The 57,671-nt window shown below is 36.0% G+C and carries 58 protein-coding genes and 2 riboswitches (2 of these 60 cut by a window edge); of the genes, 8 read left to right on the forward strand and 50 right to left on the reverse strand.

The genetic code is table 11. The features are described 5' to 3' along the window. From RK02_RS03220 to RK02_RS03240, 4 genes are all read right to left on the reverse strand, one after another. On the reverse strand, window positions 1–762 hold the 5' portion of the coding sequence (locus RK02_RS03220; RefSeq protein ID WP_016182812.1) for a helix-turn-helix domain-containing protein. 150 nt of this gene lie to the left of the window's left edge; only the first 762 of its 912 coding nucleotides appear in the window; it begins with the start codon at window positions 760–762; the stop codon falls past the left edge of the window. Between the two features lie 197 nt (window positions 763–959). Beyond that, complete coding sequence (lepA, locus tag RK02_RS03225) at window positions 960–2,798, reverse strand: translation elongation factor 4 (protein ID WP_016182813.1); 1,839 nt, start codon at window positions 2,796–2,798, stop codon at window positions 960–962. 205 nt (window positions 2,799–3,003) lie between these two features. Continuing rightward, on the reverse strand, window positions 3,004–3,345 hold the full coding sequence (locus tag RK02_RS03230; protein WP_016182814.1) for a bacteriocin immunity protein: 342 nt from the start codon (window positions 3,343–3,345) through the stop codon (window positions 3,004–3,006). Window positions 3,346–4,228: 883 nt separating this feature from the next. Further along, on the reverse strand, window positions 4,229–8,470 hold the full coding sequence (locus RK02_RS03240; protein WP_016182815.1) for a 2-hydroxyacyl-CoA dehydratase: 4,242 nt from the start codon (window positions 8,468–8,470) through the stop codon (window positions 4,229–4,231). Window positions 8,471–8,659: 189 nt separating this feature from the next. Between RK02_RS03240 and RK02_RS03245 the strand changes: the two genes are divergently transcribed. Further along, complete coding sequence (locus tag RK02_RS03245; RefSeq protein WP_016182816.1) at window positions 8,660–9,265, forward strand: TetR/AcrR family transcriptional regulator; 606 nt, start codon at window positions 8,660–8,662, stop codon at window positions 9,263–9,265. Between the two features lie 267 nt (window positions 9,266–9,532). On the opposite strand, the gene RK02_RS03250 is transcribed toward RK02_RS03245, so the two are convergent. The 3 genes from RK02_RS03250 to RK02_RS03260 are packed head-to-tail and all read right to left on the reverse strand — an operon-like array spanning window position 9,533 to window position 12,946. After that, window positions 9,533–10,024: a YajQ family cyclic di-GMP-binding protein gene (locus RK02_RS03250; RefSeq protein WP_016182817.1), complete on the reverse strand. Its 492-nt coding sequence runs from the start codon at window positions 10,022–10,024 to the stop codon at window positions 9,533–9,535. An 11-nt stretch (window positions 10,025–10,035) separates the two neighbouring features. After that, window positions 10,036–12,378, reverse strand: coding sequence for an ATP-dependent DNA helicase (locus tag RK02_RS03255; RefSeq protein WP_016182818.1), 2,343 nt, complete (start codon window positions 12,376–12,378; stop codon window positions 10,036–10,038). A 34-nt stretch (window positions 12,379–12,412) separates the two neighbouring features. Further along, the gene (locus RK02_RS03260; protein WP_016182819.1) at window positions 12,413–12,946 is read right to left on the reverse strand and encodes a hypothetical protein; all 534 of its coding nucleotides are present in this window, start codon (window positions 12,944–12,946) and stop codon (window positions 12,413–12,415) included. 210 nt (window positions 12,947–13,156) lie between these two features. Between RK02_RS03260 and RK02_RS03265 the strand changes: the two genes are divergently transcribed. From RK02_RS03265 to RK02_RS03275, 3 genes are read left to right on the forward strand one after another with little or no spacing between them, the layout of a single operon-like run. Continuing rightward, window positions 13,157–13,780, forward strand: coding sequence for an MBL fold metallo-hydrolase (locus RK02_RS03265; protein ID WP_016182820.1), 624 nt, complete (start codon window positions 13,157–13,159; stop codon window positions 13,778–13,780). A gap of 15 nt (window positions 13,781–13,795) precedes the next feature. After that, window positions 13,796–14,500 carry a histidine phosphatase family protein gene (locus RK02_RS03270; protein ID WP_016182821.1) on the forward strand — a complete coding sequence of 235 codons (705 nt, stop codon included), beginning with the start codon at window positions 13,796–13,798 and terminating at the stop codon, window positions 14,498–14,500. 3 nt (window positions 14,501–14,503) lie between these two features. Then, the gene (locus tag RK02_RS03275) at window positions 14,504–15,331 is read left to right on the forward strand and encodes an undecaprenyl-diphosphate phosphatase (protein ID WP_016182822.1); all 828 of its coding nucleotides are present in this window, start codon (window positions 14,504–14,506) and stop codon (window positions 15,329–15,331) included. A gap of 27 nt (window positions 15,332–15,358) precedes the next feature. Here RK02_RS03275 and RK02_RS03280 read toward each other — a convergent pair whose 3' ends face one another. Next, on the reverse strand, window positions 15,359–15,982 hold the full coding sequence (locus RK02_RS03280) for a DUF47 domain-containing protein (RefSeq protein WP_016182823.1): 624 nt from the start codon (window positions 15,980–15,982) through the stop codon (window positions 15,359–15,361). A gap of 11 nt (window positions 15,983–15,993) precedes the next feature. Next, the gene (locus tag RK02_RS03285; protein WP_016182824.1) at window positions 15,994–17,025 is read right to left on the reverse strand and encodes an inorganic phosphate transporter; all 1,032 of its coding nucleotides are present in this window, start codon (window positions 17,023–17,025) and stop codon (window positions 15,994–15,996) included. A gap of 290 nt (window positions 17,026–17,315) precedes the next feature. Between RK02_RS03285 and rpsT the strand changes: the two genes are divergently transcribed. Next, window positions 17,316–17,570, forward strand: coding sequence for a 30S ribosomal protein S20 (gene rpsT / locus RK02_RS03290; protein WP_016182825.1), 255 nt, complete (start codon window positions 17,316–17,318; stop codon window positions 17,568–17,570). Between the two features lie 52 nt (window positions 17,571–17,622). On the opposite strand, the gene holA is transcribed toward rpsT, so the two are convergent. The 11 genes from holA to RK02_RS03345 form a co-directional block, all read right to left on the reverse strand. Continuing rightward, window positions 17,623–18,630, reverse strand: coding sequence for a DNA polymerase III subunit delta (gene holA, locus RK02_RS03295; RefSeq protein ID WP_016182826.1), 1,008 nt, complete (start codon window positions 18,628–18,630; stop codon window positions 17,623–17,625). A 143-nt stretch (window positions 18,631–18,773) separates the two neighbouring features. Then, window positions 18,774–20,852, reverse strand: coding sequence for a DNA internalization-related competence protein ComEC/Rec2 (locus RK02_RS03300; protein WP_245555656.1), 2,079 nt, complete (start codon window positions 20,850–20,852; stop codon window positions 18,774–18,776). Window positions 20,853–21,030: 178 nt separating this feature from the next. Further along, window positions 21,031–21,501: a ComE operon protein 2 gene (locus RK02_RS03305; protein ID WP_016182828.1), complete on the reverse strand. Its 471-nt coding sequence runs from the start codon at window positions 21,499–21,501 to the stop codon at window positions 21,031–21,033. Window positions 21,502–21,525: 24 nt separating this feature from the next. After that, window positions 21,526–22,203, reverse strand: coding sequence for a helix-hairpin-helix domain-containing protein (locus RK02_RS03310; RefSeq protein ID WP_016182829.1), 678 nt, complete (start codon window positions 22,201–22,203; stop codon window positions 21,526–21,528). Between the two features lie 137 nt (window positions 22,204–22,340). Beyond that, window positions 22,341–22,961 (reverse strand): HAD-IA family hydrolase, encoded by a 621-nt coding sequence (locus RK02_RS03315; protein ID WP_016182830.1) that lies wholly within the window; start codon window positions 22,959–22,961, stop codon window positions 22,341–22,343. Between the two features lie 22 nt (window positions 22,962–22,983). Then, complete coding sequence (locus tag RK02_RS03320; RefSeq protein ID WP_016182831.1) at window positions 22,984–24,333, reverse strand: PFL family protein; 1,350 nt, start codon at window positions 24,331–24,333, stop codon at window positions 22,984–22,986. A gap of 13 nt (window positions 24,334–24,346) precedes the next feature. After that, the gene (locus RK02_RS03325) at window positions 24,347–24,613 is read right to left on the reverse strand and encodes an ACT domain-containing protein (protein ID WP_016182832.1); all 267 of its coding nucleotides are present in this window, start codon (window positions 24,611–24,613) and stop codon (window positions 24,347–24,349) included. A gap of 188 nt (window positions 24,614–24,801) precedes the next feature. Beyond that, window positions 24,802–25,488, reverse strand: a complete 687-nt coding sequence (locus RK02_RS03330) for a 3D domain-containing protein (RefSeq protein ID WP_016182833.1) — start codon at window positions 25,486–25,488, stop codon at window positions 24,802–24,804. A 318-nt stretch (window positions 25,489–25,806) separates the two neighbouring features. Next, window positions 25,807–27,021 (reverse strand): chloride channel protein, encoded by a 1,215-nt coding sequence (locus RK02_RS03335; protein ID WP_016182834.1) that lies wholly within the window; start codon window positions 27,019–27,021, stop codon window positions 25,807–25,809. A 62-nt stretch (window positions 27,022–27,083) separates the two neighbouring features. Continuing rightward, window positions 27,084–27,155, reverse strand: a riboswitch (Fluoride riboswitch). 43 nt (window positions 27,156–27,198) lie between these two features. Continuing rightward, the gene (gene gloA2 / locus RK02_RS03340; protein ID WP_016182835.1) at window positions 27,199–27,579 is read right to left on the reverse strand and encodes an SMU1112c/YaeR family gloxylase I-like metalloprotein; all 381 of its coding nucleotides are present in this window, start codon (window positions 27,577–27,579) and stop codon (window positions 27,199–27,201) included. Between the two features lie 16 nt (window positions 27,580–27,595). Beyond that, complete coding sequence (locus RK02_RS03345) at window positions 27,596–28,855, reverse strand: hypothetical protein (RefSeq protein WP_016182836.1); 1,260 nt, start codon at window positions 28,853–28,855, stop codon at window positions 27,596–27,598. A 175-nt stretch (window positions 28,856–29,030) separates the two neighbouring features. On the opposite strand from RK02_RS03345, the gene RK02_RS03350 reads away from it, so the two are divergent. Then, complete coding sequence (locus tag RK02_RS03350) at window positions 29,031–29,447, forward strand: DUF4809 family protein (RefSeq protein WP_016182837.1); 417 nt, start codon at window positions 29,031–29,033, stop codon at window positions 29,445–29,447. Window positions 29,448–29,525: 78 nt separating this feature from the next. Here RK02_RS03350 and RK02_RS03355 read toward each other — a convergent pair whose 3' ends face one another. The 8 genes from RK02_RS03355 to RK02_RS03390 all read right to left on the reverse strand — a co-directional run bounded on the left by RK02_RS03355 (window position 29,526) and on the right by RK02_RS03390 (window position 39,715). Beyond that, window positions 29,526–30,917 carry an L-cystine transporter gene (locus RK02_RS03355; RefSeq protein ID WP_016182838.1) on the reverse strand — a complete coding sequence of 464 codons (1,392 nt, stop codon included), beginning with the start codon at window positions 30,915–30,917 and terminating at the stop codon, window positions 29,526–29,528. Window positions 30,918–31,131: 214 nt separating this feature from the next. Further along, window positions 31,132–31,614 (reverse strand): GNAT family N-acetyltransferase, encoded by a 483-nt coding sequence (locus tag RK02_RS03360; protein WP_016182839.1) that lies wholly within the window; start codon window positions 31,612–31,614, stop codon window positions 31,132–31,134. A gap of 19 nt (window positions 31,615–31,633) precedes the next feature. Next, on the reverse strand, window positions 31,634–32,956 hold the full coding sequence (gene mgtE / locus RK02_RS03365) for a magnesium transporter (protein WP_016182840.1): 1,323 nt from the start codon (window positions 32,954–32,956) through the stop codon (window positions 31,634–31,636). 465 nt (window positions 32,957–33,421) lie between these two features. Then, a riboswitch (M-box (ykoK) riboswitch) is annotated at window positions 33,422–33,576 on the reverse strand. A gap of 36 nt (window positions 33,577–33,612) precedes the next feature. Further along, complete coding sequence (locus RK02_RS03370) at window positions 33,613–34,101, reverse strand: GNAT family N-acetyltransferase (RefSeq protein WP_016182842.1); 489 nt, start codon at window positions 34,099–34,101, stop codon at window positions 33,613–33,615. 72 nt (window positions 34,102–34,173) lie between these two features. Continuing rightward, window positions 34,174–35,427: a uracil permease gene (gene uraA / locus RK02_RS03375; RefSeq protein ID WP_016182843.1), complete on the reverse strand. Its 1,254-nt coding sequence runs from the start codon at window positions 35,425–35,427 to the stop codon at window positions 34,174–34,176. A gap of 160 nt (window positions 35,428–35,587) precedes the next feature. Further along, window positions 35,588–36,001: an iron chaperone gene (locus RK02_RS03380; RefSeq protein ID WP_245555654.1), complete on the reverse strand. Its 414-nt coding sequence runs from the start codon at window positions 35,999–36,001 to the stop codon at window positions 35,588–35,590. Between the two features lie 30 nt (window positions 36,002–36,031). Then, on the reverse strand, window positions 36,032–37,516 hold the full coding sequence (gene abc-f / locus RK02_RS03385; RefSeq protein WP_016182845.1) for a ribosomal protection-like ABC-F family protein: 1,485 nt from the start codon (window positions 37,514–37,516) through the stop codon (window positions 36,032–36,034). 240 nt (window positions 37,517–37,756) lie between these two features. Next, complete coding sequence (locus tag RK02_RS03390) at window positions 37,757–39,715, reverse strand: heavy metal translocating P-type ATPase (RefSeq protein ID WP_016182846.1); 1,959 nt, start codon at window positions 39,713–39,715, stop codon at window positions 37,757–37,759. Between the two features lie 69 nt (window positions 39,716–39,784). On the opposite strand from RK02_RS03390, the gene RK02_RS03395 reads away from it, so the two are divergent. After that, window positions 39,785–40,570 (forward strand): MerR family transcriptional regulator, encoded by a 786-nt coding sequence (locus RK02_RS03395; RefSeq protein WP_016182847.1) that lies wholly within the window; start codon window positions 39,785–39,787, stop codon window positions 40,568–40,570. Between the two features lie 19 nt (window positions 40,571–40,589). Here the strand turns inward: RK02_RS03395 and RK02_RS03400 are convergent, their stop codons facing one another. The 9 genes from RK02_RS03400 to RK02_RS03440 all read right to left on the reverse strand — a co-directional run bounded on the left by RK02_RS03400 (window position 40,590) and on the right by RK02_RS03440 (window position 47,322). After that, the gene (locus RK02_RS03400) at window positions 40,590–40,856 is read right to left on the reverse strand and encodes a DUF1294 domain-containing protein (protein WP_016182848.1); all 267 of its coding nucleotides are present in this window, start codon (window positions 40,854–40,856) and stop codon (window positions 40,590–40,592) included. A gap of 22 nt (window positions 40,857–40,878) precedes the next feature. Next, window positions 40,879–42,282: an MATE family efflux transporter gene (locus RK02_RS03405; protein ID WP_016182849.1), complete on the reverse strand. Its 1,404-nt coding sequence runs from the start codon at window positions 42,280–42,282 to the stop codon at window positions 40,879–40,881. 129 nt (window positions 42,283–42,411) lie between these two features. After that, a complete protein-coding gene (locus RK02_RS03410; protein ID WP_016182850.1) occupies window positions 42,412–42,753 on the reverse strand; it encodes a hypothetical protein in 342 nt (113 codons plus the stop codon). Window positions 42,754–42,827: 74 nt separating this feature from the next. Continuing rightward, on the reverse strand, window positions 42,828–43,790 hold the full coding sequence (locus tag RK02_RS03415) for an L-lactate dehydrogenase (protein ID WP_016182851.1): 963 nt from the start codon (window positions 43,788–43,790) through the stop codon (window positions 42,828–42,830). Window positions 43,791–43,908: 118 nt separating this feature from the next. After that, on the reverse strand, window positions 43,909–44,394 hold the full coding sequence (locus RK02_RS03420) for a pyridoxamine 5'-phosphate oxidase family protein (protein ID WP_016182852.1): 486 nt from the start codon (window positions 44,392–44,394) through the stop codon (window positions 43,909–43,911). A 16-nt stretch (window positions 44,395–44,410) separates the two neighbouring features. Further along, window positions 44,411–44,821: a peptide deformylase gene (locus tag RK02_RS03425; RefSeq protein WP_016182853.1), complete on the reverse strand. Its 411-nt coding sequence runs from the start codon at window positions 44,819–44,821 to the stop codon at window positions 44,411–44,413. Then, on the reverse strand, window positions 44,802–46,304 hold the full coding sequence (locus RK02_RS03430) for a PH domain-containing protein (RefSeq protein ID WP_248623573.1): 1,503 nt from the start codon (window positions 46,302–46,304) through the stop codon (window positions 44,802–44,804). The genes RK02_RS03425 and RK02_RS03430 overlap by 20 nt, the downstream gene beginning before the upstream one ends. Next, window positions 46,294–46,782, reverse strand: a complete 489-nt coding sequence (locus tag RK02_RS03435) for a PH domain-containing protein (protein WP_016182855.1) — start codon at window positions 46,780–46,782, stop codon at window positions 46,294–46,296. The genes RK02_RS03430 and RK02_RS03435 overlap by 11 nt, the downstream gene beginning before the upstream one ends. Window positions 46,783–46,833: 51 nt before the next feature. Further along, on the reverse strand, window positions 46,834–47,322 hold the full coding sequence (locus RK02_RS03440; protein ID WP_016182856.1) for an LURP-one-related/scramblase family protein: 489 nt from the start codon (window positions 47,320–47,322) through the stop codon (window positions 46,834–46,836). A gap of 100 nt (window positions 47,323–47,422) precedes the next feature. Here RK02_RS03440 and RK02_RS03445 point away from each other — a divergent pair, with 100 nt between their 5' ends. Beyond that, entirely contained in the window at window positions 47,423–48,049 is a 627-nt protein-coding gene (locus RK02_RS03445) for an HAD family hydrolase (RefSeq protein WP_016182857.1), read from the forward strand. A 66-nt stretch (window positions 48,050–48,115) separates the two neighbouring features. Here RK02_RS03445 and RK02_RS03450 read toward each other — a convergent pair whose 3' ends face one another. From RK02_RS03450 to RK02_RS03510, 13 genes are all read right to left on the reverse strand, one after another. Beyond that, window positions 48,116–48,499: a VOC family protein gene (locus tag RK02_RS03450; protein WP_016182858.1), complete on the reverse strand. Its 384-nt coding sequence runs from the start codon at window positions 48,497–48,499 to the stop codon at window positions 48,116–48,118. Further along, the gene (locus tag RK02_RS03455; protein WP_016182859.1) at window positions 48,489–49,046 is read right to left on the reverse strand and encodes a GNAT family N-acetyltransferase; all 558 of its coding nucleotides are present in this window, start codon (window positions 49,044–49,046) and stop codon (window positions 48,489–48,491) included. The genes RK02_RS03450 and RK02_RS03455 overlap by 11 nt, the downstream gene beginning before the upstream one ends. Window positions 49,047–49,180: 134 nt before the next feature. Further along, complete coding sequence (locus tag RK02_RS03460) at window positions 49,181–49,816, reverse strand: DJ-1/PfpI family protein (RefSeq protein ID WP_016182860.1); 636 nt, start codon at window positions 49,814–49,816, stop codon at window positions 49,181–49,183. Between the two features lie 70 nt (window positions 49,817–49,886). Beyond that, a complete protein-coding gene (locus RK02_RS03465; protein ID WP_016182861.1) occupies window positions 49,887–50,486 on the reverse strand; it encodes a VanZ family protein in 600 nt (199 codons plus the stop codon). A gap of 31 nt (window positions 50,487–50,517) precedes the next feature. Beyond that, window positions 50,518–51,000 (reverse strand): P-loop NTPase family protein, encoded by a 483-nt coding sequence (locus tag RK02_RS03470; RefSeq protein WP_016182862.1) that lies wholly within the window; start codon window positions 50,998–51,000, stop codon window positions 50,518–50,520. A 113-nt stretch (window positions 51,001–51,113) separates the two neighbouring features. Beyond that, window positions 51,114–51,572, reverse strand: a complete 459-nt coding sequence (locus tag RK02_RS03475; protein WP_016182863.1) for an HIT family protein — start codon at window positions 51,570–51,572, stop codon at window positions 51,114–51,116. A gap of 12 nt (window positions 51,573–51,584) precedes the next feature. Beyond that, window positions 51,585–52,484, reverse strand: coding sequence for a carbohydrate kinase family protein (locus tag RK02_RS03480; RefSeq protein WP_016182864.1), 900 nt, complete (start codon window positions 52,482–52,484; stop codon window positions 51,585–51,587). 120 nt (window positions 52,485–52,604) lie between these two features. Next, window positions 52,605–53,117, reverse strand: a complete 513-nt coding sequence (locus RK02_RS03485) for a GNAT family N-acetyltransferase (RefSeq protein WP_016182865.1) — start codon at window positions 53,115–53,117, stop codon at window positions 52,605–52,607. Window positions 53,118–53,126: 9 nt separating this feature from the next. Continuing rightward, on the reverse strand, window positions 53,127–53,885 hold the full coding sequence (locus RK02_RS03490; protein WP_016182866.1) for a GNAT family N-acetyltransferase: 759 nt from the start codon (window positions 53,883–53,885) through the stop codon (window positions 53,127–53,129). 86 nt (window positions 53,886–53,971) lie between these two features. Continuing rightward, a complete protein-coding gene (gene cls, locus RK02_RS03495) occupies window positions 53,972–55,540 on the reverse strand; it encodes a cardiolipin synthase (protein ID WP_016182867.1) in 1,569 nt (522 codons plus the stop codon). Between the two features lie 292 nt (window positions 55,541–55,832). Beyond that, entirely contained in the window at window positions 55,833–56,444 is a 612-nt protein-coding gene (locus RK02_RS03500; protein WP_016182868.1) for a DUF3885 domain-containing protein, read from the reverse strand. 125 nt (window positions 56,445–56,569) lie between these two features. Next, the gene (locus tag RK02_RS03505) at window positions 56,570–57,301 is read right to left on the reverse strand and encodes a protein kinase family protein (RefSeq protein ID WP_016182869.1); all 732 of its coding nucleotides are present in this window, start codon (window positions 57,299–57,301) and stop codon (window positions 56,570–56,572) included. Window positions 57,302–57,322: 21 nt separating this feature from the next. Beyond that, on the reverse strand, window positions 57,323–57,671 hold the 3' portion of the coding sequence (locus tag RK02_RS03510; protein WP_016182870.1) for a MutH/Sau3AI family endonuclease. The gene runs 1,151 nt beyond the window's last position; 349 of the gene's 1,500 nt are visible here — the last part of the coding sequence; its start codon lies off the right edge, out of view — the gene reads right to left on this strand; the stop codon is at window positions 57,323–57,325.

Below are 57,671 nucleotides of genomic sequence, written 5' to 3' on the forward strand. Positions count from 1 at the left end.
TCTCGATAAATGATAATCACTACGAATTTTCCGCAATCTCAAACCCATTCGTAGTGAATCAATTTTTTCAAAGCTATCAATTTTATTTCCTTTTGTTAGCATATTACTAAATAGTTCTCCGTATAAAATATACGGAACAGTCACTTTCCCTAGATAAGCTAGGTTCATTAATTTCTCAATATCAGGAACATTTTCTCCATTTTCCCACCTATGAATAACATTTTTCCTTACTGGATAGGTAAATTCTTTCCCAAATTTTGCTAAGGATGTATCTCTATTATCTCTAATTTCATAAATTCTTTTTCCCATAATAGCCTTATCTATAACAGGGAATTTAAATGAACCATCGGATTGTTTAATAACTGCCATAGATTTTTCAGCGTCAGTAGATAAGAACGCTACAATCTTTTTAAGTATATTCTGTGAAGGTTTTCTTTTTCCATTAAGTATATAGCCGAGTGACACCTCACTTATGCCAATTTTATTAGCTAACTCCTTATTAAGTAAATTATTCATTTTTTTGTAGATAACTACCTGCTTGATTAAATCCTGCATATTATCTGGTTCATTTTTTAATAATGTCTCTACATTCAGAATTTTACTTAAAGTAACATCCATAGCTTTAGGAATTTTTATTGTACCTTTTTCGTACTTTGCTAACAAACTTTGTGAAATTCCCACTAGATCAGCTAACTTTTTTTGAGATAATTTTTGTTCTATTCTAAGAGATTTTAATAAATCACCACTTATATATTCAGGCATGAAAAAAGCACCTCCTTATGAGATGCTTTTATCATACGCTAACTATTAAAAATCTTCAAGGAAAAATATTCCAATTTTGTTAATTTTATTTTCTCTGTGACAACCAAATGACATTTTAAACTCTTTTAAAAGTATAAATCGCTGGTTATCCACTACTCTAAAACGTTGATTTAATAAGGTTTTCTCTCTGTAAAAAGTTATTTCGTTTCATTTTGGTCATCCATCTTCAATACCGCCATAAAGGCTTCTTGAGGAACTTCAACAGAACCAATTTGTTTCATTCGTTTCTTACCTTCTTTTTGTTTTTCAAGTAATTTACGTTTACGAGAAACGTCCCCACCATAACATTTGGCTAATACATTCTTGCGTAGAGCTTTAATATCAGAACGAGCGACAATTTTATGTCCAATAGCTGCTTGGATAGGCACTTCGAACTGTTGACGAGGAATCAATTTCTTTAATTTTTCAACAATTGCTTTACCACGTTCATATGCAAATTCGCGATGCACGATGAAGCTTAATGCATCGACTTTTTCGCTGTTTAATAAGATATCCATCTTCACTAGCTTACTTGTACGGTAACCCGCCATTTCATAATCTAACGAAGCATAGCCCTTTGTACTTGATTTTAGCTTATCAAAAAAGTCAAAAACAATTTCCGATAATGGAATTTCATAGACAACATTCACGCGATAATCATCTAGATAATCCATTGTAACAAAATCGCCACGTTTCCGTTGAGATAATTCCATCACCGCACCAACATATTCATTTGGTACCATAATTTGCGCTTTGACATAAGGCTCTTCTACGCGATCAATCCGGACCTGCTCAGGAAAATCAGCCGGATTATCTACGACCAACATACTACCATCTGTTAAATGCACATGGTAAATAACGGAAGGTGCTGTGGTAATTAATTCTAAATTAAATTCACGCTCTAAACGTTCTTGAACGACATCCATATGTAGCAGACCTAAAAATCCACATCGGAAACCAAAGCCTAAAGCTTGGGAAGTCTCAGGTTCAAATTGTAAAGCAGCATCATTTAATTGTAATTTCTCCAAGGCTTCGCGCAAATCGTTATAACGAGATGTGTCAATTGGATAAAGACCGCAATATACCATCGGATTCATTTGACGATAACCCTCTAGCGCTTGACTTGCAGGACGATTAGCTAAAGTAATGGTATCCCCTACACGTGTATCCTGAACAGTTTTAATAGAGGCTGTGATATAACCCACATCACCGACCATCAAGTAATCACGCTGTAAGGCTTTTGGTGAAAAGACACCGACCTCGGTTACTTCAAACGTTTTACCATTGCTCATTAATTGAATCTTATCCCCTGGCTTAACCATTCCATCAACGATTCGTACATTTAAAACTACCCCACGATAGGCATCGTAAACAGAATCGAAAATCAAGGCTTTTAATGGTGCTTCGACATCGCCAGTTGGTGCCGGAACGTATTCAACAATTTGCTCTAAAATTTCTTCAATACCAATCCCTGCTTTGGCACTAGCTAAAACAGCCTCTGAGGCATCAATCCCAATAACATCCTCAATTTCCGTTCGCACTCTTTCTGGATCAGCGGCAGGTAAATCGATTTTATTGATAACGGGTAAAATTTCTAAATCATTGTCTAAAGCTAGATAAACGTTGGCTAAGGTTTGTGCTTCTATTCCTTGAGCAGCATCTACTACTAAAATAGCCCCTTCACAGGCAGCTAAGCTTCTTGAAACCTCATAGGTAAAATCGACATGTCCTGGTGTGTCGATTAAATGAAAAATATAGGTTTTGCCATCTTTGGCAGTATAGTTTAATTCTACAGCATTTAGCTTAATCGTAATTCCTCGTTCACGTTCAAGATCCATTGAATCTAATAATTGATCTTGCATTTCACGAGAAGAAACGGTATTTGTTTTTTCTAAAATACGGTCAGCCAAGGTTGATTTACCATGGTCGATATGCGCAATAATCGAAAAATTTCGAATCATCTCTTGGCGTTTTTTCATTTCATCGATCGTATGCATTTATATTCTTCCTCACATTTTTTAATCAGCTTTTTTATTATACCAATCAATATTTACTTTTGGCAACTCATTTCCGCTAGTTTTAGCTAATATCTCTTCTATTGGCTGCACTAACTCAATTGAATAATCATTGAAAAAACTCCTTTAGACTAGAAAAAGCTTACTTTCTTTATTTAGTCTATAAGGAGTTTTTTAATTGCACGCTTTATCTTTGTGGCATTGCTTCTAGAAAGCTATAAAATTGTGATTTATCGGTGAAATCTGAACGATATTTTGCATTCAAGCCCGCTGTTTGATTGTATTTAGCTAATTCTCTTAGTAATTCTTCATCACGGCCATGGAATTGAATTTTATGATTAAAGCCCGTTACGTAAATATAATTGACTAAGGCGCTAAGCAAGCTTTCTGGATTTTTAACGACCGCTATTTTCTTATAGACCTGCAATAGACAGTCAGTTATATCCTGTATGCCAGCTGTTTGTTCCTTTCTACTATTCAAACTATTATATAGCTCGTGTAGTACCAATTGAACTTTATGTGTATCCATTCTCACCACATCCTTTAATTTTTATATTCATCTTAAATAATTGCCATAAAGTAATATTCGTCATGTATCATTGGATAATAGAAGCTTTTATGAGCTTTGAATTTCTAATAAAATTTATACCCAATATCAACAATAGCAGTATAACAATATAAACAGAAATAACCACAAAACCAGTTAATACATTAATTTGATAATTCTCTATCGTTTTTTGATATATTCCTGTAGATATCTCATAGCTATGTAAATATGTTGTAGGTAAAAACTCACTTATCCTACGAACAGGCTCTATTACATATGGCAAAAGAACTCCACCAATTAACAATAAGCTAGCTACAAACAAGCTAACCATTTTATCTTTAAATAAAGAACCGATTAAATAAATCAACAAAACTATAAATAATAGAGATAAGCAGAATAGAAAAATAGATGGTAGGATAGTCAGCCAAATATAATCCGCTTACATTTATAATCGTATCACGATTTTATTTTTTTATAAATGATTTTTTAAAAATTTAATTTTTAGTCAAAATTTTTTAAATGATACGGAATCATTTATCAGGATAGTTAAAAATTTAGTTAACAAAAAGGCTTGGAGAGGTATTTAGAAATTCAAAAAATATAGGAAAGTTATTTCTAAAAGGTACTCAATAAAAATTTAGTTCATGTAGATGATGGAAAAATAGTTTTTAAATATTTCTTTCCTAACATTTTTATCATAATTTTTACTTTTGTAAAGCCTTATATGTTGCTGTTTAAAATAATTGTACAATAATAAAGTAATACAACAAAGCTCATGTACACAATTTCAGATCATTTCACTAAAAAAAACTCAGCCTATAGCTACTTTAACTATAGACTGAGTGTTCTAGCGATGGATTAAGCGTTACTGCTTCATCGCAGTTGTCTGTTTTAATTGTTTATTAGCAGTTGATAGCATTAAACGTATCCGGTTTAATTGATTAACAATTGAAATCCCTGGATCATAATCAATAGCGGTAATATTGGCTGCTGGAAAATGCTGGCGCAAGCTCTTTAGCATCCCCTTACCAACGATATGGTTAGGTAGACAGCCAAATGGTTGCATGCAGATGATATTATTCACGCCGCTTTCCAATAAATGAATCATTTCGCCAGTTAAGAACCAGCCCTCACCAGTATGCGTACCAATTGAAATGATTTCTTCTGTTGAATGAGCTAATTGCTCAATACCAGCAATTCCCTCAAATCGTTTAGAAGCTTTTAACGCCTTATCCATTGGCCGTTCTAGCTCCTCAATCACTTTAATAGCAAATTGTGCCAACCATTTTGCGCGTTTACTTTGGCCTAAATTTTCACTTCGCCATACTTGGTTATATAAAGAGTAATTCATAAAACCGATTAAATCAGGCACGACCGCTTCAGCCCCTTCTGCTTCTAGCAAATCAACAATATTGTTATTGGCAATGGGTGAGTATTTAACTAAAATTTCACCAACAACCCCTACTCTTGGTTTTCGAAGAGGTAATAATTCAATTTGATCAAATTCTTGGATAATCTTTTTCATATGATGATTAAAGCGAGTAAAGGAGCCTTTTTTTACATCCTCTTTAGCAATAGCCAACCAATGCTGGTAACGTTGATTGACTTCACCTGGATTTTTTTCATAAGGCCGTGTTCGATAAACCACGCGTTCAAACAAATCTCCATACATCGCTGCTAAAGCAATACGTTTCACTAATGGAATCGATAATTTAAAGCCAGGACTTGATTCCACTCCTTGATTGCCCATTGAAAGTGAAATCACCGGAACATTGGCAAAGCCGGCATCAGCTAAGGCTTTGCGTAATAACGGAATATAATTCGTTGCACGACAGCCCCCACCTGTTTGGGTCAACATGACCGAGGTATGATCTAAATCATATTGTCCACTTTGTAAGGCTTCCAATAGCTGACCAATCGAGATAATTGCAGGATAACAAGCATCATTATTGACAAATCGTAAGCCATAATCAATTGCGTTTGACCCTTCCACCGGCAAAGAAACCACCCGATAACCAGCAGATTTAAAGGCTTGATCGAGCAAACCCTCTTGATGAATAGGACTGAGCATCGGTAAAAGTATCGTATGTGTTTTACGCATTTCTTTTGTAAAGATTATTTGATCAGTTGTTGCATTTTCAACAAATTGTTCGTGATTTTGCTGTTCTCGTTCCTTAATCGCTGCTTTTAGTGAACGGAGGCGAATCCGAACAGCTCCAAGATTTGCGCCTTCATCAATTTTTAAAACAGTATAAAGCTTGTGGTGCTTAGTTAAAATTTCCTCAACTTGATCAGTCGTTACTGCATCAATCCCACAACCAAATGAATTTAGCTGGACTAAATCTAATAGCGGTGTTTTGGCTACAAGCTGTGCAGCAGCATATAAACGCGAATGATACATCCACTGGTTAACTACGCGTAAATGTTCAACATTACCTAAATGCGCAATACTATCTTCGGTTAGCACATGGAAGCCTTCTTGAGCAATCATTTCTGCTATTCCATGATGGATTTCTGGATCTAAGTGATAAGGTCGGCCAGCTAATACAATTCCTCTTTGATTTTTAGCATACATGGATTCTAACAAGGCTTCACCCTTAGCTTGAATATCCTTACGACAATTGGCTAATTCAGTAAAGCCTTTTTCGACCGCTGCTTCCCATTCAGCTTGACTAATCGCAAAATCAGCAAAGGCCAGCATTAAATTTTGGACCACTGAGGCTTGATTGGCCAAATTAAAATACGGATGGCGATAATCAACCTGTTGCTGCTGTATTTCATCAAAGTTATTGGCAATAACCTCTGGATAGCTTTGAACTATCGGACAGTTAAAATGATTTTGTGCTTCAGCAAATTCTTGTTGTTCAAAAACCACACTTGGATAAAAAATTAGATCCACCTTTTGATTGATTAAGGCTTGGATATGTCCGTGAACAAATTTAGCTGGATAACACACTGTATCACTAGGGATAGTTTCAATGCCTAGTTCAAATAATTCTTTATTCGATCTTGGTGATAGCACAACCTTAAACCCTAGCTCACTAAAAATTGTATGCCATAATGGATAATTCTCATACATGTTTAAAACCCGAGGAATGCCAATGGTTCCATGGACAACAGCCTCTTTTTTTAGCGGACGATATTTAAATAAACGGCGATATTTGTAATCAACCAAATTTTGACGACGGTCATCTTTTTTGATTTTTATTCTAGCACCACGTTCACAGCGATTACCGGTAATAAATTGACGACCATCTGAAAAAAGCGTCACGGTTAATAAGCAATTATTCTCGCATAGTCCACAATGCGTAAATTCCTTTTCTGCTGAAAAAGCAGCTAATTCTTCTGTTGAAAGAATCGTTGAGCTATCCCCGACTTCACTTTGTTCTAAGGCGATTAAGGCACAGCCATAAGCACCCATTAGTCCTGCAATCGATGGTCGAATCACTTCACGACCAGAAACCAATTCAAAGGCCCTTAAAACCGCATCATTATAAAAGGTGCCTCCTTGACAGACAATTTTTTCACCTAAGTCTTCAGGTTTTCTAATCTTAATTACCTTAAACAAGGCATTTTTAATTACTGAATAAGAAAGGCCTGCCGAAATATCTGCTACCTTCGCCCCTTCTTTTTGCACCTGTTTTACTTTTGAATTCATAAAAACCGTACAACGGGAGCCTAAGTCAACGGGAGCTTGCGAGTGAAGCGCAGCCTTAGCAAAATCAGCTATTTGGTAATTCATGCTCTTGGCAAAGGTTTCGATAAATGAGCCACAGCCTGATGAGCAAGCTTCGTTTAACTGAATAGCACTTAATGCGTGATCTTTTATCGTCATTGCCTTCATATCCTGGCCGCCAATATCTAAGATGAAATCAACACCGGGTTGAAAGAAATTAGCCGCTTTATAGTGAGCGACGGTTTCCACCTCACCTAAATCAATTTTAAGGGCATGCTTTAATAAATGCTCGCCATAGCCGGTGACACATGCTTTAGCAATATAGCAATCCTCAGGTAATTGTTGATAAATTTCTTTTAAGACCTCCATCGCTGTTTCTAATGGTTTCCCCCGATTATTATCATAATGCTGGTACAAAATCGTCCCTTTTTCATCAATTAAGACTAATTTACTAGTCGTCGATCCTGCATCGATGCCTAAAAAAACGGGTCCGTGATGCTGCGCTAATGATTGGTAACTAACCTGATTTAAGTCGTGTCGCGCTTTAAATGCTTGATAGTCTTCCTCAGATTGAAACAATGGCGGCAAGGTATTGGTTGGCTGTAGCGCGGTTTGATGTCCCTGTTTTAGGGTTGCTACAATTTCATCTAATGTTTGTTCTTGGGTAGCTTCAGCTAATAAAGCGGCACCAATAGCGACAAACAGTTGAGAGTCTTCAGGAAAAATAATTTGTTGTTCACTTAAATGGAGGGTTTCAATAAAGCGTTGGCGCAATTCTGATAGGAAGGTCAATGGCCCCCCTAAAAAGGCAATATTCCCCTTAATTTTTCGACCACTGGCTAATCCCGCAATTGTTTGATTAACAACCGCTTGAAAGACACTAGCTGCAATATCTTGTCGAGCTGCCCCTTCGTTAATTAAAGGCTGCACATCTGTTTTAGCGAATACCCCACAACGAGAAGCAATTGGATAAATTTGTTGATACTGTTTGGCTAATTCATTAAGGCCAGTTGCGTCAGTCTCTAATAATGATGCCATTTGATCGATAAAAGCACCAGTCCCCCCAGCACAACTACCATTCATTCGTTGTTCAAGGGTGCCATCAAAAAAGGTGATTTTGGCATCTTCTCCACCTAGTTCAATCGCCACGTCCGTTTGTGGAATGAACTGTTCAATGGCTTCGGTACAAGCAATCACTTCTTGAACGAATTGAACAGATAAAGCATCTGCCAAACCCATGCCTGCTGATCCGGTAATAGCGATACTCGCCCCTTCATTTCCATACATGCCAACAGCTTCTTCCAAAACCTGTATAACTGTAGGGATTACATCAGAAAAATGCCGTTGATATTTTTTAAACAATAACTGATGCTCATTATCCAATATAACTAATTTAACAGTAGTGGAGCCTACATCAATTCCAATTTTCATAATAAATGACCTACCTAACGTATAAAAAAGCAACACATGTTGAATATTTAACAAAGTGTTTGATATAATATATATGTATATTTTATGAACAAATTGTTGAAATTACAATCGACAATTTATTATCGATTGTGATATATACAACAAAGACATAAAAATTGTCGTTTAAATTTGAAAAAGGAAGCTAAATAAATGAAAAAAGAAGATTTAAGAACAAGAAGAACTAAAAAAATGATTTTAACTGCCTTTATGCAATTAGTTGAACAAAAAGGCTTTGAGCAAATTACAGTCTCAGATATTGCTAATGAAGCAATGATTAATCGAGCAACATTCTATGCACATTTTAAAGACAAGCAAGATGTCTATGATTATATTTTTAATCAAGCCTTTGAAAGCTTTATTTCTGTACTCGCTCCTATCCAAATCGGTCATGCCAATCGACTTCAACTTCAAAGTATTCAGATAATCTTAACGAACGCCTACGAAAAAATTCACCAAAATAGAGATTTTTTTAAAATTATCCTCAATGCAAATGGCACCAATTATTTGCGTGAAAAATTAGTTCCCTTACTACACATTACCTATGCGCAAATTTTTGAAAAACTAGAAGTCCATGAAAACGATTTTATTGTCCCAACTGATTTTATCATTGAATACATGACTTCGACCTTTATTACCAGTCTATATTGGTGGATTCATCAAGATAGTGCATTTACTCCAAAACAAATGGCGCAGCTAACCATTAAATTAGTCGGTAGTAATCACCTAAAAGTGTTAGGGATTGCGATTGATAATTGAATACCTTTTCAAGTGCCTAATTGTCTTGAAAGTTTTCACACAAAAAGCAGCACTCAAATTGGCGCATAGTTTCATAGTTTGGCAGTCGATTGACAAACTTGTACAAAAAAGCCGTCGTTTAAACAATCATTTAAACGACGGCTTTTTATTGAAAAGATGAATAAGTTGGCAAATTCTAGGCCTATCAGTTGCTACCTGAAAAACACGGTGATTTTAAACATTTCACTAGCTAGATCGTTTTTTAAGAAACTATTTACAAAACACTGTCTAACGGTAATTAGTAAACTGCAATTCGATATTTAAATCTAATTTTCTTAATAGTTGAATCACCGCTTGTAAGTCATCTCGACTTTTCCCAGTCACACGAATTTGCTCATTTTGGATTTGGCTTTTCACCTTTAATTTGCTATTTTTGATTTCTTGATTGATTTTTTTCGCATTAGCTTGATCAATTCCACTCATCATGGCTGCTTTTTGACGAACCTTTCCACCTAAAGCTCGTTCGCCAGCGCTAAAATGTAGATTCTTGATTGGAACTTGGCGTTTGATTAATTTACTAAGTAGTACATCTTTGATTTGCTCAATCTTATAGTCATCGTCACCAACAATCGTTATCTCATTATTAGCCAACTCGATTTCAACTGTTGAATTTTTAAAATCAAAACGATTAGTTAACTCCTTCAAAGTAATTTGAATTGCATTTTTGACTTCTTCAATATTTACTTCAGAAACAATATCGAAGCTTGCTTCTTTTGCCATAAAAAATCCTCCTATTTATGAATGTAAGCTTTATTCCAAAATTGCTGTAGCTCAGATTTTAACGCAGCTAAATGATGACACACTCGGCCATGCGCCCAGTGTGATGGAAACTGTCGCATATATGTTTGACTAGCAAAGCGATGATCGACTAAAATGACCACCCCATAATCCTCTTCACTCCGTATCACCCGACCAGCTGCTTGCAAGACCTTGTTTAATCCTGGTAAACGATAGGTATAATCATAACCAGGCAGGCCTTTTTTTATGAAATATTTTTTTAATTCCTCCTGTTGATCATTAATCTGTGGAATACCCACTGATAAAATGATTGAACCGATTAGCTTTTCACCTTTTAAATCAATGCCTTCAGAAAACATGCCACCCAAAACACAAAAACCAACAACCGCACGATTGGGCTGAAAAGCGGCTAAAAATTCTTCTTTAGCCTCCGCAGTCATTTGACGCTCTTGAATGAACAAATCAAAAGGCAGTTGATCAATCGGTAAGGCTTGGATGACTTCATCCATAAAACGAAAGGACGGAAAAAAGACCATGTAGTTTCCTCGTTTGGCCTCAAATGTTTGAATGATTAACTGACAAATTTCAGGAATCGAGGATTGACGATTTTGATAATCCATTTTAATGTAGTCAGCAACCAAAATCTGTAAATGCTCTTGAGCAAAAGGACTAGGTAAACGATACGTTAAACTATCCTCATTGCCACCTAGGAGCTGCTGATAATAATCAATTGGCGAAAAAGTTGCTGAAAATAAAACGGTCCCTTTTAATTGCTTCATTTTATCATTTAAAAACCAAGCAGGATCTAAGCAATAAAAATGAATTCGTCTGTCATCAATTGAGAATAAATAAGTATCATCGAAATACTCAGCAATTTTCAAAAAATGAAGTAAATCAAAATACAAAAGTAAAATCCATTCCTCATCAGTTTGTTGATTAAATTCCAAAATATAATCAGCAAAATACTCTGACCATTGATAACATTTAAAAACTAAGCTTTCAGGAAAATCAGTCGTAAAAAGCTCGTTTACCTGTTGTTTTTGCCGAGTTGAGTCAAGTAAGGTTAATTCATCGAGAATACGCTGAATCACTGAACGATGTTTTTTGGCCGATTTTGGTAAATACTGATAAAAACGTTCAATCCATTCAACAGATAAGCTGGTCGAATACATCTCTCTTGCTCGATGAATTAAATTATGCGACTCATCTACTAAAGCATAGCCATCAAAGGTTCCGCCTTCAAAAAAGCGACGTAAGTAAACCTGTGGATCAAATAAATAATTATAATCCGCAACAATCACGTCACACCATTGGCTTAAATCTAATGAGAATTCAAATGGACATAGCTGATGCTTTTGCGCGATTGCTTGGATGGTTGTTTGATCAAAATAAAGTGTCTCGCCATTTAATAATTCCCATAGCGCCTCAGATCTTTTTTGAAAATAATTTTTAGCAAATGGACAAGCATCTGGATTACAAATACACTTTTCCTGAAAACAAATCTTTTCTTTAGCGTTAATTTCTACCACTCGAGCCTGTAGCCCATTTTTTTGCAGCAAAGCTAGGCTGTTCATCGCCACTTGTCGAGTCACTGTTTTGGCTGTTAAATAGAAAATACTATTTATCTGCTGGTTTTGCAGCGCCTTTAATGCTGGGAATAAAGTTGATAATGTTTTACCCGTTCCAGTCGGTGCTTCGGTAAAAAGCTGTTTCTCATGAGTTAATGCTCGATAAACCTGCCCGGCTAATTCACGTTGACCTTGGCGAAATGCGGGAAAAGGAAAAGAAAGCTGTTCAATACTTCCATCTCTCTTTTGTTTTAGCTCTAATGCCAAATCTAGCCATTGTTCATAACGCTCAAGTGTAGCCAAATAAAAAGCCTCTAAGTCTGCAAATTGAAATAACTCCCGTAAAACCTCGATTGTTTCATCGGTGACTTGATAATAACGAATTTGCACAAAAATTTCCGTAAGCTGTTTTTCTTTAGCATAGATATAGGCATAGAGCTTGGCTTGGGCAAAGAACAAAGCTAGCTCTTCAGCCGTCAAATACTCCAAATGGACAGCTGATGTTTTGATTTCGTCAATGCAATATGTACCATCTATAACAAAAACACCATCACAGCGCCCTTCTAGCAAAATCTGCCAATGCTTTCCCTGATAAGTTATTTTTAAGGCAAGCTCAGCTTGATAGTCACCCTCAGCACTCTTTTGCAAACGGCGATGAATTTTTGCCCCGTCTAATGCGGTATGATTACTTTGCTTGCGATTATCTAAACTATCCGCTCGATAGATAAACTGTGCTAATTCACGAATGGCCACTCTTTTTTCTTGCATTAGCCTTTGTTGTCGCCTCCGTCATCTAATGTTTTTATTGGTAAATCTGATATAAAACATGATTGGTATCTAATAATATAGTATGCTTTTTATCTACCCAATTAAATTTAATTGTAAACTCTTTAGAACTAATTGTAAAATCTTCATCTGTCTTATGAATCGTACAATCAGTATAGGTCGTCTCATAAACATAATACGGATCATTTTGAAAATTAAGCTTAGCAAAATGCTTTTTAAAATCGTTCTCTAATGCTTCTTTCACTCGTTCTTCTTGGGTAATTTGCAATCGAGTATCTGCTTGCGAAGTGTGCCCTTCAGGTATGTATTGTTTAACAATATGTACACTGCCATCATGAAAATCATAAACACCTTGGCTTTGTGGAAAGCCTTGGTTATCGGTTTGAATGATAATAAAATCTTGATAGCTATCGTTTGTTTTATCAGAATTTTCGGAGGTCGTTGATTGTTTAGGCTGGATCCCTGTTTTTACCGAGGAAGATTGCGATGTACATGCACTCAATATAAATAATGAAACAACTAATAATATTGAAATCCACTTGTTTTTCATTCAAAACACCTCTTTTATGCTCTAATTATAGCAAATACACTAATAGCAAACCTTTTTTAAAAGAAGATTATTAGTGTATTTTTATCTAACTTTCAGACAATTCACACAAAACGGCTAGACTAAGACTTTTTAAAAAATGACTAGAACAATTGTTTCATATAAGTTTTTAAGCTATACTTATTCTTGGTAATGTATAAAGGAGGCTATGTTATGAATATCAAATGTATACCAACAGGAGTTATTCAAGAAAATTGTTATTTGATTTGGGATAACGATACATTATTGATTGTCGATCCTGGTGAAGATGCCGATAAAATTATCGGAGAAATTGAAAAAATCAAACTTAAACCACAAGCCATTCTACTGACCCATACCCACTATGATCATATTGGTGCGGTTGATCAACTAAGAGACGCCTTTAAAATTCCAGTCTATGTGGATGAAAAAGAAAATGCTTGGTTATCAGATCCGACGTTAAATCTATCAGGAAATCACCCTGAAATGACCCCAATTATTGTTCGGCCAGCCGATGAGCTTTGGGAATATCGAACCTATCAAATAGGCTCTATCACCTTTAAGGTAGTCCCTACCCCTGGCCATTCCTATGGCTCAGTCAGCTTTATTTTTGATAGCTTTGTCGTAGCTGGTGATGCTTTATTTAACGGTAGTATTGGTCGAACAGATTTATACACTGGTAATTTTGAACAGCTAATTAACAGTATTGTTACCCAATTGCTCATCTTGCCAGATGACTTTGTGGTCTATCCTGGTCATGGCATGCGCACAACTATTTTACATGAGAAACAAACAAATCCTTTTTTACGAGGAATATAGATTGGAGAGAGAAATATGACAAAAACGCAACTTTACATCGTCCGTCACGGTAAAACCATGTTTAACACTTTACAACGTGTGCAAGGTTGGTGTGACACACCCTTGACAGAAATTGGCGTTCAAGGAATTGAAGGAACTGGTCTTGGTATTAAAGATATCGATTTTGTTGAAGCAGTATCTAGTGATAGCGGTCGTGCCATTCAAACGATGCGGATTCTTTTATCTAAGCATAAAAATGGTGCAGACATCCCTTATCATACCGATGCGAGAATTCGTGAATGGAATTTTGGCTCACTTGAGGGTGGCTATGATGCTGAAATGTGGGGAGTGATTCCGCGCGTACTTAATTATGCGAATTATGATGAGATGATTGCAGCCAAAACAACTTTTAGAGAAATTGCCGAAGCGATCTATGAAGCGGATACTGCAAATTGGGCTGAAACCTATGAAACATTAAAAAATAGAGTCTTAACCGGATTTGAGGATATCGCCCATCGTGTTGAAAAAAATGGCGGTGGTAAAGCTTTAATCGTGTCCCACGGTTTAACAATCGCCTTTTTGATGCATTTAATCGATGAAACAAATGGGGTAAGAATCGATATCGATAATGGTTCAATTTCTATTTTGAATTATGAAAATGGCGTCTTCTCTATTGAAGCAATTGGGGATCGTAGCTTTAAAGAAGCGGGTTTAAAAGAATTAACAGAGCGTAAGGAGTAATCTATGTTTTTTGCAAACTTTATTAAAGCAGTTATTTTAGGTATTGTAGAGGGCATTACCGAATGGCTACCGATTAGTAGTACCGGTCATTTAATTTTGGTGGATCATCTCATCAAAATGCAGGTCAGCAAAGAATTTACAACGATGTTTAACGTCGTCATCCAGCTAGGGGCAATTATGGCCGTCGTTTATCTGTACTTTAACAAATTAAATCCCTTCGATGCTAGCAAATCCCCCCTACAGCGCAAACAAACCTGGGATTTATGGTTTAAAGTAATCGTTGCTTGTTTCCCATCAGCCGTTATTGGGCTATTATTTGATGATTGGTTAGATGCTCACTTTTATAAGCCCTTTCCAGTAGCCTTGATGCTGATTATTTACGGTATTGGCTTTATTTGGGTAGAAAACAGAAATCGCCATCTTAAGCCAAAATGCACGGATTTAAATCGTTTCACCTATCGAGCTGCAGTGATGATTGGAATCTTTCAAATTTTAGCATTAATGCCTGGGACTTCTCGTTCTGGTGCGACTATTTTAGGTGGGATTTTGATTGGTGCTTCTCGTTATGTAGCAGCTGAGTTTTCTTTCTTTTTAGGGATTCCTACGATGTTTGGCGCAAGTGGCTTAAAATTGCTTAAATTCCTTAAAGAAGGGAATGTTTTTGATTTCCAATTAACGGTTATTTTATTAACCGGTATGATTGTTTCGTTTGTGGTTTCAGTATTGGTCATTAAATTTTTAATGGATTACATTAAAAAGCACGATTTCTCTGTTTTCGGTTGGTATCGAATCATTTTAGGAGTTATTATTATTTTAACGATGATCTTTTAAAAAAAGTGGGAGCATGCTCCCACTTTTTTAGGTATTTTTGATGATTAAATTGCCGATTAGATCAACGGCTTTTTCAGTACTGTTAGAAATTAATTCAAATTTTTCATAGATCTCTTTCCACTTAATGATTTCTAATAAATCATTGTCTCCAGCAAATAATTCTTTTTTCAATTTGCTATATAAACGATCTGCTTCTGATTCTGTATTCCGTACTTCTTTTAATAGTTGCTTCAAATCCTTTGAATTCTTGAATTTTGGAAATTCCTTCATCGCATTTAAAACACCATTCGTTGCTACGACTAATAAATGAGCGAATAACTCTGTATCTGCACGTAATTCGGTGATACACAAGTTTTCAAACATATAAGTAATCCCATTAATCCCATCTAAAACATCATCTAATGATTCCGCTAAAAGCATAATATCTTCGCGGTCAATCGGGGTAATAAACGCATCATATAACTCATTAGTCAATTCAGTGACTAGATGATCATTTTCTTTTTCTAAATGATGAATCAATTCAGATTCTGTTTCTAAATGATCAAATGAATAGTTACGCATAATCTTTTCTAATAGTTCTGCTGATTTAAAACTATTGGCTGCTAAGGTTTCCAATGTTTTAAAGTAATCATATTTTTTTCTTCTCGCCATATTCTCTCTCCTTAAAAAATAGCTACGAAAAACTTAGCCATAATATAAGCAATTAGACCACAACCCGGAAATGTCATGACCCAAGCAAAAATCATTTCATAAACAATTCGCCAGTCTACACTACTTAAGCGTTTAGAAGCACCTACACCCATAATCGCAGTGGTTTTCGTATGTGTGGTTGATACTGGAATACCAAAAACAGAAGCTAGGAATAAACAGATTGCTGCACTTAAATCAGCTGTAAAACCTTGATAAGTCTCTAGCTTTACCATATCCATCCCAACTGATTTAATAATCTTCATTCCACCTACACTAGTACCTAGTCCCATTGTAATAGAACACAACGCCATAACCCATAGCGGAATAGTGAAGCCACCACCAGTTTTTTCAGCCAAATTGTTATAGTAAAGACCTAACATAAAAACACCCATAAATTTTTGACCATCTTGTGCTCCATGTAAAAAGGCATTAGCAGCAGCGGAAATTGCCTGACCGACTGTAAAGAACTTATTCGCTTTTGGACGAGCTACATTTTGGAATAATAGTACGATTACTTTCGTTAAGATATACCCGCCAAAAAAGCCCATAATGGTTGAAACCACAAGACCAATTAATACCTTAATCCATTCTTCACCATTAACCGCGCCTAAACCACCTAGCGCCATAGCTGATCCAGTCAATCCCGCAATTAAAGCATGTGATTCACTCGTTGGTATACCAAAATACCAGGCAGCTACCGCCCAAACGACAATCGCAAACAACGAAGCTGCAAGCGCAACCTGAGCTGCTTGAATCCCTTGCGCTTCAAAGCTTACAATTTTACTAATTGTCTCAGCTACCTGCGCATTGAAATATGTCATGACTAATGCACCAGCGAAATTCATCACTACAGCCATCCAAATCGCAAAATTGGGACTTAATACTCTTGTAGAGACTGCCGTTGCAATCGCATTAGGTGCATCGGTCCAACCGTTTACAAAAATCACTCCCAAAACGAGTGTAACGGTTACAAATAATGCAATACTCAAAAAATTCACCACCATAATTTTACTCCAATGAATATCATAGCATAAAACATATAGAATGTGTATGTAATATCAATGAGAAAGTTTACATAAAATTTTAAAAAGTTTTAACACTCCAATGTAATTAGTTATTCCTCAGCCTTCATCCTCACTAATTTCTAGTAGTTTTTAAAAAAATGACACTTTTTTTCTGTTAAGTAAAAATTCTTTACAAGTAATAGTTGCAATCATGCCTAGCATTAGGTATAATGACAATTGTTGATTTATACGTTTTGCGTATAATAACTTATTAATCGGAGGTGAAATACATGCCAAACATTGAATCTGCAATTAAACGTGTTCGTACAAGCGAAGCTGCTAATGCTAAGAATTCATCTCAATTAAGCGCTATGCGTACTGCTGTCAAAAAATTTGAAAAAGCTGTTGAAGCTGGTGCTGATAACGTAGATGCTTTACACAAAGAAGCAATTAAAGCAATCGACATGGCTGAATCAAAAGGATTAATCCACAAAAACAAAGCTGGTCGTGATAAATCTCGTTTAAGCAAAAAATTAGCTAAATAATTAGCTTATCATTCATAAAAAATAGGGCTGACTTAGGGTCAGCCCTATTTTTTTAAACCTTCAGTATAAATAATTGAAACGCAAATTGCTTTTGCACCTTACCTGTTTTAATTTGATAATCTAATTCGACTAATTGGTTGTATAAATCAAATAAGCGCGTCGTTTCATACTTTCTCACATCTTGCATCGCTAATTTCACTCGATAGCTATGAATTTTTAATTGTTCAGCAATATTGGCTTGTTGATAACCTTTACTCATCAAAAATTTTGTTTGGATGAACAAGCGCAGTTGTCCAATCAAAATTGCAATCATTTTTATTGGCTCTTCTCCTTGTAAGCACAATTCATCAAATAATTGTAGCGCTTGGTTTTTTTTCCCTAGCAATACATTTTGCGTTAATTCAAAAATATTTTGTTCAAGTGTTTTAGGAATCAATTGATCGATAATTTCCGATGTCAGTGGCTGTTCATCAGTTAAATAAAGTCTCAATTTTTGTAATTCCTGCATCGCCTTAGTCAATTGGTAATCACATGCTTTTAAAAAATAAGCGAGTGTTTCTCGATTAAATTGCACCCCTTGATTTTCCAAATACTGCTGAACATACCTTGTCACCTCTTGTTCTGACAGTGGATGAACATCAATCAGCGTGCCAACTTTTTTTAACTGCTTACTTAACTTCTTTCGTTCATCAATCTTTTCATAATTAGCAAATATAACTAATATAGTTGAAGCAACGGGCTCTTTTAGATAATCGATTAGCTGATCAATATATTGTTGCTCCCAAGACTTTTTATCACTCGTTAAAAAATACGGTTGTTCCATAAATACTAGCCGATAATCCTCAAAAAATGGCATCGCCTGTAATTCTTCGTAGATAACCGGAAATTCAGTCTCTTCACAATCAAAATGGGCAAAATTCAAGCTATCCTTTGTAATCTTTAGACGTTCAAAGAAGGTCTGCTTGACTTGTTCTATTAAATAATATTCTTGACCATAAACAAAATAAATCGGTTGTAACGGGTCACTTTTAATCTGTTGTAAGCTTGTCTGAATACTCAAAAATCATCACCTATTTTTCTAAAATCACTACTCATTTTATCATAGTATCTACTAATTGAATAGAAAAGTCTGCCTAGTGAACGCTTCCTTGACACTTGCTTTAATCTCTTGACTAAACGACTACTCAAAACAAGTTAGTATCTTCAATCAGCTCCCAATTTTTCCAGCCAGGCATCACTAAAAGGCAGACTAACATATTGGACCATCCCTACCTGATCTGTTCTTCTAATTAATATCTGGCGTTGATTTAAACGGTTAATGACTTCTTGATTGGGATGATGATAACGATTGTTTTTGCCAACTGAAATCACGGCAATTTTGGGTTCAACCTGCTTTAAAAACGCAGTCGAAGTCGAGGTTTTACTACCATGATGACCAATTTTGACAATATCGGCTTTTAAATTAGGATATTGCTTGAGTAAAATTTGTTCTTGCTCAATAGGCAAATCACCCATAAAAAGAAAATTTTGTTGATGTAGCCGGGAAAAAAGAATTAATGAATCTTGATTTTCAGCTGCTTTAGCCTGTTTTGGAAATAAAACATGTAATTGGACCCTTTTTCCGATCCAATCATTTTGCTTAAGTGTTTGCACCCTTGTTCTTTTCGGAAGACGTTTTAGTAATAAACGTAAATTGTGACTTTTTTGCGCCTGTGTCCCTACATATAAATGCTTTACCTTAATCGACTGTAGTACAGTTAAAGCATCCCCCATATGATCTTGATCACCATGTGTCAAAATCAAGCCATCAATGTGTCTAATTCCCTCCCCTTTTAAATAGGCCAACAAGCTGTAACGAACATTGGCTTGGCTTTTACGTTGTCGCCATTTAGCTGTTTGAAAAGTCACTCTGCCACCGGTATCAATTACATAAACCTCCTGATTGAAGCTACTTTGAATGACTGTGCAATCCCCTTGGCCCACATCCACAAAGCTCACCTTAATTGGCAAGCTATAGAATAAATGAAATACTAAAGGCAGGCCTAAACAAATGACAAGCATCGGCAGATATTTTTTCTTGGTATAAGCAAATAAGCCTGTAATCATGCAAAAGACTGCTAGCCATAAAGGAAGCTGCCCCAAACAAATATTACTCCAGCTTAAATAAGCTAACCCTTTTTCAAAAAATAAGAGTATGTAAGTAAATATTGTCTCAAAAAAAGGAAAAAGCAATGGGAAAAAAGATAACCCAAATAAAAGCAAACAGCCTGGCAAAATCAGCCACTGAAAGATTAGCGTAAATAAAAAAGTTAGGATGCCGCCAAGGGTTGGCCATTCATAAAATATCGCCAAAATAAAGGGGGCCGTTAAAATGGTCAAATACTGCATATGCATGATTTCTTGCTTAATCGTCAATTGCTTCGGTATAAAAAGCAAATAAAAGGTCACTAATAAAGATAATTGGCCTGATAAAACAACAAAGCAATTTGGAAAAATGAGCAATAAAATAAGACAAACAAGGCTATATAAATCTAAACTGCTTAAAGAAAAATGTCTTACTGATAAACACATTTTTATAAAGTATAAAATCGCTGCTCGCCAAACACTAATTGAACCCCCAAATATAAAGATACCTACAAAAATACTGCTTAACATGGGTAAAAAACGTTGACGATAACTGAAGTGTAACCTCCTGAAGCAATATTCAATTAAGCCAAAGAAAAATAGGACGTGCGTTCCAGAAATACTAAAGAGATGTAAAATCCCTGTTGCTGAAAAAATTTGTTGTTCTTCTTGAAAATCATCATTGCGATAACCAAATAATAAGGCTAAAACATATTTTCTCGTTTGTTGATGAAAATATCGATTCACATGCTGTATGGCATTCGCTCGTAAACGATGGAGTAGTGAACCAATTGAATGATCTGAAAAAAACTGATACTGTTCAATTGCTAAAACACCTAGATAATCCTTCTCATCAAGATACTGGCGATAATCAAAGGCATGCTGATTACTAGCTGCCCTTAGATCAGTAAAATGGGCTTTAACAACCAAGCCAGTCAAATGAGGGGCTTGCTGTTGCCACCTGCTCTTTTCCTCAGCTGACTTTAATTGATATTGAACTTTAACCAAATGATGCTGCAGCTGCCCATCTGCACGAACCAAATTCCCATCGATAGTTAAGGTATCTGGGTAAATGACCAGTCTTGCTTGAAAGCTATCAGTTTGCCTAGCTTGAAATGATAAATCGTTAAAATAGAAACGGCCACATAAAAAAACCAAAAAAAAGCAACTCAAGGCCAATAAGCCTAATTTTTTTCTTAAAATAAAATAGAAAAGATAATAAAAAGCGAAAAGTAGTAAAAAATAGTGATGATAACAAAAGCCATAAAAGGTAAAAAGAATCAATAAAACGGCATAAAAAAGCTGATTTTTTAAAGTGAAATCAGCTTTTTGCCAGTTAAATTGCACTAGAAAGAAGTTTTTCAAAATATTTTTGATCTAACGAAACTTGTTCAATCTCCACGCCAATCTTTTTGATTAATTCCATGGCATAAACATCATTATGATAATCATGTAAATAATAGATCTTTTTAATTCCTGCTTGTAAAATTGCCTTTGTACAATGAATACATGGAAAATGAGTGACATAAATTTCAGCATCTTTCGTGGAAATGCCCAATTTTGCACACTGTAATAAAGCATTCATCTCCGCGTGAATGGTCCGAATACAATGACCATCCACAACATAACAGCCATGATCGATACAATGGTCATCTCCACTTACAGCACCATTATAACCACCAGCAATAATTCGGCGATCTTTAACTAAGGTTGCCCCGACTTCTAGTCGTGTACAGGTACTTCTCAATGAGAGTAAAACAGCTTGTGCCATAAAATATTGTGGCCAAGGAATTCTTTCTTTTGACATGATTAGCCCTCCTTACAATCTTAGTTATATTCTAATCAAGTTTCGTATTTTTTCAACTGTCTTTTCACCAAATCCTGGAACTTTATTTAAATCATCAATACTTTTAAACGAGCCATTTTCCTGGCGATATGCAATGATTGCTTGCGCTTTTTTCTCACCAATACCTGATAAGGTCTGTAATGTTGTCAAATCTGCTTCATTAATATTGACCAAATTTTGCTGTTGTTCACTCGTTGAACTAGTCGAAGTGACCAAATTAGTACGCTCATCCTGACTTGCTGTAGTTGCTTCTGGTGTTTGCTCGCCGATATGGACGATATATACCTTTTGTTGGTCTTGTAATTTGATTGCTTGGTTGATTTTGTCTCTAGCAGCCTCTTTGGTTAAACCACCTGCCTTTTCAATCAAATCAAACAACCTAGCATCATCGGCTAACTGATAAACACCAGGATGATTGATAGCACCACTAATATCTACATAAATCATCGATGAGTTGGTAGTCTTTTTTGTCGTCTGCTCTACCTTTTTTTCTGATGTTTGCGCCGTTTTTGGCACTTTTTGCGCCAATACATGATTGATATCATTTTGTTTCAGCCTATCTGCATGATAAAACCAAATCCCCCCTCCAATAAACAGCAACAAAAGCAAGCTGAAACCAAGCAAATATAATTTGACAAATGGTTGTTGCTTTAATTTATTCAAAAATTTTCCACTTAAACCACCTTCTTTTTTATCTCTTCGATACTTATATACGAAAAAAAACTAACAAGAATTTTTCATTCCTGTTAGTTTTTAAAATTATCGGTTAATCAACTTGTATTGATAGCTTTTTAAAAAACTTATCCATTTTGAATAAATTGGGTAATTTCAAACAAACTATTGACTTCGTGTTTGGCACGATCAATGGTAAATAAACGTTCATCATTATAAAAAATGGTACTTACTCCTGCACCAATCCCTGCATCGATATCCATTGGACGATCACCTATCATCACTGTTTCCGCACGATTTAATTGATATTTTTCAATCAGATAATTCAATGAAGTAGGATCAGGTTTTCGCGGAAATTGATTTTCCGGTCCGACAATTTCAACAAAATAATCCACCAAATCTGACGCAGTTAAAAGTGCTTGAGCCGAACGATTCTCACGATGGGTCAATAAAAAATGTTGACCTCCTAGCTGCTGAATCGTTTCTAATGTTTGCTTAGCATCATCATAAGCAAAAACCGGCATCGAATCATTTTTTTCGTAATTCTTATAAATTTGATCAAATTTAGCAAAATCCAATTGATATTTTTCAGCTAAATCTTTTGAAGAGGCCGTTTTTAACATTCGATAAATTTCCGCAGGTGAAATATCTACCTTAAAATCCTGCATCGTTTTTACATAAGCTTTTAACATTTTTGGATAGGTATTAAACAAAGTACCATCAAAATCCCAAATAAAGTTTTTATACATGAACAAAATCCTAACTAAACAATTAATTTTTAAATGAATGAATTGGTGCCGGAATTCTTCCCCCACGTTGGATGAAATCCACAGAGCCAGCAGTATTTACTTTCATAACCGGTGCACGGCCTAGTAACCCACCAAATTCAATCATATCTCCTACCTTTGCCTCTTTGGCTGGAATAATTCTGACAGCTGTTGTTTTATGATTAATCACACCTATTGCTGCCTCATCAGCAATCATCGCTGAAATACTTGCAGCAGGTGTATCTCCAGGAATCGCAATCATATCTAAACCAACAGAACAAATCGCCGTCATGGCTTCTAATTTTTCAATATTTAAAAAACCATTTTCAACTGCTGTAATCATGCCAGCATCTTCAGAAACCGGAATAAATGCACCAGATAATCCTCCAACGTGATTGCAGGCCATTACGCCCCCCTTTTTTACTGCATCGTTTAAAAGAGCTAAGGCTGCAGTAGTTCCATGTGTCCCTACTGATTCTAAGCCCATTTCTTCTAAGATGTGGGCCACACTATCACCAACAGCAGGTGTTGGCGCTAAGGATAAATCAACAATTCCAAACGGCACCCCTAGTCTCTCAGAAGCAACTCTCCCAACTAACTGTCCCATCCGTGTAATTTTGAAGGCCGTCTTCTTGACGGTTTCTGCCACCACATCAAACGGCTGTCCCTTTACTTTTTCTAAAGCACGTTTCACGACACCAGGTCCACTAACACCCACATTGATGACACAATCAGCTTCACCTACGCCATGAAAGGCCCCAGCCATAAATGGATTGTCCTCTACCGCATTGGCGAAAACGACTAACTTAGCGCAGCCCATATCAGAAGCTTGGGCGGTTTGCTTAATAATTTCACCCATTTGTTTGACTGCGTCCATATTAATCCCAGCTTTTGTAGAACCAATATTAACAGAAGAACAAACAAAATCAGTCTCAGCTAAAGCTTGGGGAATGGATTCAATCAAGGCATGATCGCCTGCTTGATAGCCTTTTTCCACTAAAGCACTATAGCCACCAATAAAGTTTACCCCTACTGTTTTCGCAGCACGATCAAGCGTTTTGGCAAATTTCACACACTCTTTTGCATTTGCATGACTAGCAGCCGCCACAATGCCAATTGGTGTTACTGAAATCCGTTTATTGATAATGGGAATACCATACTCCATTTCAATCGCTTCACCAACTGCTACTAAGTTTTTCGCCTTTTCAGTAATTTTATTATAGATTTTCTCACAAGCCTTATCTACATCAGCATCCATACAATCTAGTAACGAAATACCCATGGTAATTGTACGAATATCCAAGTTTTCTTCTTCCACCATCCGAATGGTTTCTAATATTTGATTGACTTCCATATGATCCTCCCAATTATAGCTTATGCATTGCATCAAAGATTTCCGCATTTTGAATACGAATATCCACACCTAATTCTTGAGAAACTTCATCTAATTCATTACGGATTAAAGCAAATTCAATCGTTTCTTTGGTTTCTAAAACCATCATCATTGTAAAGTATTCTTCTAAAATTGTTTGTGTAACATCGATAATATTAATTTCTAGATTGGCTAGTTTTTGACTAACTTTAGCAATGATGCCAACCTGATCTTTTCCAATTACAGTTAATATTGCTCGCATGTGTAACCCTCCTTTATTTTTTAATATTATATCACAGCTTAAAATATTCTGAAATATTTCATGTGAAATATCTATCTAAGGAAATTTTAGCGATTAATGACGAAAAAAACGAAAATTCTACAACATTCTATTTTGATTGATCGAAAAAAGACACCGTCTAAAAATAGACCGTGTCCTTAAAAATTATATTAATCTAAAATAGTTACTGTTACTGTACGTCTTCCCCATTGAATACATTGCTCATAAGTTGGAAAATGTACATCAATAATATTGCCCTTAATCGCACCACCTGTATCAGAGGCAATCGCTTCTCCATAGCCTTCTACATATAGACGGGTCCCTAATGGAATAACTGTCGGATCAACTGCTACTGCCATTGGATTTTCTAGTAAATTTTGACCAGTCGCAGTAATCGTTCCTCCACCTAGCGTATCTCGTGGATCTGAACTATAAGCCGTTGATTCCATTACCAAGGTCTTCCCACTAGGTGTCGCAGTGGTAGTTGTAGTCGCTTGACTTACCTCAGTTGCTTGGGCTTGTTGGGTAGTTTCAGACTGAGTGTTTGTGGTATCTTGTGTTTCATCATAAACAACTTTATTGTGACGAATTAACTTTACGCCACCTTTAGTCGCTTCTTCTTCAGTGATAATTTTTAATACTTGTCCATCATAAATCATATTTGGATTTGAAATTTGATTATCACGAACAATTTTATCGACAAATTGACTAGAGCCAAAATATTTTACAGCAATTCCAGATAAGGTATCAGTCGGTTGAACCACGTGTTCAATCTCTTGGGCATTCACCTGTACACTTCCAAAAGCCAAACCTACGAACGCCATGACACCAACTGCAAGTGTTTTGAATGTTTTCATAAATACGATATTCTCCTTTGAAATTCATCTTGTCGTCAACTGACGAAGAATATCATACCGAATTAATTCATTGCTTTGGTTGCTATTTTGTAACGAAATATTGCAAAATGATAAAAAGTTTGAACAAGAAAACGACATAAACGTTTAAAAACCACGCAGATTAGGCTCTTATTAACAAAAAATAGTGATATTTTGTAATATCAATTGATTAAAATTTTCCTAAAAATTTTCAGAAACAATTGTTTTTTTCGAAAAAAACAAGAATTATTACAGTCAATTAAAAATTATTACAAAAAAGAAAGCGAACCCATTAAGTATTTATTTCAAAATTTGCTGCTTACCATAGATTGATTGATTAAAATTAAAGAAATAAGCAAAGGCACAAACGATAAAAAAGCTAGGAAAATGTTCAAATCCAAATACTTCACAGCCAATTAAAATAGGCGCTAACAATGTATTGGTCGCACTGCCAAAGACTGCTGCATAGCCTAAGGCAGCAAATAGCGTTACCGGTAAGTGCAAGATATTAGCTAATACAACGCCCAATGTTGCTCCAATAGAAAATAAAGGAGTTACCTCGCCACCTTGGAAGCCCACAGCTAGCGTACAAACAGTAAAAATAAGCTTTAAAATGAAATCATAACTATAAATGTGTTGGCCGCTGAAGCTTGCTGTAATTAAGTTGGTACCTAACCCAGCATAACGCCCTTGATATAAAAGTAATAGCAATACACTTAAACCACAGGCGATAATAAATACTCGTCGATAGGGATTTTTAAACCACATTGCCATTTTGGATTTTAAAATAGAAAGACTCTTAGCAAAAAGGCTACCTACCACTCCAAAAATGATCCCTACAATGGCTAAAAGTAAAAAATGGAATAATGAAAAATCAAACGGTTCCGCTAAATAAACTTGGAATTTTTCCAAACCTAAAAAATGTGAAGTCGTACTTGCAACAAATGAAGCCACTAGTGCTGGGATTAAAGCTGGATAAATAAATTTACCAGCAATCATTACTTCCAACGCAAAGAAAGTCGCGGCAATCGGTGTTTGAAATAAACCAGCAAAACCAGCCGCCATTCCGATAACGATTAAAAGGGTTTGAAACTTCATCAAATTTAGCTTATTGCCTAAAGTATGGGCAACAGTCGCACCAATTTGTACAGCTACCCCTTCTCTACCAGCACTACCACCAAATAGATGGGTTAGCCATGTTCCCCCAATAATAAAGGGAATCAAGCGAAAGGGAATTACTTTATTTTCGCCCTGACCCACTTCAAAAATTAACCCCATCCCCTGACTACTGGTTTTTCCATATTTTTGATACATAAAGACAATAAATAAACCAACTAATGGTAAAAATGGAATCCATAAAAAAGGCGATAATGAGCGAATCTCTGTAATTTTTAGTAAAATCATTCCAAAATAGGCATCGACTACACCAACGATTAAACCAATCACAATCGCTAGGGCAATCAATAGTAAATATTCACCATAATAATCTTTTAGCTGCATCAATATTTTTTTCATCTTTAACCTCTTCCTTTAAAATTAATCAAACACATAAAAAAAGCTGATCACTCCATGACAAAAAAGCCATAGAAGTCATCAGCGTTTTACGCGGTTTTGGTTACCCAAGGGAGAACTTCATTCCCTGTTCGTATGTAAAATTACAACACAAATGATTATTTGTCAATAAAAAGTTGATTATTCGTGTAGCTCTAATGGTAAACCATCCGGATCGGCAAAAAATGTCATCTTTTTATTGGTAAATGCATCATAGCGAATCGGTTCACAAGTAATTCCTTTTTCCGCTAACTCAGCAACCACCTCTTCAATATTCTCAACAGCAAAAGCCAAATGTCTTAAGCCGCAAGCTTCTGGATAAGATGGACGTTTAGGTGCCGACTTAATCCCAAAAATTTCTAGCTCACAATCACCTAATTTTAAATCCAGCTTGTAATCATCGCGCTGTGCCCGATAATTTTCCCGGATAATTTCAAAGCCGAGTTTTTCGACATAAAAGTTTTTAGACTCTGTATAATTGGCGGTAATAATCGCTACATGATGGATTTTATTCAAATTCAAATTATATTCCTCACTTTTACTTTAATAATATGTCAATTTTTGCTTGATAATCTTGAATTGCTTTGATGGATTCATCCGCTTGTTCATTTAAAAAGTCCCGTTGCGTGGTGACTTGCTCTTGGGTATTTACATATTGTTTTAAAGCAGAAGGATATTCGTCATCTAATTGGACTAATTCCTCTTTAATTAAGTCTTTTAGCGCATGTAATCGCTTTTGTTCAGCAAACAAGTCAGCAAAGGAATGCGTATTTTGTTGCTCCACATTTTGATTGGAAACGACGGTGGCAATCATATTTAAAGTGAATACATCGCCTTGATGATAAGCAATCAGCGCGTTTTGATATAATTCTTGTACTTCACTAGCTAAATTAGGGAATAAATCGGGATGAATATGAAGGGAAATTTTACAATAAAGCTCATCCAAAGTAGAGACCTGCTCAACAAAATTTTCCAAACCATATTCCCGTTGAAAAACAATCGCTTGATTCAATCGTTTTAGCTTATGCAAGAGATAATCCTCTTGATATGCATAAGATTGGCTTAATTGCTCGTCAATTTTAGGCAAGCTGATCGGCTCACCATTAACTATTTGTTCTTGAATCAGCGTATATTTCTTGACAATCCGTTCTAATTGCATTGCTGCTTGAATCGCCCGATATTCAGCCGGTCCTAACTCAAGCGTATATCTAATCTCTAAAATCTTATTTTCTACATATAATTGATGATCACGTTTTAAAGATAAAGAGAGCACACAATCTTTTAAGCCTTTAATTGTTTGATTTAAATGCTCATGATTAGGCAAATAGGTGACATTTGCCTTTTTAGTGACACCGATTAGTGCATCTGTCTGGTCTTTCACCGGACCAAAAGCCAACAACTGCTCAATACCAAGCGTTTTTTGTAGAATATAGGTTAATGATTGACCACGATAATTCAGCTTACCGTCCAACAAACCAGTATAAACTTCGCTTTGCCCTTCATGCTTAAAGACTAACTGCCAGGTGGATTGCTTGCTTGAATAGCTTTGATTCCCTCGATACTCACTTAAAAGCTGCCTTATAATATAAAAAAACTGTTTACACTGTCTAAAATCAATCTTTTTATGGATCATCCGTGCTAAAGATTGATTATCAGCGGATGCAAGATCTACATAATACGCCTTAAAAAGAACGCTACCATCAGATTGAATCGTTAAATGCTGTTGAAATTCCTCGTTATTAACAGGTGGCTGAGTGCTTGTTGCTTTTGTTGAGATTAAAACCATTTCCTCCATCATTCTCACCTCCAGGGGAAATGACAAAAGGTACGACTAAAAATACAATCTACGGTCCTCTAACATAATTATAACACGTTTTACTATTGAAAAAAGAAATAAGTCGCAACATTTTAAATATTATAGGATGAACACTATTTTTATGATATGATGAGAGAAAAAAGAGGTGAAAAAAATAATGCAGGCTATAATCAAATTTGATCATTTATATATTGACGGTGGCTGTAATGCTTGTGGAGTAGTAAGATGTGAAAGCTATACCCTTTATTATTTAGACAAAGAAATTGGCTTTGGCTTTTTGGATTTAGAAAATTTAATCCCAGCAATCGTTCAAGCAAATGGTTGGCGTCAAAGCTACGAAGAAGTGGGCATTGGCGAGGAAATGGAAGGATTTAAAAAAGGAGAAACATTTATCCAAGCTGAATTAAACGGTCATCAAATGACTTATATCAATCATACTTCTGGCGAAAAAATAATGACAACTAACAGCTATAAAAACGATAACGCGCAACTTTTTGCAACAATCAATGAAATCTTAACTAAATTATTCGATATTGAGGCTATTGATTTTGTCATGGAAGAAATCGATGCCTAATTATCATTAACTATTAAACATTTAAAAGCCCTCGCAAATCAAGTTTGGAGGGCTTTTAAACATTTATTGACTTTTATACTATTCTTGTGCTGCAATGACAGCTTGTTTGTCAGTCAGTTGTTCACGATTTAATTCATTTAATCGACTACTTGTAACAATTCCCGCCACCATACTATCACTCACATTGACTAAGGTACGAGCCATATCGATTAATGGTTCAACAGAAATCACCAAACCAACAATAGCCACCGGGAAGTTTAAGGCACCCAATACGATTAAAGAAGCAAAGGTTGCTCCACCCCCTACACCAGCTACACCAAATGAACTAATGGTAACCACAGCCACTAATAATAATAGGTATTCGATACTATGCACATTAATTCCGACTGTTGGTGCTACAATGGTTGCTAACATAGCAGGATATACACCAGCACAACCATTTTGACCAATTGATAAACCAAAGCTAGCAGCAAAATTAGCCGTTGCTTCATCTACTCCTAAAGCTTTTGTCTGTGTTTCAATATTTAACGGTAATGTTCCTGCACTAGAACGAGAGGTAAAGGCAAAACTCAAGGCTGGTAAAGCTTTTTTAAAGTATACCAGTGGGTTGACACGAACAGCTAAAAGGTATAATGAATGAACAATCAACACCAATAACAAGGCACTGTATGAAGCCAAAATAAATTTACCTAAATTGATAATTGCTTCAAAGTCACTGGTTGCTAATACATTAATCATTAAAGCAAATACACCATATGGAGTGAGACGTAAAACCAACGTTACAATGCGCATGGTAATTTTATATAAGCTTTCCATTAAGTTAGCGAAGGTTTGCGCTTCTTTTGGTGCTTTTTTCTTCACGCCTAGGTAAGCAACCCCCACAAAGGCTGAAAATACAACTACACCAATGGTACTGGTTGCTCTAGTTCCTGCAAAATCAGCAAAAACATTTGTTGGGATAAAAGAAATAATTTGTTGAGGGATTGATAAATCCTTTACCTGTGTTTGACGTTGTGCTAGTTCGGCAATTCGCGCACTCTCAGCTGCTCCTTTGGTAAAAGTCGCCCCATCTAACTGGAAGACAAACACCATCAACGCACCGATTAAAGCCGCAATAGCAGTAGTGCTCAATAATACAAATAAAACATTGGCACTAATTTTACCAATTTTGTTGGATTCTTTCATTCGAATAAAGGCACCAACAATAGAAACAAAGACTAAAGGCATCACTAGCATTTGTAATAAATGGACATAACCAGTTCCAACGATTTGAATCCAAGCTAAAGCATTTGTTACGACTTTATCACTTGTACCAAAAATAAATTGTAAGACGCCGCCAAATACAACCCCAGCAAATAAACCAGAGAAAACGCGAGTCGAAAACTTCACATGACGTTTTTGTAATTGATAAAAGCCAAATAAGGCAATAGCAAAAATAATAACAATTAAAAGACTAATTAGATTTGTCAAAACATACAACTCCTTAAATTTGATTGACAAGTCTATCAACGGAAGTAAAGGTTCCACAGTGACCATTCTCCAACAGACACTCTAAATTTATTGCGCGCCATAAATTTAGTGACTCACCTAGTATAAAAACAACAGCTTGAAATGTAAATGAAAAGCCCTCTAGTTTGCGATAAAAATAATCTATCGCAAATTACAGGGCTTGTCTTAAGCTCTACTAAAAAATCAACTGCATTAAATACCACTGCACGTTTCCATGCGTTGAAGCTGAAATGCCTTGGTTCACAAACTGAAACTGTTCATAAAAAGGAATCAATTCCGCTTTGCAGGTCAAAACCACTCCCTTGCGACCTTGTGCTTTAGCTTGCTGAATAAACTCAGCTAATAATTGACTAGCAACTCCCTGATGACGAAATGCTGGATGCGTGTCTACACCAAAAATCATTTGCCACTCTCCATTTTCATCATGAAAGTGAGCTTGTGCGTAAAGATTATCAGTTAATTCAGACTGATGACAAACCATACCATTGACCATTCCAATAATTTGCTCCTGGTGTTCCATCAGTAAAAAATGATTAGCAAAATACGCTAATCGTTCAGCCAATGCTTGTTTACTTGCTGCCTCTTCTTTAGGAAAGCATAATTGTTCAAGCTGATAAATTTTTTCTATATCCTGTATGGTTGCTAAGCGTATGTTCATACTATATTTTCTCCCCGTTTTATACTAAATAATTCAAAAATAATTGAGCTAATCCTAAGAAAATAAAGAAACCACCCACATCCGTCATCGTTGTCAAAAAAATCGATGAAGCTAAGGCTGGATCAATATGCATTTTCTTCAATAACAATGGTATCGTAAAACCAAATACCCCGGCAATGACTAGATTACCTATCATTGCCAATAGAATAATCAATCCTAAAAAGACATTATGATAATGCCAATAAATAATGATCGCTGTAATCAAACCGGTAATTGCGCCATTGATGAAACCAAGGCTGAATTCTTTCATAATCAACCGCCAATCCTCTTTAAAAGAAACTTCGCCTAAAGCAATACTTCTAACCATTAATGATAGTGTCTGCGTACCCGCATTGCCCCCCATACCAGCAACAATTGACATAACAGAAGCTAAGGCTACAACCTTTTCTATTGTTCCTTCAAACAATCCTATCGTAAATGAAGCAAGAAAAGCAGTTGCTAAATTGATAATCAGCCAAGGAAGCCGCTTTTTTACAGAGTCTATTAAAGGTGCTTTTAACCGTTCTTCTTTATCCACCCCAGCTAAACCCAATAAATCCTCGGTTTGTTCATCAATAATGACATCAATAATATCATCAACAGTAATTATACCTAACAATAAATCGCGATGATTCACTACTGGAATAGCTAATAAATCATACTTTGAAACCAACAACGAAACTTGTTCTTGGTCTTCTTCTGGATAGACTTTTAATACATTAGGATTTTTAAAATCTTTTAAAAGTTTCTCTTCTTGGTGTGTAAACAAATCGCGTAAATTAACTGTTCCAACCAATTGCTTTTGATTATTTAAAAGATAGATGATGGTGATAATCTCCGTTTGCGGAGCAATTTCCTTAATTTTACTCAAAGCTTGTTGGACACATAAATTTTCATTTAAGGCAATATATTCTGTAGTCATCAACCCACCAGCAGAATCAATGGGATAGCCTAAAAGTTCTGTTAAGATGACACGATCATTTTCTTTCATTTTTTTCAATAAAGATTTTCTTAACGCAATAGGTAGCTCACCAAGCATATCTGCTATGTCATCTTTAGACATATAAGTAAAGACTTTTAAAAGTTTTTCTGTAGATAGTTGTTGAACTATCCTTAATTGTAAGGCTAAATCAGATTGTTCAATAATGATAGCTAGCTGTTCTAAGCTTAGCTGCTGGCAAAACAACAACAATTCTTCTGTGGCATATTGATCTAATAACTTTACCAAATCAACTGCATGAAAGGCTGAGAAATTTTTAGCTAGTTCTTGAGGTGATAAGTATGTTGATAATGTTTTCATCATGAATTCCTCCTAGTAAATCAGCTTTTTCATTACTGATTGGCTGTCTTTTCACTTTAAAAGACAGCACACAGCATACAAAAGCTGATTGAATGAATAATGTACTTTTTCTAGACTGCGAGTGACTCGGATCATTTGACATACTTACCACCTCCTTTAATAAAATATTCATTCTAAAATGTTTCTAGCTGTTTGAAAAAAATTTTCGTATCCATCCATTTTTCAAACGACGAGTAAGACTCAAATTTTCTCGTAGCTGGACAAGTCGTTAGACATCCTTAATAATCCGTGTTTTGTAAGTAGCTACTTCGGCAAATAAGCCCATCTGGCTAGAAAAATCTTTAAAATAGTGGATTTTCCTACCAGATGCGATCTTATTTGCTCGTAGCTGATCGACTTACAAAACATCCTTAATGCAAAAAACTCACCACAAGTGCGGTGAGTGAACGATTGAAAGTATTACGTCTATTACGTACCCGTTCAAGTTTTAACTCTATTAGGCGTGAAATTACATTAGATTAAGCCTTATTTTCGACAAAATCTGTTAACCAGTGCAAAATGTTTCCATTTTTTTACGGCAGTAATCCATATCCTAATAGTAGCCTCACCTACCGAGAATATCTATTTCATTGGGAGTATAGTCCTCTTAGAAAAAATTGTCAATTGTTTTTCAGAAAATTTTCGATATTTAATCGATATAGATACTGTTCACCTGCAATCCCTTGGAATCGCTGTTTTGTGTCTTCAAAGCCAGTATGTAAATACAGCTGTTGTGCAGCAATATTTCGATGATTAACAGCTAGATATACATCATTTGCTACTATCTGTTGAGCAGCCAGCCACTGATGCAATTGTTGCAATGCAAGCTTGGCGTAACCTCTCCTTAAAAACTTTTGATCAATTGAAAACGCACGTAATAAAAGTGTATTTTCGGCTAATTGGTAGGCTTCCTGTCCTTTTTGAGCATCTAATACGAAAAAGCCTACTACTTGTTGATTCACTTCAATGACAATTGGATAGGCCTGCTGCCAATCAAAATTTTCTAGTACTTCATTTGGATGTGCAGTATAGATTGGATTGATGATTTCATAATCAGAAAACAGCTGCTCAATCGCATCAGTTGGATATAGCCTTTTTAAATAAACCATTTTTTCACTCCTTATAAAAAAACTGTGATAAAAGGCAGCCCTACACTCCCATCTTATCACAGTTGCTATTTTTTAACGATCGTTGGTTAAGTTTAATTTATCTAATACATAAAAGACTAAGCCCATAATCATTCCAACAACACAGGCTAGAACCATCCCAGATAATTGAATCGTGCCAAAATTGACTTTAATACCAGAAAGACCGGTAACTAAAATTACTGAGGTCATCGCCATATTTCTTGAACGACCATAATCGACCTTGCCATCAACTAGAATCCGAATCCCAGAAGCACCAATCATCCCATATAATAGGAATGAAATACCACCAATAACTGGTCCCGGAATGGTACTAATCAAGGAAGTCATTTTGCCGATAAATGAGCTGATAATTGATAGTACAGCAGCACCACCGATTACGTAAACACTATAGACCTTAGTCATCGCCATCACACCGATATTTTCTCCATAGGTTGTCGTTGGGACAGATCCGATGAAACCTGAAATCATCGTTGAAAAGTTATCAGCAAACAAGGTCCGATGTAATCCCGGCTCTTTTAATAAATCACGCTCAACAATTTTACTTGTTACAATTTGATGACCAATGTGCTCAGAAGTAACCACCAGTAATACCGGTAAAATAGTAATAATTGCTTCTAATTTAAACTTTGGAAAAGCAAAATTAGGCAAAGCAAAGATGGACGCTTCTTGCACTGGAGTAAAATCAACAATTCCACACATAACAGCAACGAGATAACCTACAATAATTGCAATTAAAATTGGGATAACCGATAAAAACTTTCTAAAAATTACTGATCCAAAGACTGCAGTCAATAAGGTAGCTAAAAAGACCAACACATTGATACTACTTACTTTTTCAGCGGTTAAGCCAGCTGTAGAAGCTGCCGTACCAGCCAATTCCAAACCAATTAAAGCTACCACTGGCCCCATTGCAGCTGGTGGTAAAACAATATTAATCCAATCTGAACCAAATTTATAGATAATTAAGGCAATCAAACAGCCAACAAACCCGGCTGCTACGAAACCACCTAAGGCATAATGATAGCCCCACTTAGAAATGACGATACCGGCTGGCGCTAAAAACGCAAAGCTTGATCCCAAATAAGCTGGGGCTTTTCCTTTAGTAATTAAAATAAATAATAACGTACCCACACCATTCATAAATAATACTATGGCTGGATTAATCCCAAAAATAAATGGTACTAAGACGGATGCACCAAACATTGCAAACATATGCTGCAAACTTAAAGGTAACATCATTTTAAACGGTACTTTTTCTTCAACTTGAATTATTTTTCGTTCGCTCACAACATTTCCTCCTTATTTTTCAACCATCTAGTAAACTAAAATTTACTATCTTTGTTAGCATAGCATAAGCCAAAAACGAATGCCACCTAAAATATAAATAATTTTTATATTTTAGGATGAACATTCGTTTTTAAAACAGTTTACTAAAATATGCTTCAACTTACGATTGTTGAAAGCTCTGCCAGCGATACAAAATCATCTGCTCTATTAATTGCCAATCAAGCTCAGCAGATACGGGCAATTGGATTGCACCTTTACTATAGCGCCAATTTCGTTGCTCAAGCTCTTTTTGAAAATGTTGAATCGTCTCAGGTAAAGGATCAAAACCAATATGCTTCGTAAAATTACCTACATAGCAGACCGGTTTCTTTTGATATTTAATCGCTGGCATACCATAAGCAATTGTTAATACACATTCCTCTGTTGGAAAAATTTGAAAAACCAATTGAAGCATTTGTTCAATTATCGCTCTGCGTTCAACAGCTAAATCAGCCAAATAATGCTGGACTGCTAAAGGATATTCCATCGTCGCTTTTTCCTCATTTCTTTTAGAAATCGTAATTATTATTAGCATTAGCCTACTTAAAGTCGTCCACCGACCAAGCTACATTTGAATAATCTTCGTGGCTATTTTTTGTTGAAAAGCTTGATCATGCTCTACAAATAATAAAGTTGGTTGGAATTTCAAAATTAATTGTTCAATCTGAATACGTGAAATTAAATCAATATAATTTAACGGCTCATCCCAAATATATAAATGTGCTGGTTGACATAGACTAGCGGCAATCAATACTTTTTTCTTTTGACCGGCACTAAATGAGGCGACATCTTTGTCAAACTGCTCTCTTGCAAAGCCAAGCTTACGCAAAATAGCCAAGAATAGCACATAGTCGATGGCTTTATCTTCAGTGAACTTTTTCAATGAGCCAGCTAAAAATTCAGCATCCTGTGGCACATAGGAAATAATTAGCTGTGGACTTATTTTTAGTAAGCCTGTTGTGTTAACAGTGCTATCTTGTAAAATCGCCTTGAGTAAGGTTGACTTACCACTGCCATTTTTCCCAACAATCGCTACCCGTTCTTGATTTTGAATCGTAAAATTTAATGGATTTTGGTTAATTATTTTATCAGCATAAGACAACACAAGCTCTTGAGCTAAAACTTGATTGGCTTGCTTAAAGAAAAGTGGTTGGAGTTTCAAATTCTCTATCTCTTCTACATCAGTTAATAGCTGTTCTTTTTGATGAATCGCCTCTTGCATTCGTTTTTCGTGTGTCTTTGATTTTTTCATCATTTTAGCTGCTTTGTGACCGACATAGCCTTTATCAAGCTTGGTGCCTGAATTTGTTGTTCCGTTTTTACTTTTTTCTACTTGATTCGACCAGCTAGCAGTACGTTTGGCTGCTTCGTTTAGTCGCTTGACCTCTTTTTTTAGTTTTTCATTTTGAGCCAATTCAAATTGATCTTGCTGTTGCTTATTTAAATACCAAGATGAGAAATTGCCTTGTTGCAGCTCAATGCTCGCCTTATTCATCGCCAAAATATGATCCACACAGACATCAAGTAGCCTGCGATCATGAGAAATCAAAATAAAGCCTTGTTTTTTAGCTAAATAATCCGCAATCTTTTGTCTGGCTTCATCATCTAAATGATTGGTTGGCTCATCGATTAATAAAAAGGTATTTTCATTTAAAAATAATGCTGCCAAAAGCACCTTATTTTGCTCACCATCAGATAAGGTTGCAAACGGTAAATATAAGCGATCAATTTCGACATCTAATAAGTTCAATTCCTTCATAAATTCCCAATCCTCGGCATGTGGACAAGCCTCTTGCAAAACCTCTAAAGTCATTTTTTCTGGATTTGCCACAGGATAAGGAAAATAGCGAAACGCCACTTCATGGGTAATGCTTCCTTGATACTCATATTGTGCGAGCAATAATCGGAAAAAAGTTGTTTTTCCACGACCATTACGACCAATCAAGCCCAATTTCCAAGTACTGTCTATTTGTAACTGAACCCCATCAAAAATCGGTGTATAGCTTCCTGGATAACTAAAACTTAAATCTTTAATTTGAATTAACGACATAAAATATTCCTCCTTAAATTGAAAAATCAATATTAGTCGGAATATGAGGGCCTAATACTTATTCTATAGCTTTTGATGTGCCCTCCCGACTTTTCTATAGAGTAAGTCATGGGTGATTTCAGATTTATCCATTTTAAACACATCCTTTTCTTATAGCTTAATTATACTGAAAATTGTATTGAAAAACTAGCAGGCTGTTCAATCTAGCATAAAAGCTAGCGGATACTTGTTCAAAACATTTTACGGACGATGAATCAATAACCGCAAAGAATTAAGTAAGACAATCAATGTGCTGCCTTCATGAAGACTGACACTGGCAATGACCGTTAGATGGTTCGTAAAGGTTAAACCAACCAAAAGAATCACCACAGCAATCGCAAAAAATACATTTTGTTGAACAATTTTAGATAAATGCTTGGAAATTTTGATTGCATCGACAAGCTTAGTCAAATCATTTTTCATCATTACCGCATCAGCTGTCTCGATAGCAATATCACTACCTTGTTCCATAGCAAAACCGACATCTGCTAAAGCTAGCGCAGGTGCATCATTAATTCCATCGCCCACCATAGCAATGTTTGGATAATATTTTTTCAGTTCCTGAATATATTTGGCTTTTTCATCTGGTAAAACATTACTATACACCTTATCCATCCCTAGGCGTTTGGCAATCGCTTCACCAGTTATTTGACTATCCCCGGTTAGCATAATACTTTGGATTCCAAGTTTATTCAGTTGTTGTATACTAGTAGCAGCAGTCGCTTTGACTTGATCTTCAATTGCAAAATAACCACAAATTTCTTGGTCAATCACCACTAAAATCACCGTACGACCTTGTAACTGCTCTGTTTTAATCACCTGTTGCCAACGAGGCGAAACATTTGGAAAAAGACTGGCTTTACCAAGTTGAATCTTATGCTGGTCATAGGTTGCACTTAGCCCTTTGCCTACTTCATTGGTTACATGAACGGCTAATCGCTCATAACGTTTGGCAAGCTTTTCGACAATTGCCTGAGCTAGTGGATGACTTACTTGTGCTTCCATACTATAAATGATTTGTTCCAATTTTTCTGTAGCGAAAACGGTTGAAGCAAGCTGATAACAGACAACACTTGGTTGCCCCTGCGTTAACGTTCCTGTTTTATCAAAGGCAATTGCTGAGAGATCTTTTAGCAGATAAATATAGTTTCCACCTTTAAATAAGACCCCTTTCCTCGCCAAATTAGACATCGCACTCAGCGTGGCCGGAATGACTGAGACTGCTAAAGCACAAGGAGAGGCTGCCACTAAAAAAATCAAAGCCTGTTCAAAAATAGGACTATCCACTGAACGGAAAAATAGTTCACCTAAAATAAGAATCGCTAGAAAAACACCTAAGACGACATTGACATAAATGGGTTCATAGCGTTGAATTTTTGTCGCTAACGGTGGAACATTTTGTTGCGCTTGTTTAACAATTTGAACAATTTTAGCAAAAACTGTATCCTTGTATTCCTTGGTTGCAGTTATTTCAATCGTTTGACTTAGATTAAGCGTTGAACCAAAAACCACATCGCCAACTGTTTTTTCGACTGGCAACGCCTCACCTGTAATCGTTGCTTCATTCAAAGTAGTACTACCCTTAACAATCATTCCATCAATAGGAATTTGCATCCCATTTAATACTTGGATTTGATCCCCTTTTTTGACAGCATCAGCTGAGACTTCAATAATTTGCCCATCTGCTTGTATTTTACGAGCAATTTGTGGCTTAAGCGCTAATAAATCCTCAATCGCCTTTTTACTCTTATCGCTGACATAATCTTCTAAAAAGTGGACACCCGCAAAAATAAATATCAGCAAGGCCCCTTCTTTAATATCTCCCAGATAAATCGCGCCTAATGCAGCAATAAACATTAAAATATGTGCATTTGCCCGTAAAGCATGCGCCTTTTTACTTTCCTCTATGGTTGCTACTACACCTTCAAATAATACATGAAAGCCTGACAGCCCCATCGCCACTAAAAAAATAGCTGACTGCCAAACACTTTTTTCCAATAATAGACCTATAATAAACAAACCTAAGCCGACTAGATATAAGCTAGCTGGCAAAAGGCCATGTTCATGATGATGATGGCCATGATGAAGCTCATTGTGCGAATGAACATGAGCAGTCGTTGCCGCATTTGTATGAAAAACTTTCTTCTGATTAGTATGCATTTTTCTCACCTTTTTCTGATTCTCTTTGCTATAATCAATTATAAACTATACCTTTAAGGGAGACTCAAGATGAATTCGCAAAAAAATCAATTATTTACCATCCACCAATTAAGCAAATTAACCGGCGTACCGATTAAAGCCCTACGTTACTATGAAAAAATTCAAATTCTACAGCCCATTTATATCAATCCTGAAAATAATTATCGCTACTATGGTTATGCCCAAGTGACCTATGTCAATATCATTAAATTATGTGTTAATTACCATATTCCTTTAAAAAGTATCCACCAATATTTACTCACTCCCAATAAAATCGATATGCAACAAATTTTAAGTCTAATGCAGCAAACCATTGAACAACAAAAGAAACAATTGGCGCATGACGAGGCTTTTATTAATAATTTAAACAACCAATTAGACATAGCCAAGACGATTCATCAGGATCAACAAATCACGCTTCAAAAACAGCATACTGATTATTTAATGCAGCCGTTTACTGGCGAATTATTGTCTGCGGAATATTATTTAGGCATTCAAGAAATGTTTAAGCAAATTCAAAGTCGCAATATTCAATATTATAATCGCATGGGTTGTTACTTTTATTATGAACACCAGGAGCTTAAAAAGGCGCTGGTTTTACAAATCGAAGCCCATACTTTAAATACTCAGGATTTACCTATCTTACATTTGGAAAATTATCAAGTAACTATTCGGCATATCCATAAAAATGATTGTCCACAACTACTAGGGCTAGAACAAATTGATAGTCAACAATTTTTAGTCTTAGAAACCTTTGAAACGCCCTATGATATGAATAATCCGCATTTAGAGTTACAAATGATTCAAAAAAATTAGAGTAGGTTGAGTAATTCACTCAACCTACTCTATGTCTCAAATAATAAGCAAGTAATACTTGTAAAATAAGCATTAACGGTACACCAAATTTAAAATACCATTTTTTGGTTTTATGGTGAAAGCAATACATAGACAGCCAACCACCTAAAGCACCACCAAACAAGCACACGAATAATAGCGTGGCTTCTTTAATCCGCCATTGATGTTTTTTAGCGCGTCTTTTGTCAAGGTAAAACAAACTAAAGCTCAAGAGATTCATACCGAATAAATAAATGAAAATGAACATAACACCGATTCCTTTATGAAGATTATTTTGGATTTTCTGCTGCCAAATCCGTGATTGTATCAATTTTCGACAACTTACGCATAAAAGATAATAAAATTGGCACAGCCACTGCTGCTGCTAAAAAGTAAGCAATTGGTTGAGCAATTTCAATTCCAGTCAATCCGAAAAGCTTGGGGAACAATACAATTAATGGAATGAAAAATAATCCATTTTGGGCACAGGCCAAAAAAGTAGCTCGCCCACTATTGCCTGTACTTTGAAACGTCATATTGGCAATAGACGCAGTTGGCAGGAAGATTAAGGCGACACAACCATAGCGTAAAGCATGTGTACCTATTTCAACAATGAAGGCATCATGCCGGAAAAGATGAATCATTTCCGGAGCAAAAATAAAGGCTAAGAAGCTAAGTATGGTTAAGACCAAAGTGGAAAAAATCCAAGTAAATTGAATGCCTCTTTTTACCCGATCATAACGCTTGGCCCCATAGTTAAATGAAGAAACGGGTTGGAACCCTTGACCAATTCCCACACAAATAGAAAACAATAAATTCATACACTTGCTCACAATACTCATCGCAGCAATTGCCGGATCACCAAAAGGAGCTGCTTGTACGTTAAGTAGTAGGTTGGAAACACTATTGAAGCCTTGACGAGTCAAGCTAGGAAAACCATTTGTAATGATATTTCTTATCAGCGAAGGCTGCAGGCGAACATATTTCAGCATAAGCCGACTTTGCGGTTTTCCCGAACGAAACATAGCATATAAAATCGCCATACTTATGTATTGTGAAATGGCAGTTGAAAGTCCTGCCCCAGTAATTCCCATATGTAAACCAAAAATAAATAGTGGGTCTAAAAACATATTTAAAATCCCACCAGTTGCTAAACCAACCATTGCTAACTTAGCAAGCCCTTCATATCTTAAAATATTATTCATCACACAACTCGTCGTAAAAGCTGGACCAGCAAGTAAAATATAAAAGCCATAGTCGGCAGCATAAGGCAAAATCGTTTCAGTACTTCCTAATAAACGCATCAAAGTCGGCAAAAAAGCTAAACCCACAATCATAATAAAAAGACCCACGACAAAAGCCAACGTAAAGGCAGTGGAACTATATTCACGTGCTTTTTCAACCTGCTTGGCACCAAGCAAACGGCTAATCCAGCTCCCCGAACCATGGCCAAACATAAAACCAAATGCTTGTAAAATCGCCATTAGACTAAACAAAATTCCTACAGCGCCACTCGCTTGAACCCCAATTTTCGATACAAAAAAAGTATCTGCTACATTATAAATCGTTGTAATTAACATACTGATAATCGTCGGCACGCACAAGGACAAAATTAACTGTTCGACTGGCTTTTCCGTCATTTTCCGGTAGTGCTGTTGATTTTTTAATGCATTTTGCTGAACTTTTTCTTTCATACACATCGTCTCTTTTCATTCCAAACTTTTTCAGCAAGGGAACAACTATCGATTGTAGCACTATTGAAAATAGTTGTAAATTTATTTTGATTAGCCAATCTGTTGCAAAAATCGCTAAAAATTTACCTTTTATTCAGCTAGCGGTTCTAAATAACGCACTTTTTTCCCGGTCTTCATCGCATAAGCAATTTCTGAACGTGTACTTTCTCCGATATAACCATGAACATTAACGACGAAAATTTCATCAGCTAAGTCAATTTTTCGTTTATGCATATCATCTAGCATTTCTTTAGTTTTCGTCAAGGTCCCCTCATCCATTCCTTCCCAAACTTCAGCATCGCCAGCATGACCGAACAAGCCCACGCTAATAACAATATAACCTTGTAAAGTTAAGCTTTTTTGCGCCTCCATGAAGGCCTCTTTAAATTTAGTACTACCACATAAAGTGATAATTTTATAACCACCAATCATTTTTCCACTTTCCTTCTTCTTAAAAGCTAACCCACTAACCGCAGTTGATTAGTGGGCCTTCATTTATCTATCGACTAAGCTTCATAGCTATCCAATTGAGGATAAAAAGCTTGTAATAAGGCTGCTGATTTTTGCAATGCAGCTAATTCTTCAGCAGTCAATTTAATTTCAACAATTTCTTTTGCTCCCGTTGCGTCAATAATTGTTGGCACGCTCAAGAAAGCATGGTCAATGCCATATTCTCCATTTAATTCCACAGTAACTGGGTAGATACGGTTCTCATTAAACAAAATAGATTTGGCAATAGCTGTTGTCGCAGCGGCAATTCCATAGCAGGTATTGCCTTTACGATTGAAAATTTCCCAACCCGCTTGAATAGTTTTGCTTAAAAGCACTTCTTTGGTTACGTCTTTCGTACGATCAGCATTATCAACTAAGACATCCTCGACCATTTTTCCACCAATCGTTGCGGAACTCCAAGCCACCATTTCGCTATCGCCATGTTCACCGATAACGAAGGCTTGCACACTTTTTGAGTCAAGGTCATACATACTACCTAGAGCACAGCTTAAACGTGCACTATCCACCGTTGTTCCACTACCAATAACGCGATGAGCAGGTAGACCAGAAAGTTTACGCACATAATAAGTCATAATATCTACTGGATTTGAAACAATTAAGAAGATCCCATCAAAACCAGAAGCCATCACACTATTAACAATGCTTGTCATAATGTTAATACTTGGGGCTAACATCTTCAAACGATCATTCGATTCTTTTGGCATTGGTGCTGAAGCCGTGATGATTACGATATCCGCATCTTTACAATCAGCATAGTCCCCTGCAGTCACCTTTATATTACGGTTTAGAAAATGTATCGATTGCTGCATATCCATCGCTTCCGCATAAGCTTTTTCTTTATTCACATCAATTAAAACCACTTCGGCACATAAACCTTGGGTAATAATACTATAAGCAGTAGTAGCTCCGACGTTTCCTACTCCGACAATTGCTACTTTTGAATGTTTAAAATCCATTTTACTTCCTCCAATTTGTTTAATCTATTGGCAAAAGTTATTGTAACATAAATAACAGCAAACGTTAAGGCAAAGTGCTTAACTACTATGACAATGCTACGTTTAAACAAACCAAACCTTAGTTACTTTCAGGCATTAAGCGTTGTTTGGCGCTAAGATTGAATAGATTTATTTGAATAACCTGCACCATTTTGACCATCTCTTCAGTCATCGCAAAATCACGATTGGTTTGGGTACGCATCAATACATTCAGGCCGTGGATTTTTTCGGTTGGCTCCGTTAACAATTTTGCAACACCATCTGCCATAATACTTGCATAGGCACTACTGTATTTACATGGTATTTCCTTACCATCAATCGCCCCTAAATAATGATCGATTTCTACAAATACATGAGGATTTTGTTTTAAGACTTCTATTTTACGGCCGGACATAGCACCATGTATATATAAAATTAATTGCTCCTCTTGCCATTCATAACCATAATTTAGTGGAACGACATAAGGACGATCATGATCAATCATTCCTAAATGGACAATTTTTGCCGCCTGTAACACTTCATTTATTTGCCTAATATCAGTAATTGCTCGATCCTTTCTACGCAACAAAATCACTCCTTTGTTAAATAAGTATGCCTTGGCAATGATCTATTTCGTGTTGAATAATTTGAGCGGTAAAATCAGTAAAAGTCATCCGCTGCTTTTTAAATTGTCGGTCGAAAAAGACCACTTCAATTTTAGCAAAGCGCGTGGTTGAACGAACCCCCACCAATGATAAACAGCCTTCTTCTGTTTCAAATGGACCCTCTTTTTTGACAATTTTTGGGTTAAACATCACTAATGGCCCAGCCGGTGTCGCACAAACAATGATTTGCTTATTAACCCCAATCATGTTGGCTGCTAACCCCACACAGCGCGCTTCATTTGCTTTTAAAGTATCAATTAAATCTTCAGCAACCGCCATATCCGCTTTAGTCGCTAAGACACTTGGCTGCTGTAAAAAGAATATATCTTTAACAATTGGTCGAATCATCGAAAATAGCACGTTCCTTTCTTTTTAAACGATAAAAACTTGAAATCTCATCGATTGCTTCAAGTGGTAAGTAGCTTAACTGGCTAGAAAAATCCCCATTCCCCGCTTTAACGCTAATTTTACAATGAGCGAATTTTTTAGGATACAGCCAACGTGAGGTACGAATTTCTAGACTTTGAATATTTTTACGTTGAACTATCACTTTTTGACATTCAGCTAAATGTATCTGCTGAAAGCACAATAGCTTGCTACTCATCCCATACGCTTGTAGCTTGCTTTGAAAAGAAGCATAAATCATCGATAAGGCTAGTAAAATAGCGATGCTTAGAAGCAGCCACCACCAGGCAAAATCAAAAATTAGATACAAACCAACCGGTAAAACAACAGCAAATAATTTAAAACGCGTAAAATACCATAAACGCTGCTCTTTAACTGACTGCAAGTCAAATTCGTCAGCATATTCAGGAACGAACTGGCTTAAATACTGCTGAAGCTTCGCTGTAGGAATAAGCGGTAATAAATAGGGCTGATTCGTTTGCGCTGATTTTTCATCGGCTTGTTTTTCCTGACCGCCTGCAAGCAATAAATCTACACTTACTAAACCCAGCATATGGCTAATGATGCCTTGCTTGATTCGAATTCCTTGAATTTTATTAGCGGGGATTACTTGCGATTTTTGTTCAATTAACCCATGCTCAATTCGCAGGGCATCATTATTTTCCTGATAAATACTAAAATTAGCGTATTGTAAAATCGTTTTGCCAATCGATAAAATCGCAAAAAGAACATACAATAAAACAAATAAAAGCACCGTAATCATCCAAATCAATTCACTAACCTGGCCAAATAATTGTTCTTGTAAAGGCTCAGGAATCACCTCTAAAAGCGCAAACATGAAAATAATCGGCGTAAATAGACTTAGTTCTGTCAGGGCAAATACCAGTAATTCCCTGGCAGATAGACTGTATAGGGCTTTTTTTGAAGAATGCGTTCCACTCAGACTTTTACCATATCCTTGTTTACGATAATTTTCCAATTCTTCATACAAACTTTGTGGAACGAAGGGTAAATCAATTTCGGCTTCATTCCCTGAACTAGCGGCAGTTTCAATCATTAAACGAACTAAGCCTAAGGGAATCATAATAATCCATTGCTGCTGTTTAATGGTCTGTATGCGCTCATAAGGGATAATCAATTCTTGCTTTTTGAATATTCCCTTACGAAAAATAAACGATTCCGCAGTCAATTCATAAGTTTGAGTGAAATAACATAAAAGATGATAAATAAAAAAGAGCAAAAATATACCCACAGCTGCCAATAAGCAATAAAAATAGAATCGTGCATCTTTTGAAAAACTCAAATCCTTTTTCAAAAGATTGCCGACGATTACAACTAAAAAAAGCTGCCAAACGCTGCGGATATAGGATTTTAACGGGGCAAAAAGCAGGTACCATTTAGAATAGCGCTTGAGCCTAGACATCATCCGCCACCTGCCTAATCATTTCAATGATTTGTTGCCGTAATTGTTGAGCTGTTTGCACCTCTAAACCTAAAATTCGATGCTTAGTCGCCGCCGTATGAATCACTAAGCCCATCAAATTTTCCTGGCGTAAAAACGGCCCTTGCTCCGTTTCAATATGTTGAATACGTTGTAACGGCACATAGGTTGTAGAACGAAAGATAAACCCCTGTTGAAAGGCTAAATCCTCTTTGGCCAATTCATAGCGATGAAAAGTATAGCGATAAGGAATCAACAAAAAATCAATCAGCAAGATAATGACGGTTAGCCCCAAATAAATAAGCGTACCATAAAACAACCATTGATGATGCCAAAAAAATTGATAGCTACCAAGAGATAGTCCCCCAATGAACAAAGCAACCACCATCTTACATAACCAAGTCTTACGCCAAACACGTTTAATGGCTACCGGCATTTTTTGACTAAGTAATGGATAGTTCACCTGCAACACCTTCTTTCAAAAATTTGTTATTAAAATTAACCAACTATTGTTCTAAAATAGCGTACTAACAGAACGATCATTATCCTTTTGCGCATCAATTGCTAAGACTAACATCACGACATATAACGCATCACTATCTTGATAGACCTCAATTTTGTAACAATCCGTCCATTGCCAAACATCCTTACTAATCGTAGCAACGATTTCTTGATTGGCATCTAACACTTGATACTCCCACTCGAAAATATCTCCCTTAACTTCCCAGTTGTTAAAATCAACGACAAAATGCGGCTTAAAAAAAGTCACTTCTTTTTTTACACTGCCAATTACTTGATTGGCTACGATTAACTCAAATTCAGGCACGAATAACCGAATCTTTTCTTTGACCTGACCGATGATTTGTCCTTGTTGATTTAGTAACGAAAATTGATGACCAAAAGCTAATTTACCTTCAACCTGATACACCGTTTGTTGATTCTCATCGTAAATCTCATAGCTATCCAACCAAGAAAACAGCCGTTGTTTGAAATATAACTTCATTTCCTCGCTCCTCCCAGATTAAAATTGAAAACCTTTTTACAATTAATTTCTAATCAATCTCTTATATGTTATACTAAAGGAAAAAGATTGGAGATACAAGATGATAAATACAATTATTTTTGACATGGGCAACGTATTGATTGAATGGAATCCTACACGTTTTATTCAAGAAATGGAACATGATCCTGCTCGCCAAGAAAAAATTGTTCAGGCCATCTTTTCTTCAGGTATATGGGAAAAACAAGATGACGGCAGCCTAAGTATTGCAAAAGCTTGCCAAAAAAGCCAAGCACTATTAGATGCTAGTTATCATCAAGCCATTGAACAAATGTATTATTATTGGCAGAATTATACAACAGCCTACAACGAGATACAAAATTATGCTGTAAAGCTTCATCAACTTGGTTACCAGCTATATGTGCTTTCTAATACCTCTAGGGTTTATTATACCTTAAAACAGGCTGGATTATTGCCGATTGATCAGCTGCTTTCTGGTAAAATCCTTTCTTTTGAAGAAAAAATCGTCAAACCTGATACGCAAATCTACCAACTCCTGCTTAAACGTTATCAGCTAATTCCTGAGCAATGTGTTTTTTTAGATGATGTTCCTAAAAATATCGAAGCCGCCCAAAAAGTAAATATCCATGGCTTGCTAGTGAAAAATGAGCAACAAGCCCTGCATGATTTACAAGCCCTTTTAAAACACCAAGGGAAATATGGGGGATGAAATAAAGAGCAAAAAACATGACAAACCTAATCAGCGTTTTCGCTAAAGGTTGTCATGTTTTTTCTACTAAACGGTTAATTCAATTAGATTCTCTTCAATAGCTACAACACAGCTTTCATAGTAGCCATCACCGGTTGTTCTTGGACCACTGAGTATTTCATAGCCGTCTTGTTTTAATTGCTGTGTCAGTTGATCCACTTTTTCCTTACTACCAAGACTAAAAGCTAAATGAATGAAGCCAGTTCGAACAAAGCTTTTCTTAGCATCCTCCATTTGCGCTTTATGCATAATCTCTAAGCGCGCACCATCGCTAAAGGTCAAAAAATATGAAGAAAAACCCGTCTTCGGATTATGATATCGTTCATTTGACGTGGCTTTGAAATAATACTCAAAAAACTGCTTGGTCCGCTCTAGATCATTAACATACATTGCAACATGTTCAATTTTCATTCCAATCCCTGCCTTGTTGCCATTGTTCTTTCGTAATTGCTAAATAATGTTCCGTTTTTTGGGCAGCTAAAGGGGCAATATACACCTCTTCAGTATGCTGGAAATGGAAACCACATTTTTCCAAGGCTCGCTGTGAATTGTGATTACCTGCAAAATAACCCGCCCACAAGCTTTCAATTTCCAGTGTCTCAAAGGCATACGTTTGTAAACAACGAATAGCTTCCGGTATCAACCCTTGCCCCCAAAAGCTAGGCGCCAACCAATAACCAATCTCCCTTTCGTACTTGGCAGATTTTGCCCCTTCATAACGCGCTGGCATTAGGCTGATGCTACCAATCAACGCCTTGGTCGACTGATCACAAATTGCAAAGCTTAATGGATCATCAACAAAAAAGTTTTCAATAACCTCTAGACTTTCAGCCACACTTTCATGTGGATTCCATCCAGCATTTGGTCCAATTAACGGATTTTTGGCTAATGCATATAAATCGGCTGCATCTGTTCTAAGCCAAGGCCTTAGAATAAGTCGTTTCGTCTCAAATTGCACACAATCACTTCCAATCTAGAACTAGTTGTTTAAAGTATAACAGTTTCATCAGCTTACGCAAGAAAAATATAAGCGTTTGCCTAAATATCTAACTTTAGCACTTAGCGATACACTAACTTAAGTAGTTTTGCGAATTATTTTTGATACTGGCTAATTTCATCTAAAAATTCACGATATTCTTCCTCAGTATAATGAAAAATCAACTGCTCTTTAGTTGGATATTTTAAATTTGGCTTTAAAAAACTTTCATCTATAGGATAATTCATATATCGCAACACTGCCTCAGCAAACTCCTGATAATACATACCGATACCTGTAATTAATCGCTCATCTGTTTCCACCGGCTCGTGTGTAAAGTTCTCCTTTTCCATAAAGTCAAAAAATGCTATTTGTTGCATAAACAAACCACCTGTATATCTTTTCCCTTCTAGCAATCCAGCTTTTCCAAGTAAAAGTGGAGTAGAAGAAATTGCAGCAAAAACAGTTGGCCCCCCTTTACCTTTACTAAGAAATTCAATCAGAGTATCATCAAATATGCCAGATAGCGGATTCGTCGAGCCAGGGATGATAATACAATCATAGTCTGTTATTTCTATTTCTTGGATAAGCTTAGTCGGATAAGTTGGCAACCCCTCTCCTGTTAAATAGCAGCTATTTTCACTCGCAATATAGTCAATTTTTTCATTAAACCAAATAGCTAGCGTAGCGGTTATACAGGTAATTTCTTGTAACGAATAATTGGGATATAACACAACAGCGAATTTTTTCATCTAAACCCCTCCTCGCAAAAACAAAAGCATCACAGTATTTTTAATCTAAGCTTTCGTTACATCAATTGGATTAAAAATGCTGCACAAACCAAAACGGAAAATATAAAAAGCATTGACCTAAATAGCCTAAAAAAATGACCTGCCAAGGATGGATTGATAGCCCTTCTTTTAATTGAACCACCCGATTAATACCGATTTTCCAAACTAAAAAGCCGATAAATGTCCCCAAGGTATTGGCAATCAGATCATCCACATCGCTAATTCTCGTATTTAATAATTGCGTCACTTCGATAAATAATGAAAAAAGTAACCCCATACCGACTGCTTTCAAGATATTCCGATAGCGTGGAAATAGTACGGGTAGCAATAAACCAAATGGTACACACATAACCACATTTAACATAAAGCTACGACCAAGCTGATAAAATGGCTTTGCTTGAACGAATAAATATTGAATCCAAAAGCTTTCCACTCCACCCTTTGGCGCATAGACAATATCGCTTAAGGTGCCAATACCAGTTACATCAAACACGGACCAAATATAGCCTCCAAAAATCAAAAGATAAAAGAAGTCTCTCTTTTTAAAGCGATTGCGTTTAAAAATAAATAAGTAAATAAAAATCGGCATAAAAAAGCAAAATAAGCTATAAAGAATAATCTTAATTCCCATCCTCTTTCACCTCACAATGTGTTTTATTGCTTTAAGCCAAATATTCCTCGGTTGCTTTTCTTGTTTCAAATACGATAATCTCTTTATTTTGTCGGTATTTGTCTAACAGCTTCCAAATGGCTGGTCTTTGCACAACTGGAAAATCTAAAATCCATTGTTGAAATTCTGCAGCAAATTCCTGCTCAATCCACGGCATATCCTCACGAGGCTGGCCAATACGCTGCTTCACGCTCTCAAAGCACACTTCACTAGGTAGGTCTAAGAAAAATACCGTATCACAAGCAGCCAAACGTAACTCCAAGGTATTTAGGTAATTTCCATCGATAATCCAGCATGCTTGCTTTGTAATTGCCTTTTGAGCCTCAATGAATTCATCCATTGTAATCGTCGTTTGATCAGCACGATGCCACAGCTGATCTAAATAATACAGAGGTAATTGTAATTTATCGCGCAGTTTTCGTGCAAAGGTACTCTTGCCTGCCCCCGGACAGCCAATTACAACAATCTTTTGCATTTCTTATCCTCCCAACTTCCAAAGTAAGCTATCTAACGCTTACCTTCCAAACTCTTCTTACTCATATCTTAACAAAAAAAACGTTTGAATAGACTATCCAAACGCCAAAAAATTTAAATTAATTGATTTAATTCTAAAAGCAACTGCGCTTTTAAGACTGACAGCTTTTCCTTATTGGGCTTCGTTTTTTCTGCATACATTTTTTCAAAAGGTAACCACCATACCGGCCCTCTACCATTTTGACCAAATTCACCTAAATCACCACTTCTTCTAGGAAATAGATGCCAATGCACGTGACTTTCTCCATTGCCTAATAATTCAATATTCATTTTATCTGCTTGAAAAGCTTGTGCGACCGCTTGTTGTACTAAGCTCATCTCAACCAAAAACTGCTGTTTAAATTCATCAGATAATTCATGTAGCTCATTGACATGATTTTTACATAAAAATAAAGTATATCCTTCAAAAAACTGATGATCTCCTATGACTACATAACCTGTCTTTAATTCTTTGACAAAATATGGATTAATGCCTTGCTTTATTTCATCAATACGCTCACAAATAAAACACATACTCTACTCCTATTAAACATATGTTTTCAATCTACGTAATTTTTGATAGGTCTTGCTTTCTAATAAGCAGCCGGTCACCTGCACGACTTCTCCTGCCACTTGATTGGCGAATACTAGACTTTGGTGTAAATTCTTACCAGACAAAACACCTGCTAAAAAGCCGGCAGCATGACTATCCCCAGCACCTAATGTATCACATACTGGTACCTTTTCTTGACTGACCCTTAGCCAAGTACCATTATAAGCAATGACGCCATCCGCGCCTAAAGTAACTATAACTAAACTCTGAGTCCAACTATACAACCGTTCAATCGCTAGCTGCAATTCATTTTCACCACTCATCAGATAAGCTTCTTGCTCGTTTAAATGTAAAATTGGCTGATAACTCAGTAGTTTTTGACACCTTTTTGACGCAATTTTATCCACTCTAGGACCTGGACAAAAAACAATTTTTCCTGAGAAATTAGCCAACGAATCCACTAAAGCCTCACCAGTCGGCTCTTCTACTTCCAGTCCACAAAGATACAGATAGCTATAACTAGCTAGATCATAGCTATCTAACCAAGCAGGCTGAAAGCGATACTCAACGCCATGATAAGATAGAAAACTGCGCTCACCATCCGCTTCGATAAAACAATAGCAGCAGCCATTGTCACCATCTACTCGCATCACTGGTAACTGTTGTTTGGTTAATTCCTGTGCGACAAAATCCCCATACACGCCTTGACCAACAGGCGATAAAAAGTCAAAGTCAGCTCCTAAGCCTTTTAAAGTTGCGGCCACATTAAACGCACAGCCACCAATTTGCATTTTTTGCGCTTTAATCTGCACATCTGCCTCACGAGTTGGCAATCTATCTGTATATATGAAACAATCACAAACCGAAGAACCTATAACTAAGCATTTACTCATTTTTATCTAGCCTCAATATCGTATATTTTATAAAAATTATAGGCTTATATTTCAGCTAATTCAACAAATTCAAAACGAAATTGCTAAAAGAAAGTCATATTGTTCGTGTTTATTCAATGATTATTTACTCGACGTTAAATCAAGCTGCATCATGATAAAATCCAAATAGCGTTGATTCATTTTAAAAAATCTTGGTAGCTCACCAATTTTTTTAAAGCCAAATTTTTTATATAAATGAATCGCTGCTGCATTTTCACAAGCCACCTCTAATTCCAACAATTCTAGCTGTTCGACCTGCTTAGCATATGTAATTAAAACAGTTAATAAAGCGTTGCCCACACCTTGATTTTGATAATCGGCCAAAACACTAATCCCTAATGTTGCTCGATGCGCCATTTTTGTCTTTGGATAAATTTGCAGATTAATTAATCCGATAATCTTCTCCTCGAGCTTATAACAAAAATAGACCGTATTTGCGCTTGCTAATTGCTGAAGAATCGCTGGTTCAAATTCAGCCAAGCTAAGCGTTAAACCAGATGAATCAAAAGTTAGGTAATCGGTTTGTTTCGCAACTATATTTAGATACTGATATATTGCAGCAATATCCTGTTTTTTGACTAATTCTACGCTCATCGCTTTCACCTACAATCTCACAATGCGCCATTTGCCAACTCGGTTATAGCCTAAGCGTTCATAGATGCGGGCTGCGATCGGATTTTCATAAAATAGACAAGGCGCTTTACCCTCTACTAATAAATCTGCGGTTAATTTGGCCACGGTTTGTTGCGCATAGCCATGATTTCTAAAAGGCGCTAAGGTAGCCACACCGACTAGCATGGCTAAACCAGGACATTCCGCAGTACTTCTAGCAATCGAAACAATTTTCCCATCTACTCTAACGCCATAGACACGATCTAGTTTTTTCGCCAAACTTTCTTGGATTTCATCGGGGTTCGCTGAAAAGTTTTTAAAAGCACTTTTAAAAACCTCTGAAATTTCTTGCGCATCTTCAGGACCAAACGATTCAACGGCTGTCATTTCAGGTGCCTTTTTTAGTTCTTTGCATTGTGAGAAGTAACATAATACATTCTCTCTTGCAGTAAAGTCATATTTTGCCACCAAACTCGCTTCTCCATTAATATGTGTAACCTGGTGACGTTCAACTAACTCTGCGACAAATTCAGGATAAGTTCTACCTTCATCGCTTTGGACCAACAAACTATTTCGATAACGTAAGATTAAGCCGTGAATTCCCGTTTCATCTTCGTCAATATAGATATCCTGTACTTCAGAATCAAAGCCATAATTGTACAAATCACCGATAATAAATAAATTTAACGCAGGATTTCGATAGAGATAATCTGTAACTTTTTCACGATCTGCTTCGACACATTTATGCATGTCGCCTCATCTCCTTCTAATATTTTTCTCATTATAACAAAAAAAGAACATCTTGCAAGCGCAATTGTGCAAGATGTTCTGAAAAATTATAACAATTCAGCAAATAATCTTAAAAATAGCTCTTTTATTGACAAATGCGCTTTACGACCTTGTCGATAATTTTCGGTAACTTCACGACACGTTGGAAAAATCGCATCAAAATCAGCCTTAATATCGAGGACTACTTGATTATCAACCATAAAACAGCCATTTTCAAAATGATGATACAGACTTCGATAATCTAAATTAATGGTCCCGCAAGTCGCCATGATATCATCGACCACGCTCATCTTGGCATGACAAAAGCCAGGTGTCCATTCAAAAATCCGCACACCCGCCTTGACTAAATCAGGATAAAAGGAACGCGTAACCCCATAGACCATTTTCTTATCCGGTATTCCAGGCGTGACAATCCGCACATCCACTCCCCGTTTAGCTGCTAGTGCAATCGCATGAACCATCTCATCTGTTAAGATTAAATACGGAGTCATAAAGTAACAATATTTTTCCGCTTTATTCGCCATACTGATGTAGACCTCTTCGCCTACACGTTCAGCGGAAATAGGAATAAACGCATAAGGTTGAACATAACCAGTCGCCTCTTGAGGCAGTTCAGCTGGTAAAAATCGTAAGAAATGCTCATCCTTCTCATCTGTTTCCTTCACCGCATTCCACATTTCTAAAAAGGCAATGGTTAACGAACGAACAGCTGGCCCAACCAACTGTATACCGGTATCCTTCCATTTACCATAAGGATGCGTCACATTAAAATATTCATTTGCTAAATTATAGCCACCAGTAAAACCAACCTCACCATCAATTACGGTAATTTTACGATGATCCCGATTATTTAAAAAGACATTTAATCCCGGCATAAACGGATTAAACACCCGACAAGCAATGCCTAAGCCTGCCATTTTCTTGACAAAATCAGTATTAATAAAACCAATAGAGCCCATATCATCATAAAAAACCCGTACCTCAACGCCTTGTTGCACCTTTTCAACTAAGATTGTCTCAATTTTTTGCCAAGATTCCTTATCCTCAATAGCGTGGTATTCCATAAAAATGAAATGCTTGGCTGATTTTAGTGCCTTTAATTGCGCATTTAAACCCTTCACTGCTTCATCAAAATAGGTCACCTTGGTATTTTGATAAATCGGATACTTCGCATAATGCTGTAAATAATCGGCAATACCTGCTGCTTTAGGATTGGTTTGCTTAAGCTCATCAATCAAGGCTTGCGAATCGGGTAGTAAAGGAAACAACAGCTCATCAATTGCTCGATAGCGCTCACGCATCTTACGCGTGCCATGATTCAAACCCACTAAAAGATAAATGGTTACCCCCACAATAGGAAATAATAAGATGAGAATAATCCATGGCATCTTCATCGTAGCAGTCTTATCTTCACTATAGATATACAGCACTAAAATAGCACCAAAAATGCGTAACAAAATATTGAGCCACTCCGCATAATCACTCAAAGTAGTAAATAATAGTACAATTAGTGTTACCTCTAACAAAATAGATAATACAACAAAAACCAAACGACTTACCCCATTTTTGGTTTTAGCTCGCCCTTCCATAGTTGACGCTGCATGTTTTGCACCCACGTTAAAACCTCCTTAGCTTTTCTAAAAAAATTATAACACACTCCCTTCAAAACAATGATTTTCATCCCATTTACATAACATTTAATAATCAATCTAACCCTTAGACAAATAAATATTATATAGGAAAAACACATTCAAATTCTTCACATACGACTAGCAAATCTATACATAAGCAAGGTATGGTAATCACTTGCTTAATCGCTAACCGTTCCCACGCTAGATTTTATTTGCGCACTGTTCATCGACTAGCTTCATATCCCTAATAAAAAACGATTGAGCATTTTCAGCCCAATCATTTTTCAAATATTTCTTGCATCGCTTTTCTATCATAATCTAATAGCCATTGATGATATTGTTGATAAATCGGCTTTAGCGTTGCTTTATTGGTAGCAACTAAGTCTAGCCCACGATCATCATATAAATGATAAAGCAACTTAGCTTGGCTATTAAGAAAATATACATTACCCGCTAAAAAATGTGGCTTTCTAAAATCAGTATATAGAATATCTTCAAATAATTTTTCCACATCTAAATTAAAGTCAGGTAAATACCAATAATAGGCTTTAATCAGATATTTGTAACCATCATCTTTATAGGTAATAAGTTGTGTTTCTGATGAAAGTCCGATACTCTCAACATACTGTGTAAATAGCTTATCGTTTATCGTTCCAACTCTTAAATCTATTCGCAAAATATCAAATGGTCCTAGTGCTTGAAATAATTCTCGCGCACGTTGCCTCGCATTTTGAAAATAAGAGAATATGAATTGATCTTTTTCATCTATCGGTCTCCCCACGCCCATCTCGAAACGCAAAGCATACTTTGCTTGATAAAAGATTGGAGCATATACTGTTTGAACATTCATTTGTTTAATTATTTGTAGAAATTGTTGATGTAAACTCATATAACACCTAACTTTTTAGATTAATTGGTAAAAAATTTTTTCAAAAGATACAATTATGATTTTTCTATTTTTACTTTGTTAAATGATACATAGTAAATCTTCAAGTAAAAATTCTTAATTAAAGATTAATAACACGGAAAATATCCTCTGTCTGAAATAAAGTAGGCTCTATCAGCTAATTCAATTAATTTTTTCTTACTAATTATCAGATTTATCGGTTTTTCAGGTAATCTCAAAGTGAAAGTTAAATGCAAAAAATTAAGTCCTTCTAGATTATCATAAGCATAATTTTCTCTACTATTTTGTTTACTCAACCTTAATCGTTTTGCTTTTTCCATAAGTACTTCTCTTGTTAGACCTACTGAAGATAAGTATTTTAGTAATTTCTCTTTACTGAGTAAAATTGCTTCAACTATCGTAAAATCTTTTGACGTTATTTCTGCTAAATCAATTTGAATTTTTTGTCCTGTTTTCCTATCTTTTATACATCTTGCATTTGGCCATATTAGCATATAATATTCTGTTTTTAAACCATCTTTAATTAACCATCCATCTCTAACTTTTCCCTCTTTTATAAAACTAAGTTCAAAGGCAAAAGTATCCAAATTACTATTGGTATAGTATAATGCGGATTTCTCATCAATAATTATTTCTCGACTATCTTCTGTACGAATAATTACATCAATACCTTCATATTGTAATCTTAAATCAGTCTCACGTTCAAAAGTTAAGTAAGGAGCTTGATCTTCACACAGCCTAGAATAATAATTCTCGTCCATAAAAATACCTAATTCTTGTTCTGCACGACTATCTTTATTAAAATTAGATTTTTTGACATCTTTATTATAATCCACCATATGAATCGCTCCATTCGTTTTTTATAGTAAATCTTTTACTTGTTCAAAAACATAGTCATTATTTAGCCAAAAACATTGTTTCGTCATCCAATCATCTGCAAATTCAGTGGGTTTATTTGTCCAAATAGCTGGTGTTGGTAATTGATTGGCATTTTTATCATTAGCTATATAGCTAGATTTACTAGCATGAGGTCTAACATGAATAATTCTCTTATCAGATTTTCCAATAAAATTATTTGTAACTCTCTTACCATCAAAACTCAATTGAACCCCAAATCTAATTGTATCTACTGTTTGTTGCCAAGCCAATCTGACAGTATTTTCTAAATCACTTTCTGGCATAGACCAGAATTTTGCCCCTTTAAAAACA

It is taken from the genome of Enterococcus columbae DSM 7374 = ATCC 51263 (assembly GCF_000406925.1).
In the GTDB taxonomy this organism is placed as follows: domain Bacteria; phylum Bacillota; class Bacilli; order Lactobacillales; family Enterococcaceae; genus Enterococcus_E; species Enterococcus_E columbae.

Excerpts from the sequence above, each read along its gene's own strand:
- lepA (WP_016182813.1), bottom strand. The coding sequence starts at position 2,798 with ATGCATACGATCGATGAAATGAAAAAACGCCAAGAGATGATTCGAAAT.
- RK02_RS03230 (WP_016182814.1), bottom strand. The coding sequence starts at position 3,345 with ATGGATACACATAAAGTTCAATTGGTACTACACGAGCTATATAATAGT.
- RK02_RS03240 (WP_016182815.1), bottom strand. The coding sequence starts at position 8,470 with ATGAAAATTGGAATTGATGTAGGCTCCACTACTGTTAAATTAGTTATA.
- RK02_RS03245 (WP_016182816.1), top strand. The coding sequence starts at position 8,660 with ATGAAAAAAGAAGATTTAAGAACAAGAAGAACTAAAAAAATGATTTTA.
- RK02_RS03250 (WP_016182817.1), bottom strand. The coding sequence starts at position 10,024 with ATGGCAAAAGAAGCAAGCTTCGATATTGTTTCTGAAGTAAATATTGAA.
- RK02_RS03255 (WP_016182818.1), bottom strand. The coding sequence starts at position 12,378 with ATGCAAGAAAAAAGAGTGGCCATTCGTGAATTAGCACAGTTTATCTAT.
- RK02_RS03260 (WP_016182819.1), bottom strand. The coding sequence starts at position 12,946 with ATGAAAAACAAGTGGATTTCAATATTATTAGTTGTTTCATTATTTATA.
- RK02_RS03265 (WP_016182820.1), top strand. The coding sequence starts at position 13,157 with ATGAATATCAAATGTATACCAACAGGAGTTATTCAAGAAAATTGTTAT.
- RK02_RS03270 (WP_016182821.1), top strand. The coding sequence starts at position 13,796 with ATGACAAAAACGCAACTTTACATCGTCCGTCACGGTAAAACCATGTTT.
- RK02_RS03275 (WP_016182822.1), top strand. The coding sequence starts at position 14,504 with ATGTTTTTTGCAAACTTTATTAAAGCAGTTATTTTAGGTATTGTAGAG.
- RK02_RS03280 (WP_016182823.1), bottom strand. The coding sequence starts at position 15,982 with ATGGCGAGAAGAAAAAAATATGATTACTTTAAAACATTGGAAACCTTA.
- RK02_RS03285 (WP_016182824.1), bottom strand. The coding sequence starts at position 17,025 with ATGGTGGTGAATTTTTTGAGTATTGCATTATTTGTAACCGTTACACTC.
- rpsT (WP_016182825.1), top strand. The coding sequence starts at position 17,316 with ATGCCAAACATTGAATCTGCAATTAAACGTGTTCGTACAAGCGAAGCT.
- RK02_RS03305 (WP_016182828.1), bottom strand. The coding sequence starts at position 21,501 with ATGTCAAAAGAAAGAATTCCTTGGCCACAATATTTTATGGCACAAGCT.
- RK02_RS03315 (WP_016182830.1), bottom strand. The coding sequence starts at position 22,961 with ATGTATAAAAACTTTATTTGGGATTTTGATGGTACTTTGTTTAATACC.
- RK02_RS03320 (WP_016182831.1), bottom strand. The coding sequence starts at position 24,333 with ATGGAAGTCAATCAAATATTAGAAACCATTCGGATGGTGGAAGAAGAA.
- RK02_RS03325 (WP_016182832.1), bottom strand. The coding sequence starts at position 24,613 with ATGCGAGCAATATTAACTGTAATTGGAAAAGATCAGGTTGGCATCATT.
- RK02_RS03330 (WP_016182833.1), bottom strand. The coding sequence starts at position 25,488 with ATGAAAACATTCAAAACACTTGCAGTTGGTGTCATGGCGTTCGTAGGT.
- RK02_RS03335 (WP_016182834.1), bottom strand. The coding sequence starts at position 27,021 with ATGAAAAAAATATTGATGCAGCTAAAAGATTATTATGGTGAATATTTA.
- RK02_RS03345 (WP_016182836.1), bottom strand. The coding sequence starts at position 28,855 with ATGATGGAGGAAATGGTTTTAATCTCAACAAAAGCAACAAGCACTCAG.
- RK02_RS03350 (WP_016182837.1), top strand. The coding sequence starts at position 29,031 with ATGCAGGCTATAATCAAATTTGATCATTTATATATTGACGGTGGCTGT.
- RK02_RS03360 (WP_016182839.1), bottom strand. The coding sequence starts at position 31,614 with ATGAACATACGCTTAGCAACCATACAGGATATAGAAAAAATTTATCAG.
- mgtE (WP_016182840.1), bottom strand. The coding sequence starts at position 32,956 with ATGATGAAAACATTATCAACATACTTATCACCTCAAGAACTAGCTAAA.
- RK02_RS03370 (WP_016182842.1), bottom strand. The coding sequence starts at position 34,101 with ATGGTTTATTTAAAAAGGCTATATCCAACTGATGCGATTGAGCAGCTG.
- RK02_RS03380 (WP_245555654.1), bottom strand. The coding sequence starts at position 36,001 with ATGCTAATAATAATTACGATTTCTAAAAGAAATGAGGAAAAAGCGACG.
- abc-f (WP_016182845.1), bottom strand. The coding sequence starts at position 37,516 with ATGTCGTTAATTCAAATTAAAGATTTAAGTTTTAGTTATCCAGGAAGC.
- RK02_RS03390 (WP_016182846.1), bottom strand. The coding sequence starts at position 39,715 with ATGCATACTAATCAGAAGAAAGTTTTTCATACAAATGCGGCAACGACT.
- RK02_RS03395 (WP_016182847.1), top strand. The coding sequence starts at position 39,785 with ATGAATTCGCAAAAAAATCAATTATTTACCATCCACCAATTAAGCAAA.
- RK02_RS03400 (WP_016182848.1), bottom strand. The coding sequence starts at position 40,856 with ATGTTCATTTTCATTTATTTATTCGGTATGAATCTCTTGAGCTTTAGT.
- RK02_RS03405 (WP_016182849.1), bottom strand. The coding sequence starts at position 42,282 with ATGAAAGAAAAAGTTCAGCAAAATGCATTAAAAAATCAACAGCACTAC.
- RK02_RS03410 (WP_016182850.1), bottom strand. The coding sequence starts at position 42,753 with ATGATTGGTGGTTATAAAATTATCACTTTATGTGGTAGTACTAAATTT.
- RK02_RS03415 (WP_016182851.1), bottom strand. The coding sequence starts at position 43,790 with ATGGATTTTAAACATTCAAAAGTAGCAATTGTCGGAGTAGGAAACGTC.
- RK02_RS03425 (WP_016182853.1), bottom strand. The coding sequence starts at position 44,821 with ATGATTCGACCAATTGTTAAAGATATATTCTTTTTACAGCAGCCAAGT.
- RK02_RS03430 (WP_248623573.1), bottom strand. The coding sequence starts at position 46,304 with ATGATGTCTAGGCTCAAGCGCTATTCTAAATGGTACCTGCTTTTTGCC.
- RK02_RS03440 (WP_016182856.1), bottom strand. The coding sequence starts at position 47,322 with ATGAAGTTATATTTCAAACAACGGCTGTTTTCTTGGTTGGATAGCTAT.
- RK02_RS03445 (WP_016182857.1), top strand. The coding sequence starts at position 47,423 with ATGATAAATACAATTATTTTTGACATGGGCAACGTATTGATTGAATGG.
- RK02_RS03450 (WP_016182858.1), bottom strand. The coding sequence starts at position 48,499 with ATGAAAATTGAACATGTTGCAATGTATGTTAATGATCTAGAGCGGACC.
- RK02_RS03460 (WP_016182860.1), bottom strand. The coding sequence starts at position 49,816 with ATGAAAAAATTCGCTGTTGTGTTATATCCCAATTATTCGTTACAAGAA.
- RK02_RS03465 (WP_016182861.1), bottom strand. The coding sequence starts at position 50,486 with ATGGGAATTAAGATTATTCTTTATAGCTTATTTTGCTTTTTTATGCCG.
- RK02_RS03470 (WP_016182862.1), bottom strand. The coding sequence starts at position 51,000 with ATGCAAAAGATTGTTGTAATTGGCTGTCCGGGGGCAGGCAAGAGTACC.
- RK02_RS03475 (WP_016182863.1), bottom strand. The coding sequence starts at position 51,572 with ATGTGTTTTATTTGTGAGCGTATTGATGAAATAAAGCAAGGCATTAAT.
- RK02_RS03480 (WP_016182864.1), bottom strand. The coding sequence starts at position 52,484 with ATGAGTAAATGCTTAGTTATAGGTTCTTCGGTTTGTGATTGTTTCATA.
- RK02_RS03485 (WP_016182865.1), bottom strand. The coding sequence starts at position 53,117 with ATGAGCGTAGAATTAGTCAAAAAACAGGATATTGCTGCAATATATCAG.
- RK02_RS03490 (WP_016182866.1), bottom strand. The coding sequence starts at position 53,885 with ATGCATAAATGTGTCGAAGCAGATCGTGAAAAAGTTACAGATTATCTC.
- RK02_RS03500 (WP_016182868.1), bottom strand. The coding sequence starts at position 56,444 with ATGAGTTTACATCAACAATTTCTACAAATAATTAAACAAATGAATGTT.
- RK02_RS03505 (WP_016182869.1), bottom strand. The coding sequence starts at position 57,301 with ATGGTGGATTATAATAAAGATGTCAAAAAATCTAATTTTAATAAAGAT.